Source organism: Ruegeria sp. CDSB086, assembly GCF_059611065.1.
The window spans coordinates 1-55913 of sequence record NZ_JBXWOV010000014.1 but is presented as its reverse complement, the minus strand read 5'-3'; the positions used below and the strand labels follow the sequence as shown (position 1 = coordinate 55913).

The 55913-nt window shown below is 55.3% G+C and carries 58 protein-coding genes and 1 tRNA gene; 34 read left to right on the top strand and 25 right to left on the bottom strand.

Going from position 1 to position 55913, the window contains the following annotated elements; all coding sequences use genetic code 11:
* Positions 1-704: 704 nt before the first annotated feature.
* Entirely contained in the window at positions 705-1592 is an 888-nt protein-coding gene (locus tag AC2FIO_RS21510) for a LysR family transcriptional regulator (RefSeq protein ID WP_282121335.1), read from the bottom strand.
* A 102-nt stretch (positions 1593-1694) separates the two neighbouring features.
* Between AC2FIO_RS21510 and AC2FIO_RS21505 the strand changes: the two genes are divergently transcribed.
* The 8 genes from AC2FIO_RS21505 to AC2FIO_RS21470 all read left to right on the top strand — a co-directional run bounded on the left by AC2FIO_RS21505 (position 1695) and on the right by AC2FIO_RS21470 (position 6037).
* Positions 1695-1985, top strand: a complete 291-nt coding sequence (locus tag AC2FIO_RS21505; protein WP_282121334.1) for a putative quinol monooxygenase — start codon at positions 1695-1697, stop codon at positions 1983-1985.
* A 26-nt stretch (positions 1986-2011) separates the two neighbouring features.
* Positions 2012-3025, top strand: coding sequence for a zinc-binding alcohol dehydrogenase family protein (locus AC2FIO_RS21500; RefSeq protein WP_109310826.1), 1014 nt, complete (start codon positions 2012-2014; stop codon positions 3023-3025).
* A gap of 24 nt (positions 3026-3049) precedes the next feature.
* A complete protein-coding gene (locus AC2FIO_RS21495; RefSeq protein ID WP_496699905.1) occupies positions 3050-3406 on the top strand; it encodes a VOC family protein in 357 nt (118 codons plus the stop codon).
* Positions 3407-3551: 145 nt separating this feature from the next.
* Positions 3552-3935 carry a nuclear transport factor 2 family protein gene (locus AC2FIO_RS21490; RefSeq protein ID WP_496699904.1) on the top strand — a complete coding sequence of 128 codons (384 nt, stop codon included), beginning with the start codon at positions 3552-3554 and terminating at the stop codon, positions 3933-3935.
* Positions 3936-4071: 136 nt separating this feature from the next.
* Positions 4072-4575, top strand: coding sequence for an aggregation factor core (locus tag AC2FIO_RS21485; protein WP_496699903.1), 504 nt, complete (start codon positions 4072-4074; stop codon positions 4573-4575).
* Between the two features lie 13 nt (positions 4576-4588).
* Positions 4589-5041 (top strand): TspO/MBR family protein, encoded by a 453-nt coding sequence (locus AC2FIO_RS21480; protein WP_496699902.1) that lies wholly within the window; start codon positions 4589-4591, stop codon positions 5039-5041.
* A gap of 11 nt (positions 5042-5052) precedes the next feature.
* On the top strand, positions 5053-5607 hold the full coding sequence (locus AC2FIO_RS21475) for a CIA30 family protein (RefSeq protein WP_496699901.1): 555 nt from the start codon (positions 5053-5055) through the stop codon (positions 5605-5607).
* Between the two features lie 259 nt (positions 5608-5866).
* A complete protein-coding gene (locus AC2FIO_RS21470; protein ID WP_282121329.1) occupies positions 5867-6037 on the top strand; it encodes a hypothetical protein in 171 nt (56 codons plus the stop codon).
* Between the two features lie 543 nt (positions 6038-6580).
* Here the strand turns inward: AC2FIO_RS21470 and AC2FIO_RS21465 are convergent.
* From AC2FIO_RS21465 to AC2FIO_RS21445, 5 genes are all read right to left on the bottom strand, one after another.
* Positions 6581-7030, bottom strand: coding sequence for a MarR family winged helix-turn-helix transcriptional regulator (locus AC2FIO_RS21465; RefSeq protein ID WP_496699900.1), 450 nt, complete (start codon positions 7028-7030; stop codon positions 6581-6583).
* Positions 7020-8120, bottom strand: coding sequence for an Acg family FMN-binding oxidoreductase (locus AC2FIO_RS21460; RefSeq protein ID WP_496699899.1), 1101 nt, complete (start codon positions 8118-8120; stop codon positions 7020-7022). The genes AC2FIO_RS21465 and AC2FIO_RS21460 overlap by 11 nt, the downstream gene beginning before the upstream one ends.
* Positions 8121-8335: 215 nt before the next feature.
* Entirely contained in the window at positions 8336-9013 is a 678-nt protein-coding gene (locus AC2FIO_RS21455) for a GntR family transcriptional regulator (RefSeq protein ID WP_282121326.1), read from the bottom strand.
* The gene (locus AC2FIO_RS21450) at positions 9010-10041 is read right to left on the bottom strand and encodes a Gfo/Idh/MocA family protein (RefSeq protein ID WP_496699898.1); all 1032 of its coding nucleotides are present in this window, start codon (positions 10039-10041) and stop codon (positions 9010-9012) included. Before AC2FIO_RS21450 ends, AC2FIO_RS21455 begins: the two co-directional genes overlap by 4 nt.
* Entirely contained in the window at positions 10038-11126 is a 1089-nt protein-coding gene (locus AC2FIO_RS21445) for an isocitrate/isopropylmalate dehydrogenase family protein (RefSeq protein WP_496699897.1), read from the bottom strand. Before AC2FIO_RS21445 ends, AC2FIO_RS21450 begins: the two co-directional genes overlap by 4 nt.
* Before the next feature lie 135 nt (positions 11127-11261).
* Here AC2FIO_RS21445 and AC2FIO_RS21440 point away from each other — a divergent pair, with 135 nt between their 5' ends.
* Genes AC2FIO_RS21440 through otnC form a run of 7 tightly spaced genes read left to right on the top strand, consistent with a single transcriptional unit; the run spans position 11262 to position 17585 of the window.
* Positions 11262-12269 (top strand): Bug family tripartite tricarboxylate transporter substrate binding protein, encoded by a 1008-nt coding sequence (locus AC2FIO_RS21440; protein ID WP_496699896.1) that lies wholly within the window; start codon positions 11262-11264, stop codon positions 12267-12269.
* Positions 12270-12326: 57 nt separating this feature from the next.
* Complete coding sequence (locus tag AC2FIO_RS21435) at positions 12327-13076, top strand: hypothetical protein (protein ID WP_496699895.1); 750 nt, start codon at positions 12327-12329, stop codon at positions 13074-13076.
* 4 nt (positions 13077-13080) lie between these two features.
* Positions 13081-14592, top strand: a complete 1512-nt coding sequence (locus AC2FIO_RS21430; RefSeq protein ID WP_282121321.1) for a tripartite tricarboxylate transporter permease — start codon at positions 13081-13083, stop codon at positions 14590-14592.
* The gene (locus AC2FIO_RS21425; protein ID WP_496699894.1) at positions 14592-14879 is read left to right on the top strand and encodes a putative quinol monooxygenase; all 288 of its coding nucleotides are present in this window, start codon (positions 14592-14594) and stop codon (positions 14877-14879) included. Before AC2FIO_RS21430 ends, AC2FIO_RS21425 begins: the two co-directional genes overlap by 1 nt.
* Complete coding sequence (locus AC2FIO_RS21420; RefSeq protein WP_496699893.1) at positions 14876-15673, top strand: N-acyl homoserine lactonase family protein; 798 nt, start codon at positions 14876-14878, stop codon at positions 15671-15673. The genes AC2FIO_RS21425 and AC2FIO_RS21420 overlap by 4 nt, the downstream gene beginning before the upstream one ends.
* Entirely contained in the window at positions 15670-16947 is a 1278-nt protein-coding gene (otnK, locus tag AC2FIO_RS21415; RefSeq protein WP_496699892.1) for a 3-oxo-tetronate kinase, read from the top strand. Before AC2FIO_RS21420 ends, otnK begins: the two co-directional genes overlap by 4 nt.
* On the top strand, positions 16944-17585 hold the full coding sequence (gene otnC, locus AC2FIO_RS21410) for a 3-oxo-tetronate 4-phosphate decarboxylase (protein ID WP_496699891.1): 642 nt from the start codon (positions 16944-16946) through the stop codon (positions 17583-17585). Before otnK ends, otnC begins: the two co-directional genes overlap by 4 nt.
* A 532-nt stretch (positions 17586-18117) precedes the next feature.
* Here otnC and AC2FIO_RS21405 read toward each other — a convergent pair.
* The 7 genes from AC2FIO_RS21405 to AC2FIO_RS21375 form a co-directional block, all read right to left on the bottom strand.
* Positions 18118-19674, bottom strand: coding sequence for an ATP-binding protein (locus AC2FIO_RS21405; protein WP_282121316.1), 1557 nt, complete (start codon positions 19672-19674; stop codon positions 18118-18120).
* On the bottom strand, positions 19668-20351 hold the full coding sequence (locus AC2FIO_RS21400) for a response regulator transcription factor (RefSeq protein WP_108861842.1): 684 nt from the start codon (positions 20349-20351) through the stop codon (positions 19668-19670). Before AC2FIO_RS21400 ends, AC2FIO_RS21405 begins: the two co-directional genes overlap by 7 nt.
* A 153-nt stretch (positions 20352-20504) precedes the next feature.
* On the bottom strand, positions 20505-22589 hold the full coding sequence (locus AC2FIO_RS21395; protein ID WP_496699890.1) for a VIT and vWA domain-containing protein: 2085 nt from the start codon (positions 22587-22589) through the stop codon (positions 20505-20507).
* Complete coding sequence (gene xrtT, locus AC2FIO_RS21390; RefSeq protein WP_496699889.1) at positions 22586-24040, bottom strand: exosortase T; 1455 nt, start codon at positions 24038-24040, stop codon at positions 22586-22588. The genes AC2FIO_RS21395 and xrtT overlap by 4 nt, the downstream gene beginning before the upstream one ends.
* A 222-nt stretch (positions 24041-24262) precedes the next feature.
* Positions 24263-25435 carry a saccharopine dehydrogenase family protein gene (locus AC2FIO_RS21385; protein WP_496699888.1) on the bottom strand — a complete coding sequence of 391 codons (1173 nt, stop codon included), beginning with the start codon at positions 25433-25435 and terminating at the stop codon, positions 24263-24265.
* Entirely contained in the window at positions 25432-26133 is a 702-nt protein-coding gene (locus tag AC2FIO_RS21380; protein WP_496699887.1) for a DUF4166 domain-containing protein, read from the bottom strand. Before AC2FIO_RS21380 ends, AC2FIO_RS21385 begins: the two co-directional genes overlap by 4 nt.
* A gap of 40 nt (positions 26134-26173) precedes the next feature.
* Entirely contained in the window at positions 26174-26737 is a 564-nt protein-coding gene (locus tag AC2FIO_RS21375) for a GbsR/MarR family transcriptional regulator (protein WP_113790432.1), read from the bottom strand.
* A 479-nt stretch (positions 26738-27216) separates the two neighbouring features.
* Between AC2FIO_RS21375 and AC2FIO_RS21370 the strand changes: the two genes are divergently transcribed.
* From AC2FIO_RS21370 to AC2FIO_RS21345, 6 genes are all read left to right on the top strand, one after another.
* Positions 27217-27345: a hypothetical protein gene (locus AC2FIO_RS21370; protein ID WP_496699886.1), complete on the top strand. Its 129-nt coding sequence runs from the start codon at positions 27217-27219 to the stop codon at positions 27343-27345.
* A 374-nt stretch (positions 27346-27719) separates the two neighbouring features.
* Entirely contained in the window at positions 27720-28643 is a 924-nt protein-coding gene (locus AC2FIO_RS21365; RefSeq protein WP_496699885.1) for a hypothetical protein, read from the top strand.
* On the top strand, positions 28640-29515 hold the full coding sequence (locus AC2FIO_RS21360) for a ThiF family adenylyltransferase (RefSeq protein WP_496699884.1): 876 nt from the start codon (positions 28640-28642) through the stop codon (positions 29513-29515). Before AC2FIO_RS21365 ends, AC2FIO_RS21360 begins: the two co-directional genes overlap by 4 nt.
* Positions 29515-30696 (top strand): hypothetical protein, encoded by a 1182-nt coding sequence (locus tag AC2FIO_RS21355; protein ID WP_496699883.1) that lies wholly within the window; start codon positions 29515-29517, stop codon positions 30694-30696. The genes AC2FIO_RS21360 and AC2FIO_RS21355 overlap by 1 nt, the downstream gene beginning before the upstream one ends.
* Positions 30693-31799, top strand: a complete 1107-nt coding sequence (locus AC2FIO_RS21350; protein WP_496699882.1) for a hypothetical protein — start codon at positions 30693-30695, stop codon at positions 31797-31799. The genes AC2FIO_RS21355 and AC2FIO_RS21350 overlap by 4 nt, the downstream gene beginning before the upstream one ends.
* Complete coding sequence (locus AC2FIO_RS21345; protein WP_496699881.1) at positions 31799-32773, top strand: hypothetical protein; 975 nt, start codon at positions 31799-31801, stop codon at positions 32771-32773. The genes AC2FIO_RS21350 and AC2FIO_RS21345 overlap by 1 nt, the downstream gene beginning before the upstream one ends.
* Here the strand turns inward: AC2FIO_RS21345 and AC2FIO_RS21340 are convergent.
* Together AC2FIO_RS21340 and AC2FIO_RS21335 are read right to left on the bottom strand one after the other, a co-directional pair.
* Complete coding sequence (locus AC2FIO_RS21340) at positions 32770-33060, bottom strand: YiaA/YiaB family inner membrane protein (protein ID WP_113790425.1); 291 nt, start codon at positions 33058-33060, stop codon at positions 32770-32772. The two genes, AC2FIO_RS21345 and AC2FIO_RS21340, sit on opposite strands and share 4 nt — an antisense overlap.
* A 47-nt stretch (positions 33061-33107) precedes the next feature.
* Positions 33108-33809 (bottom strand): PspA/IM30 family protein, encoded by a 702-nt coding sequence (locus tag AC2FIO_RS21335; protein ID WP_496699880.1) that lies wholly within the window; start codon positions 33807-33809, stop codon positions 33108-33110.
* Between the two features lie 113 nt (positions 33810-33922).
* On the opposite strand from AC2FIO_RS21335, the gene AC2FIO_RS21330 reads away from it, so the two are divergent.
* The 4 genes from AC2FIO_RS21330 to AC2FIO_RS21315 all read left to right on the top strand — a co-directional run bounded on the left by AC2FIO_RS21330 (position 33923) and on the right by AC2FIO_RS21315 (position 37487).
* Positions 33923-34516 (top strand): TetR/AcrR family transcriptional regulator, encoded by a 594-nt coding sequence (locus AC2FIO_RS21330; RefSeq protein ID WP_496699879.1) that lies wholly within the window; start codon positions 33923-33925, stop codon positions 34514-34516.
* Positions 34517-34630: 114 nt separating this feature from the next.
* Positions 34631-35620, top strand: coding sequence for a TRAP transporter substrate-binding protein (locus AC2FIO_RS21325; protein ID WP_496699878.1), 990 nt, complete (start codon positions 34631-34633; stop codon positions 35618-35620).
* 73 nt (positions 35621-35693) lie between these two features.
* The gene (locus AC2FIO_RS21320) at positions 35694-36212 is read left to right on the top strand and encodes a TRAP transporter small permease (protein ID WP_496699877.1); all 519 of its coding nucleotides are present in this window, start codon (positions 35694-35696) and stop codon (positions 36210-36212) included.
* A 3-nt stretch (positions 36213-36215) separates the two neighbouring features.
* Positions 36216-37487: a TRAP transporter large permease gene (locus AC2FIO_RS21315; protein WP_496699876.1), complete on the top strand. Its 1272-nt coding sequence runs from the start codon at positions 36216-36218 to the stop codon at positions 37485-37487.
* Positions 37488-37614: 127 nt separating this feature from the next.
* Here AC2FIO_RS21315 and AC2FIO_RS21310 read toward each other — a convergent pair whose 3' ends face one another.
* The 3 genes from AC2FIO_RS21310 to AC2FIO_RS21300 all read right to left on the bottom strand — a co-directional run bounded on the left by AC2FIO_RS21310 (position 37615) and on the right by AC2FIO_RS21300 (position 40095).
* Entirely contained in the window at positions 37615-37980 is a 366-nt protein-coding gene (locus AC2FIO_RS21310; protein WP_282171019.1) for a cupin domain-containing protein, read from the bottom strand.
* A 73-nt stretch (positions 37981-38053) separates the two neighbouring features.
* Positions 38054-39586 carry a phospholipase D family protein gene (locus AC2FIO_RS21305; RefSeq protein ID WP_496699875.1) on the bottom strand — a complete coding sequence of 511 codons (1533 nt, stop codon included), beginning with the start codon at positions 39584-39586 and terminating at the stop codon, positions 38054-38056.
* 293 nt (positions 39587-39879) lie between these two features.
* Complete coding sequence (locus AC2FIO_RS21300) at positions 39880-40095, bottom strand: hypothetical protein (protein WP_496699874.1); 216 nt, start codon at positions 40093-40095, stop codon at positions 39880-39882.
* A 241-nt stretch (positions 40096-40336) separates the two neighbouring features.
* On the opposite strand from AC2FIO_RS21300, the gene AC2FIO_RS21295 reads away from it, so the two are divergent.
* Positions 40337-41266 carry an autotransporter domain-containing protein gene (locus AC2FIO_RS21295; protein ID WP_496699873.1) on the top strand — a complete coding sequence of 310 codons (930 nt, stop codon included), beginning with the start codon at positions 40337-40339 and terminating at the stop codon, positions 41264-41266.
* 67 nt (positions 41267-41333) lie between these two features.
* Here the strand turns inward: AC2FIO_RS21295 and AC2FIO_RS21290 are convergent, their stop codons facing one another.
* On the bottom strand, positions 41334-42350 hold the full coding sequence (locus tag AC2FIO_RS21290) for a Fe(3+) ABC transporter substrate-binding protein (RefSeq protein WP_282152749.1): 1017 nt from the start codon (positions 42348-42350) through the stop codon (positions 41334-41336).
* Positions 42351-42616: 266 nt separating this feature from the next.
* Here AC2FIO_RS21290 and AC2FIO_RS21285 point away from each other — a divergent pair, with 266 nt between their 5' ends.
* The gene (locus AC2FIO_RS21285; protein ID WP_496699872.1) at positions 42617-43828 is read left to right on the top strand and encodes a GTP-binding protein; all 1212 of its coding nucleotides are present in this window, start codon (positions 42617-42619) and stop codon (positions 43826-43828) included.
* On the top strand, positions 43825-44478 hold the full coding sequence (locus AC2FIO_RS21280; RefSeq protein WP_496699871.1) for a DUF1826 domain-containing protein: 654 nt from the start codon (positions 43825-43827) through the stop codon (positions 44476-44478). The genes AC2FIO_RS21285 and AC2FIO_RS21280 overlap by 4 nt, the downstream gene beginning before the upstream one ends.
* A 107-nt stretch (positions 44479-44585) precedes the next feature.
* Here the strand turns inward: AC2FIO_RS21280 and ykgO are convergent, their stop codons facing one another.
* Complete coding sequence (gene ykgO / locus AC2FIO_RS21275) at positions 44586-44711, bottom strand: type B 50S ribosomal protein L36 (protein WP_005648635.1); 126 nt, start codon at positions 44709-44711, stop codon at positions 44586-44588.
* A 93-nt stretch (positions 44712-44804) separates the two neighbouring features.
* Positions 44805-44879 (bottom strand) — tRNA-Val (locus AC2FIO_RS21270).
* A gap of 149 nt (positions 44880-45028) precedes the next feature.
* On the opposite strand from AC2FIO_RS21270, the gene AC2FIO_RS21265 reads away from it, so the two are divergent.
* Entirely contained in the window at positions 45029-45889 is an 861-nt protein-coding gene (locus tag AC2FIO_RS21265) for an N-formylglutamate amidohydrolase (RefSeq protein WP_496699870.1), read from the top strand.
* Positions 45890-45891: 2 nt separating this feature from the next.
* On the opposite strand, the gene AC2FIO_RS21260 is transcribed toward AC2FIO_RS21265, so the two are convergent.
* Positions 45892-47145 (bottom strand): DNA polymerase IV, encoded by a 1254-nt coding sequence (locus AC2FIO_RS21260; protein ID WP_496699869.1) that lies wholly within the window; start codon positions 47143-47145, stop codon positions 45892-45894.
* A gap of 88 nt (positions 47146-47233) precedes the next feature.
* On the opposite strand from AC2FIO_RS21260, the gene AC2FIO_RS21255 reads away from it, so the two are divergent.
* The gene (locus AC2FIO_RS21255; protein WP_496699868.1) at positions 47234-47641 is read left to right on the top strand and encodes an NUDIX domain-containing protein; all 408 of its coding nucleotides are present in this window, start codon (positions 47234-47236) and stop codon (positions 47639-47641) included.
* Positions 47642-47948: 307 nt separating this feature from the next.
* Here the strand turns inward: AC2FIO_RS21255 and pyrF are convergent, their stop codons facing one another.
* Positions 47949-48668: an orotidine-5'-phosphate decarboxylase gene (gene pyrF, locus AC2FIO_RS21250; protein WP_496699867.1), complete on the bottom strand. Its 720-nt coding sequence runs from the start codon at positions 48666-48668 to the stop codon at positions 47949-47951.
* Between the two features lie 149 nt (positions 48669-48817).
* Here pyrF and AC2FIO_RS21245 point away from each other — a divergent pair, with 149 nt between their 5' ends.
* Both AC2FIO_RS21245 and clpB read left to right on the top strand, forming a co-directional pair.
* Positions 48818-49138: a hypothetical protein gene (locus AC2FIO_RS21245; protein WP_058278562.1), complete on the top strand. Its 321-nt coding sequence runs from the start codon at positions 48818-48820 to the stop codon at positions 49136-49138.
* Positions 49139-49265: 127 nt separating this feature from the next.
* Positions 49266-51884: an ATP-dependent chaperone ClpB gene (clpB, locus tag AC2FIO_RS21240; RefSeq protein WP_472722286.1), complete on the top strand. Its 2619-nt coding sequence runs from the start codon at positions 49266-49268 to the stop codon at positions 51882-51884.
* 69 nt (positions 51885-51953) lie between these two features.
* Here clpB and AC2FIO_RS21235 read toward each other — a convergent pair whose 3' ends face one another.
* Positions 51954-52880, bottom strand: a complete 927-nt coding sequence (locus AC2FIO_RS21235) for a class I SAM-dependent methyltransferase (RefSeq protein ID WP_282171009.1) — start codon at positions 52878-52880, stop codon at positions 51954-51956.
* Positions 52881-53010: 130 nt separating this feature from the next.
* The gene (locus AC2FIO_RS21230; RefSeq protein ID WP_058278565.1) at positions 53011-53826 is read right to left on the bottom strand and encodes a cyclase family protein; all 816 of its coding nucleotides are present in this window, start codon (positions 53824-53826) and stop codon (positions 53011-53013) included.
* A gap of 336 nt (positions 53827-54162) precedes the next feature.
* On the opposite strand from AC2FIO_RS21230, the gene msrP reads away from it, so the two are divergent.
* Positions 54163-55065: a protein-methionine-sulfoxide reductase catalytic subunit MsrP gene (gene msrP, locus AC2FIO_RS21225; protein WP_282171008.1), complete on the top strand. Its 903-nt coding sequence runs from the start codon at positions 54163-54165 to the stop codon at positions 55063-55065.
* A 4-nt stretch (positions 55066-55069) separates the two neighbouring features.
* A complete protein-coding gene (gene msrQ, locus AC2FIO_RS21220) occupies positions 55070-55684 on the top strand; it encodes a protein-methionine-sulfoxide reductase heme-binding subunit MsrQ (protein WP_496699866.1) in 615 nt (204 codons plus the stop codon).
* Positions 55685-55913 lie beyond the last annotated feature (229 nt).

Genomic DNA, 55913 nt, shown 5'->3' with positions numbered 1-55913 from the left:
CTTCTATCCCGATTGTCCTACTTCAATCAGCGCTTCGGGCGAGATGCGCCGTAGCTCTGCAAGTGAATCCGCGTCTCGACTGATCAGCTGGCATTGATCTCAAACCGAAGCTTCAGCTTCAATGGCAGGCAACCGATCTCGGCGCCGTCACTTTCGGATGCTCGATAATGAGTATGCGGTACTAGCTAGGAAAATAAGATCGGCTCAGACAAGGCGCTCGACGTTATCTTGGCCAACAAGTCTCTCACAATTGCCTTAGAACTGTTTCCCACTGACTAGGGTTGAATTTTTTCGACCAGAGTGCACTCTTGATTGTGGATGAGCGTCTAAAGTCGATTGAGCTGAGAGAGGACTACTATAAATTGAACGAATTCTACGCACCGCGCAAACTTATGGGCAAAAAATGCAAACTTATGCGCAAATCTCGCGCAAGGTTATGGGCGTAGAATCCGTAATTTTCTGAATGTAATCAGTGTTGGGCGCGCAGCGATATGCGCGCGCCTACAGATATTGTGGAAGTTCGATATCGGGTTCATCTGCCTTGGAATCGTTATGATCTAAGGTGGTAAAATCTGGTTTGTAGATCGAATGGTCTGGGTCTGGCGCGACTTCCAAAAAAGTGGCGGGTCGTTGAGTGATCTTGAAACTGAGCGCTGAGGAATTGCCCTCTTGGAACAGTTCGCGGCTGCCTGTTCCCGTTTGGGTCAGATCGCACCCATTTTCCGGCGTAGATACTGCGCGAACTCCGCCACTCGGCGAGGTTGGGCTCGGCCGGGTGGAAACATCATTTGTAGCGGCTTGGGTGGTGGGAGGAATTCGCCTAACAGGGCCACAAGCTTTCCGGCTCTGACATCATCGCCAACATCCAGTTCCGATTTCAACACAATGCCATGGCCTGCCAGAGCCCAACTGCGGATAAGCGAGCCATCATTTACAATTCGGTTTCCCTTGACTGGGACAAGCTGGCGCTCTCGGCCTGCGACAAACTCCCAAACGTTGTCGAGCGAACCACCGAAACGCATAACCAGGCAGTTATGATTTGCGAGGTCTTCGGGCAGTTCTGGTGCTCCATATGTCGCCAGATAGCTGGGTGCTGCGCAGACGAAACGCTGGTAGCTTCCAAGGTTGCGTATTCGGAGTGAGCTGTCGGTGATGTCCCCAAACCGAACAGCCAAGTCAAAACCCTGACCCACGAGATCGACATAGCCATCGGATAGCGACAGTTCTATTGACACAGCCGGGTTCTCTTCGGTGAATTCAGAGATCACGTCAGAGACAACACCACGACCTAAATCAATAGGCGCACTGACGCGGATCAGGCCAGAAAGGGTTTCGGCGCCGAGGCGAATGCGGGTGTCGAGGTCGGTGACTTCACTGAGAACGCTCTTGGCGCCATCGATCAGGACCCGACCCTCTTCGGTCAAACTGATTGAGCGTGTCGTTCGGTTGAACAATACCACACCGTAGTGTGATTCCAGCGCAGCGAGCCGTTCGGAGACAGTTGTGCTCGATAAACCTGTCTCTCGGGCCGCCGCGACAAGGCTGCCTTTCTCGGCGATGGTCAGGAAGAGGCGGAGGTTGTCGAGCAGCATTAGTCGATATTTCCGGATTATATTTCCGATGAATGACTGTTTATCCCGTTTTGACGGCGGCGTAAATCTACGACACCAACGTAACAGCAAAGGAACGACCTGATGGCCAAGCTGACCATTGTCGCCAACATCAAAGCCAACCCCGGCAAGATCGACCTTGTCAAAGCAGAGCTCACCAAGCTCATCGACATAACGCGTGCCGAAGAGGGTTGCATTAACTATGACCTGCACCAGGACAACGACAACCCGGCACATTTTGTGTTCTACGAAAATTGGGAAAGCCGAGAGCTTTGGCAAAGCCACATGGGTGCTCAGCACCTTGCGGCTTACCTGGAGGCGACAGAGGGCGCCGTTGCAGAGTTCACGTTGAATGAGATGACAGTCATCGGTTGATACAGAACCGGACAAAGGAGCACGTTATGAAAGCCGTGGGATACCGTGAGGCAGGGTCGATTGATCGGGCGGATGCCTTAATCGACTTCGATACCGACAGACCGACGCCGAAGGGGCACGACTTGTTGGTCAAGGTGCAGGCCGTGTCAGTGAACCCAGTCGATACGAAAATTCGTCAAAAACGAGCTCCTGCAGGTGCAGCACCGGATATTCTGGGGTGGGACGCAGTAGGGATCGTCGAAGCAGTTGGCGAAACGGTTGAGACTTTCAGTCCGGGAGATACAGTTTGGTATGCCGGGGCGATAAACAGATTGGGAACCAATGCTGAGTTTCATCTGGTTGATGAACGTATTGTCGGAGCCGCGCCAAAATCCATACCTGCAAAAGCAGCTGCGGCGATGCCGCTAACGACGCTTACTGCCTTTGAGATGCTGTTCGACCGCTTGCGAGTCCAAGATGCCGTTCCCGGCGGGACAAAAACGTTGCTGGTTATAGGTGGCGCAGGCGGTGTCGGATCAATCACCATTCAATTGGCACGGGCTCTCACTGAATTGACAGTGATAGCGACAGCGTCCCGACCCGAGACACAAGACTGGGTTCGAGAGCTGGGCGCACACCATGTCATCAACCATGCGGAACCTTTTGGCGCACAACTCGGGGCTCTCGGTATCGAAAGCGTGGATTTCATCTATTCAACGAACCATTCCCAGCTTTATGCGTCTCAAGCCGGAGAGGTGATGACACCTCAAGGTCGCTTTGGGTTGATCGATGATCCTGAGACCTTTGACATCGCGCCATTCAAACCCAAATCGATCTCATTGCATTGGGAGTTCATGTACACTCGGTCGCTTTTTGGGACTGGAGATATGAACCGTCAAAGCGAAATCCTGAATCAGGTCGCCGGGTTGATAGACGATGGAAAGATCAGATCCACAGCAACCGATACACTTGGTACAATCAATGCTGCAAACTTAATGAAAGCGCATGCTATCCTCGAAAGTGGCAAGGCCAAAGGAAAGCTCGTGCTTGAGGGTTTTTAGATGAGAATTGAGCGGCTAGATCATGTGAACATCGTAACAACTAAGTTGTCTGAAATGGCTACTTGGTATGAAGAGGTCTTGGGTTTGAAACCTGGGGCCCGCCCTGATTTTCCGTTTCCCGGGGCTTGGTTGTATGCGGGTGATCACGCCGTGGTTCACCTTGTGGGTCACGAAGGCACGCCAAACGTTGGCTCCGAAGTGAAGTTAAAGCTCGAGCATTTTGCGCTCTCAGCCACTGGTTTGAGCGCATTCGAAGAAAAACTGACCTCATGTCAGATCCAGTACCGAAAAACTGACGTCCCGGGGGCTCGAATGGTCCAAATTCACGTGGCGGATCCTGATGGGAATCATATTCATATTGACTTCGAAGAATCCGAGTAAGCGGCTAACCCGTGAAATAGATGGAACGCAAAATCAAGCTCGTAACTTCTTGTCGATTAGGGATTGAGATCCTTGTCGGGGTTGCTTCCTAGAACTACGCAGGTCAACATTTTCGGGAGGTGCAAACGTCGACTTGGAGATTAGCATGCCGGACCTCGAAACAAACAAGAAAAACGTCATCGCTTTCTACGAAATGATGTTCAACGAGTGTCGACCTGCCGAGGCCATAGCGACCTTTGTTGGTGAAACCTATACGCAGCACAACCCGCATGTTGGCGACGGCAAGCAAGCCTTTGTCGAGTATTTTGAGCGCATGGCTGCCGAATACCCGGGAAAGCGCGTGGACATCGAACGCGCGTTTGCTGAAGACGACCACGTTATTCTGCATTGCCACCAAATCTGGCCCGATGGTCTCGAGTACACAGGGATTGATATATTTCGCCTGGATGCTGAAGGTAAGGTTGTCGAGCACTGGGATGTTCTTCAGGAAATTCCAGCAAACAGCGAGAATGACAATGGCATGTTTTAACTTAACCGTTCTGACTATGGTGCATGGAACTTTGAAGACTCCTGTCGGCTGAACCACGATAGTCAAAGGGCGTAAGTCTGATCCAAGAATCCCGCCGAAGCGTATCTATCAAGAACCTTTTAGAAAGGAGATAAATATGCTCTCGAAGAGTATTCTTGCCGCGACCCTTGGATTGTTTGCAGCTACTTCGCCTCAAGCTGGTGTACAAATTCGGTTCATAGAGGGCGCACCCAAGGACCGTTTTGTTCTGACAAATGTCGGAGCGTGCGAAGTAAATGCCTCGACTCTCAAAATCGACTTGTCGCAATCTGCCGGACGATTGATCTTCGACGTTACCGAAAAAGGTGCGGGCGTAGAGGTCTTTCAACCTCTCGAATTCGTTGAGGGTGTGGATGCTCTGCGGCAATTTCCAGTGGTCGTGGATGGGCAAGATTCAATTGAACTTGAGATAGCCTCCCTCGCGGCTGGGGACAAACTCGCCTTTACCATCGATGTAGATGACACCATCGGGCAACGCGAAATCACCGTAACAGGGTCGGAGATCGAAGGCGCTACGGTGTCTTATACTGATGAGGGAGAGACCATTACTACGACCTTCTCTTCCGAAGCGTTTGTCAACGTCACGACCAAGGATTGCTGAAAGCAGTAGCGCAATGTCGAATTTGTTGATCCGCATAGCATTTCTTGCGCTCATGTTGGGAGGCGGCATCCTGATCGGGACACTGACTGCACCTGGCGAATGGTATGCTCAGCTTTCTAAACCTGCTTTCAATCCACCAAATTGGATATTTGGCCCGGTCTGGACGGTGCTTTATGTGTTGATCGCCATGGCGGGTTGGCGTCAGTTCGAAACAGACCGAAGCTCGGCTGCGATGAAGCTGTGGTGGGCACAGATGGGTCTGAACTTTTTGTGGTCCCCAACCTTTTTCGTACTGCAACAGCCTTGGTTTGCGTTTGTGGTCATTGTCGGGTTGCTAATTGTCGTCGTCGTGTTCATCGCTCGAGTCAGGGACTCGGATAGGGTCTCCGCACTAGCCTTCCTGCCGTACTTTGCATGGGTCGCATTTGCCGCGGCACTGAACCTTTCCATTGCAATACAGAACTGAGAAGGAACAATATGCGTGCCAAATTTGCTGGGTTTGTTTCAGGTCTTGTTATCATCGGATCTACAATGGCACAGGCTGATGGAAATCTTACTGAGGACTTCTCCGAGTCTCCGAAGACGCGTTGGGACTACGTTGCGGACACTGTCATGGGAGGGGTCTCATCAGGGCAGGTGCAGTTTCGTTCGGATGGTGATGTTGCATTCGCGAGGCTGACCGGATCCGTCAGTACAGAAAACAACGGTGGATTCATCCAATTCAGACGCAAGTTGCCTGATCGGCCAGATGCGAGTGTATCGGGCGTCAGGCTGTTGGTACGGGGGAATGGCGAGCAATACTTCGTCCACCTCAGGACACGCGGCACGGTGCTTCCGTGGCAATACTATCAGGCCGAGTTCGCAACTTCTGACAAATGGACCGAAGTCTCTTTACCTCTGTCAGGCTTTAAGGCTTCAGGTGCCATGTTGCGCGCTATTCCCGTTGCTAACGAAATCACCTCTGTTGGAGTTGTAGCCTACGGGCGCGATCACGAGGCCAGCGTAGATGTCAGCGAGATTGGATTCTACTGAAGGTCTCTCAAACGAGGGCTGTGTTCTTCAAATAGGTCCGCAACGACGGTATTTCTTCTTCTGTCAGTTCCTGAATGCGGATGTGCTGTTTCTTCTTTTTAGATGCTGAACCTGTCTTTTCTGAGCGAACATTCAGAGTGTGCTGCTTTCTGAAGAGACAACTCGACTGGCAGTCCCAAGTTAAAAATACTTAATCAAAGCAAAGTACTTTTAGCAAAAAACAACTCCCACATGACGCTTATCTAAAGGAGTGAGTATCATGAAGAGGATTGCAGCATTGGGCCTTGTTGCCCTGACCCTATCATTTGTTGGCACTGGTGCGTTTGCGGAGTGCTACTTTGGGAACGATGAGGTAACCGGGGCGGAAACGATCATCTGTGAGACAGAGAGTGGCTTTTCCAGCTGGGGCACAATGATCGCTGAAGCTTGAGCGCTTCGGGGCACAACACCAGGCTTTCTGTGAGTTAGGGTAAATCAGATCGAACTCTGCAATTGGTAGCACCAAAGCCGAGAAACACGCAGCGCCGAGAGTAGTGACTCAACAGACTCTTCGGTAGTTGTTGCACGACGCGGAACCTCGGGTTTCGCTGCGATTCAAAAAGCTGCTCCAGTTCTTCACCTTGGTTTGCGTCGCCGGAAATTTCAAACTCACGCAACATTGCGCAAATTCTTGGCGTTCTCCGGCTCTCTGGCCAGGCAATGTGATGGCCTCTTTTGTCAGGAGTTCTATTGTTCTTTGTATTGACCCGTCACGTCACTGCCCCACCTTTCTAACTCAGTTTTGGGAGCATCCTGAGTGTTTGTGAGGCCCACCGCCTTATTGATTTTTGCTGTGTCTACCCCGGGCATGGCACTGCAGCTTCGCGAAACAGGGCGTTATGAGCTCAATCAACCCGCAAGTCTTCCCCCGGGGTCGAGATTGCATAATGTTCTAAGAATTTGGCTTCACATTCTGGCTAACACCAGTTTTTGCCTAGTCCCGTTCGCTGTCCAAAGCTTCGCGTATGAGCGTCAGATTCGGCAGAGAATTGTGAAATGGACTTGCCCCGAGTTCGGACAAAATTGGCACCAGAGATTCCGACATCTGCTCCATACAAGTTTCCAGGAACTCTGCGCCTTGCGGCGTTGACCGGGCAATTTTCGAACGCTTGTCCTTTGGGTTTGTCTCAAGAGTGATCAAGTTATGATTTTCAAGGCTGGCGAGCATATGCGTCATCGAAGTCTTGGGCACCTGAAACGCGTTTGAGAGTTGCAGTGGGGTTTCACCTTCGGGCCGCCGTACCAGATGGCCCAAAATTCCAAATTGAGTCGCCGTCATTCGACCAGGTAAGAACGCTTCAAGCTTGGTCGAGATCAACTGATTGATGATCCCGACCTCGGTGAAGAACCGGTAGACTTCGTTGGTCTCATCTTCAGGCTTCATTCAGAATTCGTGTCTCCAGCGGCCAGCGCGGTGTGGCGATTGGCTCGGGTCCATGCCCCAAACGCAGCAACATTTGCACTGTGTGGCCCGGTGACGCAAGAAGCTCATGAGCCAGCGCGTATTCGTTAGCCATCTCAGGATATTCCTGAAGGGCCTGACTGACCGGATGAACGCCCAGGCCCATTTCGGTTGTCTTCAAGTAAAAACGCATCAATTGACGTCCGGCATCGAGTTGATCGCTTCGCGTATTTGTGGCTGTCGTAAGGACTGCGTATTGCGGCGTCGCGTCTAGCATGGCGAAGTAGTCTCGCATGTGTGACTGAGTGCCTGGGTGGTCAACGTTCATCAGGGTCTCATTGTCCAATAGGCCGGTAAGTCGCAGCGTTTCCAGCATGGGATCGCGCAATTCAATCCCGTCCGGGTTGGCGTTGATTTCTGCTTTCCCGATCCGCATCAGGTCGACGGATTCTTTCAGGGTCTGCGGCGTTCGCATTTCGATTTCAAAAGCGCGTTTCGTAAGATCTTGAATACGGGTCACCAAATCTTCGTCGGTAATCAAAGTTGCATATTCGCCAAGCCTAGCCACTTGATCGGCAGAGAGGCGCTGTTCAGTGTATGGTTCTTTGTTCGAATGCCGTTTGAGGATTTGATCTGATAGTGGATCGGATGCCCCGCCCGGCACAAACACTGCTTCTGCGACGGGTCCGTCATCCCCATCAGGCAGTAACTTGACCTCGGTATCAAACCCCTGTGCACCTGCCGCCAGGACCATAGTCTCAACAAATGCACCGAGGCCAATATAGAGCTGGCGGTGGTAAGGATCGGTTTCCGGAAGCTCGCGATCAGGATCACGGTGGATGCGCACCTTGTCTTGTCCAGCCAACTCAACCAGCCAAGGTTGCAAGTTGTGCGGATTGGGGGCGAGAATTGCGTAGGATAAAGCGGCTTTACGTGGGTCGTCATACGGTTTTGGCGTCCACGGAGCCAGCGCGTCATGCGGCGTGCGTGTAGCGAGGAACGCAACCGCGCCCGTTGCCGCCAGTATTGTGCCTCCGCCTAGAATCTTGAGAAAACGTCTTCGGTTTGGCATGCTGACTCTCCAGTAGTGCGATATCGGACTAATTTAATACGAATTCGTACTACATCAACCCCAATCGATGCAGTGATTGGCTGAGTGATTTATAAAAAGAAAATCAGAACAGCCGGGCTCAACTGCGGACTGCCTTGGCAGACAATTATTCGGAGCGCTTTTAGTGCCGAAAATAAGCAGTTATTTTAGCCGATTAAGGATTGGAAACGAGAAGATCAGAGGCTGTTGAGCCGATGCTTTTCAAGTATCCCGCAAAGCATGGCCTGAGCTTGCAGCCTGTGTTCTCGATGACGTTCGCGGGCGGCATCTGGACGACCTTCACTAATCGCTTGGAAAACGACTCGGTGATCTTCATTGGATTTGACGGGCAGGGGCCTGATGAACAACGTCGTTGCGCGCGCGCGACGTACCTGGTCGCTCATCATGGCGACAATCGCTTCGACTCGTTTGTTGCCGCCCAACCGAACGAGCTCCTGATGAAACAACTCGTCGGCCTCGGCCCAGGCTTCAAGGTCTTCGGCTTCGATGGCTTGGTCCATCTTTGCAATTGATCCGGCAAGTACTGCCAGTTCATCTTCTGAATAGCCCGCTTCGGCAGCGCGCTGTGCTGCGAGACTCTCGAGTTCCGTCAGTATGTCGTAAATTTCACGCATATCATCTGATGAAACAGGCAGTATCCGAACGCCCTTTCGGGGCCGCATTTCCAGCAAGCCCTTACTTTCCAACATCAGCGCAGCTTCCCGTATCGGGGTGCGGGACATGCCAAGGGTCTCGGCGAGTTCCGACTCCAGATGGTCAGTTCCGGCTGCAAGTTCGCCGGACAGGATCATCTTTCGCAAATCCCTGACAGCGCGTTGCGTATTGGAAAGAGTTTTTGCGTCCTGATCCTTCACGGCGTCTCCAGGTTGATCTTTCGTCCCTCCGCGGCCGAGAGATAGATGTTCTCTTCGATGCGGATCACGTCCAAATAGTCGCGAGCCGTGTTTTCCAACGGCGTGCCCCGTAGAAGGCCTGAAACGACGTGACTTTGCAAGGCGTGGACACAGTCTCCTCCAAATCCATCGTGATCGCTTGGAGGTAGAATCTGCTGTCGCTCCTGTTTTCCAAAAGCGCGGAGCTCGACTGAACCGTCGCCGTTAAGAACCAGTGATCCTTCCGTTCCTTCGATGAGCGCTTCGCCCATGGTCTGACGCAGGTTTTCGGCGCTGTGGTCAAGGCATCTGTTGCCATCGAACAGAGCTCTTAAACCGTTGGCGTGGTCAAACAGGATGTAACCTGCGTCCTCGCCTGCGATAACTGGGTTAACTTGGCGCAAGTCCGCATAAACTGCGCTGGGCGCATCGAATAGAAACCGGAACGTGTCTACCCAGTGAACCGCTGTTTCATGAACCAGGAAACGTTGCATGTCCTGAAAGTACGGCTGCCGGTCAAGGTAGGCTCGTGGTCCCTGTCCGTCGCCGGGCCGAAGCCGGAAAGTAGCTTGGAGAGGTGTACCAATTCGACCCTCGGTCATCGCCTCTTTGATTGCGCGATACCAAGGCTGGAAGCGGAAGTTCTCGTGTACAACAATAGTTGCACCAACGGCTTCAGCCTCTGAAACAATCTTCTCAGCTTCATCCAGAGACAAGCAAAATGGCTTTTGGCAGATCAGCCACTTGATACCAAACCGCAGTGCCAAGCGGATTGCCTCGGCCTGCGCCACAGGCGGAAGGATGATGTCCACGAGATCTGGTTTTTCCGTCTCCAGCATTTTTGACAGATCATCGTAAGCGGCCAGTCCTGTTTCTTTCGCCTTGTTGATATCACGGTTGCAGGATGCAATCGGAACCGCTCCGGGCATTCGAGACCAGCTTTCGTAGTGGAATTTGCTGAAGTATCCCGCTCCAACACACGCAACCCTGATGGCTTGTTGAGTATTCATGCCTGCAATGCTTCAGATACCGACGCGGCTGCATCCTGCGTTCCGGCGGTACCACCTAGGTCACGGGTCAAGTTCTGTCCGTTCGCCGTCACCTTTTCCACGGCTTCACGCAATCGTTCGCCGTCGCTGGACAGGTCTGGATGATCATGGGTGAACCCCAACCATTCAAGCATCATTGCTGCGGACAGGATCATCGCAAACGGGTTGGCAATACCCTGTCCAGCAATGTCCGGAGCGGAGCCGTGGCAGGGTTGGAATACAGCGTGGTTCAACCCGATATCCGCTGACGGAGCCAGTCCAAGACCACCCATGAGACCCGCACCAAGGTCTGAGAGGATGTCTCCGAACATGTTCTCAGTCACCAAGACATCAAATTCCCAAGGCTTCTGGACCATCCACAGAGCGGTAGCATCAACATAGGCATGGTCTGCTTGTAATTCGGGATGGTGGGCGGCTTCTGCATCAAACATCGATCTGAAGAACGCAAAGGCGCGGAATACATTGGCTTTGTCGACACATGTAACTCGACCCTGACCGCGCCCGGTTCTTTTGCGGTTCTGGGCGAGTTCAAACGCGAACCGGAACAGTTTTTCGGACACCTCACGAGTGATCAGCAGAGTTTCACGTGCTTCGTCATCGGTAACTTCGCCAGCGCCTTGGGTGAAGAACAGCCCTTCTGTGCTTTCGCGTATCAAGACAAAGTCGATCTCTTTTCCACTGGGGAGCGACAAAGGGGTCATTTGTCCGCTGCTTACCTTTACTGGCCGCACACCAGCAAAAAGTCCCAGTTGCTTTCGCAGATCAATCTGCGGTGAAATCTCGGTTCCGTCAGGATATCGAACATCCGGCAAGCCCATTGCAGACAGCAGAATTGCGTCAGCATTGCGTGCAGTTTCGAGTGATCCAGCCGGAAACGATTCTCCTGTTTTGGCGTAGTGGCCTGCGCCTGCCGGCGCGTCTGTAAACGCCAGCTCGTAGCTGGGACTATTGCCCGAGAGCTGGCGCAGGATTTCAAGCGTAGGGGCCATAATTTCCGGGCCGATCCCGTCCCCGTGGAACACCGCAACATCGTACATTTTTTTCATCTTGGCCCGTTTCCTTCCCGTTTCGCATTCATAGCGCGATAGCAGCTTCCACTACAGTACGTTGACAATGCATTCTTTAATGTATACGCAAATAAATGCAATAATAAACGCAAAGATGTTTGGGAGGACTTGGAAATGAAACTAAAGCTAGGGCGGTTGGCGGCCGCAGCCGTGATGGCGACCGGGATTACAGGGGCAGCTGCTGCGCAGGATTATCCCTATCGTGATATCACCACAGCTGTGGTCTGGGGGGCCGGAGGAGGTACGGATACGATCAACCGGATGATCATGGCCGAGATGGAAAAACACCTTCCGGTCTCGATCAATGTGATCAATCAAACAGGTGGTGTCGCAGGCTCCAATGGTATGGTTTACGTCATGAACCAACCAGACGATGGCTATACATTGGTTGGTTTGTCAGAGTCTAATGTCACCGCTGCTGTGCAGGGTGGTTGGGATAAGAAATTTGATTTTTGGTATCCGTTCATTGTTGGCGGATCACCTGATCTGATCTCGGTCCCGGCGGACAGCCCTTACAATACGCTGGAAGAACTGGTCGACGCTGCGAAAGCCGCTCCTGGCACTATTCCCGCGGCGGCTTCCGGCGCAGGTTCAATCCACCACTTGAACCTTCTGGCCATCGAAAAAGGGTCGGGTGCAGAATTCAAGTTTGTTCCCTACAAAGGCTCGGCGCCAGGTCAGGAAGCAGCGATAGCGGGTGAAGTTGCGTTGGTTGTGACCTCACTGGCTGAACAAGCTCCGCTGATCGAAGGCGGTCAGTTGAAGCCGCTCGCGATGCTGACGCCCGAAGATGCGCAGATTGCAGGGGCAACAGTGCCTTTTGCCTTTGGCATCTATGACGGTCTTGATCAGTATTTGCCGCTCAAACAGGCCATCGGGTTTGCAGTTCACAGTTCAGCCGGGGACGATGTAAAGGCCGCGCTTGGTGATGCCTTCGAGCAAGCTATTGCCTCCGACACCGTCGCCGAATGGGCCTCTGCAAACAACTATGATGTCGGTGGTCAACACGGTGAAGAAGCTCAAGAACTGTTTGCGAACCTCGAGGCTACTTTTGCCTACACCTTGCAGGACCTTGGCGCTGCCACAGTGGATCCGGCCTCGCTGGGTATCGAGCAGCCCTAATCCGATCAATTTTGAAGGGGCGCGCTTGATCGCGCCCTTTCCCTCAGGAGGCAGGCAATGGACAAACCTGACGAAACACTGGTCATGCGGTCGCGCGACTTTTGGGCAGCAATTGTTCTTATAACAGTGTCCGTCTTTTTTCTTTGGAAGACATCGGACATTCCACTTTGGGGCGAAAACCGCGCAGGTGTAAGTGGATCGGATTGGTACAACTCGGCTGCAATTGTACCGCTGTTCATCTTCGGTGGATTGCTTAGCTTGTCCTTCGTTTTGCTGGCTATTTCAATCCGCTCAGGTGGGGCCCTAAACGCGCTCAGTGCTTTGGGCATCGGATGGGATAAGTCGGAAGCCTATCGAGCTTCTACAATTGGCCTGATCCTTCTTGCATATGTCGTCGGACTGGTTCCCAGAGTGGACTTCATTCTGTGTTCTGGGTTGCTGATTACAGCTCTGACTTACGGCTACTACGGGGGTCATGCGCGGCGTGCTTTGGTGGCCTGTAGCGCGGTTGTCTCTGCCGGGCTATTTGCGTTTGCTGTGTTTCCCGCGCAGGCGGACTGGAACGCACACAGTGATGATTGGTTTACACTGGCCTTATGGGTCTCGCTCACACTTGTGGTGTTGAGCAAGGCGGTTTCCGAACGCGTTTTGCGATTCGTTCCGTTGGTGGCAATACTTGCCCCGTTCATTCTGGTTTGCGCGATGGCCTTTGTTTTCCGACAGAACGTGCCCGCGCGCGGCGGGCTGATCTTCGAGCAAATCGAATACCACTACTACGTGACGCTTCGTCCGCTATGGAAAGATTGACCGGATGGACTTTATCCTTTCGCAACTGGCTGGATTTGGGACCGCATTCGTGGGCCTGGCAGTAGACCCGCTGACCTATCTGTATTTGATCGCATCCGTGTTCCTGGGCATCACATTCGGCGCATTGCCCGGCCTGACCGCAACGTTGGCAGTGACGATCCTGACGGGTTTCTTCGGCAACAAGATCCCATTGGACTATTCGCTTATCGCTTTGCTCGGGGCCTATGTCGGCGCGATTTACGGTGGCTCTTATCCGTCAATCCTGCTGAACATTCCGGGCACGGCGGCCAGCGCGGCGACAGCCATGGATGGATACCCTCTGGCCAAAGCGGGTCGAGGGGGCGAAGCACTAGGGCTGACCACGACGGCCAGTTTCATTGGTACAGTTATCGGGACCATCACGCTTTTGATTTTCGTGTGGGCGCTGCTTTTGGTTTCAAAGAACATCGCAAGCCCGGAGAAAGCGTTGCTGGCCCTTTTCGGCATTCTGCTTTCTGGCACTTTGATGAGCGAAGACCTGGTGATTAAGGGATGGATCGCTGGTTTGATCGGGCTTGCGATGTCCATGGTGGGACTCGACCCTTTGTTGTCTGAGCCGCGCTATACCTTCGGCTGGTCTTACTTGATGAGCGGGTTTCAGGTCGTGCCAGTTTTGATGGGGGCCTTCGCCATTCCCCAAATCATCGACGGTTTAAGGCACGTTGAGGCCGGGAAAGCTCTGGCCCTGAAAGGTCGCATCCTTCCGAACCTACGCTCCATCCGACGTTACTTGCCGACCATTGGCCGTTCAGGAGTGATCGGGACCGGGGTAGGAGCGCTTCCCGGCGTGGGCGAAGATGTCGCCGGTTGGGTCAGTTACGGTGTCGGCAAGACCGTATCTGCCGAGGGCGATAAGTTTGGAAAAGGCTCTTTGGAAGGTCTGCTGTGCTCTGAAACGGCAAACAACGCCTGCATTGGGGGCGCGCTAATCCCGCTTTTGGTTTTGGGCATTCCCGGCTCACCACCCGCCGCGGCTTTGATGGGGGCTTTCAAGATTAACAACGTGATCCCAGGTCCGACGATAGACCCCGAGATCATTCTGCGCGTGGTTGCAATTTTAGTGCTGGCCTCCCTGACAATGTTCTTGATGGGCCTGTTCACTGCTCGGGTCTTTATCAAAATACTCGCCATCCCGCAGACCATCTTCTTGCCCGTCGTTATGGTTCTGACAACAATTGGGTCTTTCAGCGTTGGTGGTGGCATCAATGATCTTTACCTGATGCTTGGCGTCGGCGCCGTTGCCTATTTCATGAACCTGATGAAATACCCAATCGCGCCCTTGGTGATCGGGGTTATTCTAGGCAGCCTGTTTGACGAAACCTTCCGCCGGTCGCTGTTCTTGTCGGACGGGGATCTTTCGGTCTTCTTTTCACGACCCGGTGCGGCCATTCTGCTGGTGCTCAACATTGGTCTGATCCTCAGCCAGCTGCCCGTTGCAAAGCGCGCTTTCTCACGTCTGAAAGGACTTTCTGTCTGATGTTTGTAGTCACTGTCACTTTCACTCTCAAACCCGGTACGAGAGACACTTTTTTACCGCTGATGGTCGCAAACGCTTCAACCTCTTTGCGTGACGAAGCCGGATGCCAGCAGTTTGACGTTTGCCTCGGCGACGATCCCGAGACGGTGTTCCTCTATGAGGTATACGATGACGCTGCCGCGTTTGGCGCTCACCTCGAAAGCGCGCATTTCAAGAATTTCGATACGGCGGTGGCTGATATGATAAAAGGCAAAGTTGTTCACCAGTATACCGAGGTCATCCGATGAACAATTGGGAGATTCACGCCGTCAAGTATGCGGATCGCAATGCCCGCACTCGACGCGACAGCTTCATCTTGGATGACAATCACGACGCACCTCACGCGATGGACTATTTCGTTTGGGTGTTGACGCGCGGCAACGAAGTCATTCTGGTCGATACCGGCTACGACTCCGATGAGGCCGCCGCCCGTGGTCGTCCCATTGCGATGGACCCACGCGAGGCTCTGCGCCCCTTGGACATCACGCCGGAAGCGGTGACAGACATCATCGTGACCCATCTTCATTATGACCACGCGGGGGGGCTGCATATGTTCCCGAACGCGAAGTTGCATATGCAATCGGCGGAGATGGCCTTCGCCACAGGCCCCTGCATGTGCCACGACCATCTGCGCGCACCTTTCACGGCGGGCCATATTTGCGAGGTCGTAAAGCGTCTCTATTCAGGGAAGGTCGTGTTCTACGATGGAGAAGCCGAGATTATAGATGGGGTCACGGTGCACTGCATTGGTGGGCATTCGCGAGGGTTACAATGCGTTCGCGTAAGGACGGAAGCCGGGTGGATGGTGCTCGCCTCTGATGCCTCGCATTACTATGAGAATTTCATGGCGCGCAAAGCCTTTCCCATCGTCGTCGACCTGCAGGACATGATGGATGGGTTTAAGACGCTCGAGAGGTTGGCCTCGCACCCTCGACTCATCGTGCCCGGCCATGATCCACTTGTGCGTGAGGTTTTTCCCGTCGGTGCGGCACCGCATATCCATAGGTTGGATCTTGGGCCAAACAGAGACATCGAACTATGAAAATCGGTGTCATAGCCGATGACTTTACCGGTGCGAGCGATATTGCAAACACCCTGGCGAAGGGCATGGAGCCAGAAGGTGGGTTACGAACCGCGCAGTTTCCAGGTATTCCGAATACCCCAGCCGACGAGGAGATCGAAGCGGGCGTGATCTCTCTCAAGAGCCGCACCGCACCGGTCGAGGAAGCTGTTGCAGACAGTCTGCGTGCCTTGCGGTGGCTCGTGGACCAAGGATGCCAGCAGTTCATCTTCAAATATTGTTCGACCTTTGATTCCACGACGGCGGGAAACATCGGTCCCGTTGCGGAAGCGCTGGCCAACGAACTGGGCGCGGAAAAAGTGATTTTCTGTCCGGCCTTTCCGACAACGGGGCGTACTATCTATTACGGTCATCTCTTTGTGCTTGGTAAGCTGTTGCACGAGTCTGGGATGGAAAATCACCCTCTTACTCCGATGACGGATGCCAATATCAGGCGATGGTTGCAGTATCAGACTGAAGAAGCGGTTGGGTTGGTGCCAATTGACACTGTGAAGCAAGGTTCAAAGGCGATTGCTGATGCTTTGCAGAAGGCCGACGAACGATTTGTGATTGGCGATGCGATTTCGGATGAAGATTTGTTGGCCTGGGGCGAGGCTCTAAAGGATGACAAGCTCATTACAGGGGGATCCGGGATAGCGCTGGGGCTACCCAGAAACTTCTTAAGAGAGGCTTCATCCAAAAGTGCTGGCAGTTTGTTCACCGGAGCCGCAGGGCCTGCCGCGATCCTTGCTGGGTCGTGTTCCGGTGCGACCCGTGGGCAGATACATGTACATGCGGAATCCCATCCGACGTTCGCCATCGATGTTCCGAGTGTCATGTCCGGGGAGATGACCACGCAAACGCTTCTGGATTTCTTTGAAACGCATTCAGGTGAGGCCCCTCTCGCTTACTCATCAGGAAGCCCGGAAGAGGTGCGAGCGATCCAAAATCAATTTGGTCAGGAAGCTGTAGCGAACAGGCTGGAAAATCTCTTTGCAGAAACTGCACGGGAACTTGTCCAAACGGGTTATGAGCGCCTTGTCGTGGCCGGTGGAGAGACGTCGGGAGCTGTCGCCCAGGCCGTCTCTGAGGCACTGGGGTCACCGGCTATGTCAATCGGGCCAGAGATTGACCCGGGCGTGCCAGTCCTGAGCGTTGGGAAATCTGAACCCATTGCGCTGGCTTTGAAGTCTGGAAACTTTGGCGCTCCGGATTTTTTCGCGAAAGCGCTGAGAATGATGGAGTCGGGCAAATGAGCTCTGAAGAAATGGCGCTGCGGCAGCAGATGTCGGAGCTGTGTGCCTCGCTGTTTGTGCGTGGCTTTTCCGTTGGCACTGCGGGCAATGTCTCTGCGCGTTTACCGGACGGGATTCTCATGACGCCAACGAATTCGACTTTGGGCAATGTTGACCCCGAGCGAATTGCCAAGATTGATTTGGATGGCAACCACGTTTCCGGAGACAAGCCGACCAAGGAGGTCTTTCTGCACCAAGCCTTCTATGAGACGCGGCCGGAAGCTGGTGCAGTGGTGCATCTGCATTCGACCTGGGCCACCGCACTGTCGTGTCTGGAAGACACCGATCCCAATGACTGTATTCCGCCGCTTACACCATACGTGGTCATGCGCGTAGGCACGGTTAAACTGGTTCGATACGTTAAGCCGGGTGATCCAAAATCCGGTGATTTGATCCGCGAACTGGGCGGCAAGTATAGTGCTATTCTGCTGGCCAATCACGGTCCCGTCGTATCAGGAAAGGATCTCTTTTCAGCGGTCTGTGCAGCGGAAGAGTTGGAAGAAACAGCCAAGCTGTCCGTGGCACTGCGGGGTATGCCAACCCGGATGTTGGATGCAGAACAAGTCGCAGAACTCAAAGAGACTTTCGGAAGGATGTAGTTGGACACCGATAGGGGGAGTGTGCAAACTTTTGGCTAAATCGTGCAAAATTATGCGCAAATACCACGCAATGTTATGGGCAAGAACATCTGAATTTAATGATTGAAATCAATAGCAGAAGCGCAGCGTTATGCGCGTCCCTACAGATTTTGTAGGATCACCCATAATCGTTCGCGACGCCCTTAAACGTTCGCGAACGACCCCAACCGTTTGTTTAGGAGAATTTGACGGAATTCCAAGACTCGCGATATATGTCACCGCTAGATAAAATACCACTTTCCGAAGAAGCGGACATAAGAAGAGCCGTCAAGCATCTTTCTGTAGGGCTCACTTCCCACCGCTCTTAAGTTCACTATTGTGTTGAATGTGGCTGTTGGTCTTGATCTCAAAACCCTTCCAACTGGTTCGTAGTCGCTTAATGATGTGGAGATGCATGAAGTAGCACCGCTTTTGCCAAGTGTAGGTGAAACGAATAACGACGTATTTCTCTCAAGTGTCTCAAAGTTATTCGGCGAACTATTTCCAGCAAAGTTCAAAACTTGATCCGAAAACTGGCGCCTTGCTTTGGGGTCATTGTTTCAATCGCTACACCTGCCTGTTTCAAAACAGCGGTAACAATGGATAGGCCCAAACCAGTGCCGCCTTGGTCCCGTCTGGTTGTGAAGAATGGTTCTGTGATGCGTGCACTGTTTCGCGGGCAAATGCCCGAACCATTGTCGGAAACGATCAGGCTGTTTGAAGCCGCGTCAAAACTTATGTCGACACGTGTTGCGCCGTGTTGAAACGCGTTTTGAAGAAGGTGATGCAGAACGATATGGCCCTGATCTTTGGACAAAGGCAGGTACGTTTCTGGCGGCGCCTGCAACTCGACAACCTTTTCTGAAAACGCGGCTGACGCCGCCTGGACCATATCCGCCAGTGACGTTGGGGTAGGGTCAGTTCGAATACTGGCCCGTGCCAGTTCGCGAAGACGGCTCAGCAAGGCGTTCATACGCAGACCTTCTTGCTGAATGTTATGAACCAGTTTCTGGTTGCGATCACCGGATACCGCTGACGGCCCATCAGACAACAGCTCTGCCGCACCCAAAATTGCCGTGACCGGCGATTTCAACTCATGGGTTACGTGGCTCGTGTAAGTCTCGATCGCAGTCGACCGCTCTGACAAGGTTGCAGCCATCGAAACGACGTTGTTACCCAGTTCCGCCAGTTCCTTCACGCCATAGTGCTGCACGGGATCGGGGATCGGTTTCAATCCGCTGGCGACATCCTGGCTTTGACAGCTGAGATCGCGAATTGGCTTCGAGATCAGCCGCCACATCATCCAACCGACCACAGCTGCAGACACCAGCATGAACACCACGACAGAGCCAAGCGTGAACCGTTCCTGAAACAGGAATTTCCGAAGGTCCATTGGCGTGCGCGACAGGTAAACGGCCCCGATGACCCTGTCATTCAACACCACCGGGTGGGCGACAAACACGCGGTATGAGGTATCGCGACTGATCGAGTTCAGCAGGTGCCGATTGGACGTGTCATCGCGCTGTCGCAGCAATGAAACGGTTTCACCCTCCAACGCTTGCGACACTTCGGGTACATGCAGAAAAGACCCGCTGGCTGATCCACTGCTGGCGATGATCCGCCCAGAGTGATCCATGAAAACATACCCCGACAGAGTGGTTTTCTTAGCCGACCTCGCCAGCTGTGACAGTGATTGAGAGATCTCCGAATACGGCGCGTCCAGCGGTTCATCACTTGAAACCGGGTCGGGGCGCGGCGGCGAGACCTGACCGCGAAACAGATCCAAACTGGCTGGGATGGGATGAAAGTCCTGAGTAAGGCGTTCCATCTGCTCAGTGGACAAACTGTGGCCGACATCGGGTGCGGCCTGGATCTCAGAAAAGGCCGTGGCATAGATTTCGCCAAAGATAACGGCCTGAGACAAAAGACTGCGTTCGGTTTCGCGTGCGAACTGGTTGCTGGACAGGCGGGCACCCAAAACACCAATGATCGGAAGGGTCACAAGGGCGATGCAGACCAGCGAAATCACCAGCGCAAGCGGCGGTCGCCATTTTTGCGTTACGGTCAGCACTGGCAAACGCCCAGCTTCACCCCAACCCCGTGCACGGTTTGAATCAAATCTGGATATCCCAAAGTGCGCGCCTTCTGACGGATATTACGGATATGGCTATCCACCGTGCGACCAGACAGATAGGTGTTGTGGCCGTAAACCAGCTCGATCAAGTGCGCGCGCGCATAGACGCGGCTTGGTGTTTTGGCCAGGATCGACAGGACCGCGAATTCGATCCCGGTCAGCTGGACCTCGGCCTCGGCAAGGGTGCAGCGATGCGCGCTATGATCCAGTTGCAGATCCTGAAAGACCGTCACGTCGTCCGGCGATTTAATGTCGGCCGAGCGGGCAAGGATGGCCTTGATCCGCAGCACCAGTTCACGCGGACTGAAGGGTTTGGTGACATAGTCATCGCCACCAAGCTGAAACCCTAGAATGCGGTCAATCTCATCATCTCGTGCCGTCAGAAACAGGATCGGCACGGTTGAGCTTTTGCGCAATTCCCGGCAGGCCTCCAACCCATCCATTTCGGGCATTCCGATATCCAGCACGACCAGATCGGCCGGGGTATTGCTAAAAACCTCCAATGCGTCCTGACCAGTGGATGCTTCGGTTGTTCGAAAGCCGGATTCTTCCAGCGCAAAGCGTACGACATCGCGAATACGGGCATCATCATCTACGATCAGGATGTTGTTCACTGTATGCGTCCGCCGTCGAAATATTACCGAAGTCACGATCAGAGATCATACTGCCATTGTCCGGGTCAAGTGGAGCTTGCACCTGTTGTCTGCGCCAGGTGAAATCATCCCCCAGCCACCAGGCATCGGTGCGCAGTTTGTAGGGTAACGCTCTCATGCCGAAACCCTCCGGCCTCGGCTCAGGCGCAGCGCGCCCAAAGCCATCAGCATTATCAGTCCGAAAATCGTTTGCGGCTCGGGTGTCGAAGACCCGCTGAACGCTGTTTTGGGATATGCTGCTGGGCCAACGCCCGCCACCTGCGGCAAGGCCACCGGCTTGGCATCTGCTGGCGCGTCGTCGGGGTTTACGACCATTTTTGAAACCGCAACAAAAGAGGTGAACTGCGTCTGAAGGTTGAATTTCAGCCCAAGATCGGTGATTTGCGCTTCAATCTTTCTGGGATCGCCGGCCTGCACCGCCATGGCGCGGTCAAGATCTGCGATTTTGGAACGTGCCCAGGTCAGTGGGATCGCAGTGCCCTGATGCGTATCACTTTCTGGACCGGATTCTGTTGGCAGGACTGTCGAGAGTGACATCTGTGCTTTTCTACCTTGCACCAGGCCATTGATCGTGATGTCCGCAGGCCCGCCACCTTCGTACCGAGCCAAAACCCGAATTGAGCCGCCATCGAACAGGTCGGGAATATGTTGTGGCACCACTTCGGTGACATTCAACCCACCCCAATCAATGGATACATCCGTCAGCACCGGCGATTTCAGATCCCGGGCCAGTGTGTCGGCGACATCCGAGGCGTGCTGGGTCGGATCAACGTAGCGGGCATAACCGCGCCCTTCTTCGGCCATCGCGTCCAACAGATAGCGATTTACTGCAGTACCCACGCCAAAGGCATAGATACGCGCATCGCCGATCTGTTGCCGGATTGTGCGCAACACGCGGGATTCCTGCCCAATATACCCATCGCTAAGGAAGACGACGATGCGCAATGTGTCGGCAGGTTGCCGCGTTGCAAAGGCATGACGGATTGCGTTGTCGATTTCTGTACCACCCCCGGCGCGCAGACTGCGCACGTAGCGTAAACCGGACTGGATGTTACCGCGTGTGGCAGGAACGGCTTGGGACGCGAACTCGGACGCGCCCGAGGAAAACCGGATCACGCGGAAATAATCCTCGGGGCGCAGACCTTTCAACGCGGCCTCCATAAACCGCTTGCTGGCATCCAAAGGCGCGCCGCCCATTGATCCCGAGGTGTCCAGCACAAAGACCAGCTCTCGTGCAGTTATCTGATCCGACTGCGGGATTTTTGGCGGCTCAACCAGCACCGATACAAAGCCACCCCGGTCATCATGGTGGGCCAGCACTCCGGCTGTCGTCTCATCACCACCAAGCGCGTAGCGTAGAACCAGATCGCGGTTGTCGATCACCCGCCCGTGCTTAAAAGTGGCGCTGATCACCCCCTCCGACTCATGGACTTGCAGATCATGCGTGGCGCTTGTCAGATTGGAAACGGGAACTGCACCGCGCAGATTGAGGTTCAGCGAGACCCGAGCGGGTTCAATTGTATCGGGGTTCGTCAGGCGCGGAACCAGAGGGTATTGCGGTAGCTTGGAAACCGTCCAGCCATCGACTTCGGTTACGGTAGAAGTGACCGGTTCTTCAGTATGGAAATCAGCCAACTCAAAGCCCTGAGACGTTTGGTCAAAATTCACCGCCCCTTGATAGCGCGGCCCGACGATCAGAGGGAGTACCAGCTCATAAGCTTCGTCTATCTTAGGGACGGCCTGCACATAACTCAGCGTCACGGTAATCGGCTGCCCCGGCATCAGATTGGCGACGTTCTGCGTGAACATGTTGGGACGATGTTGGGTCAAAAGGGCAGCGGCTTTGCCTTCTTGCTTTGCTGTCTCAAAGGTTTGTTCGGCCTCGTGCTTTTGTTGGATCTGCGCCTCAATCACTTCGTCGCCCACCTGCATCTGCATCGCGTAGACGGCGGCTATTTGGTTGAGGGGGAACAGATACTCCGCCGACATCGGATCGTCCGAAGGGTTTATGAACACCTGCCGCACCTGAACGGTTGCCATATCGCCCTGAATATCAACGGAAAGGTCCGATTTCAGCAAGGGCAGATCCAATTGACCAGCCGCTCCGCTGCCGATCAATCGACCCGCGATGTCGTCTTTCGGCTGGGTGTACGCAGCCGCGGGGAATAGCAGAAAAATAAAAGCAAAATACCGTATCATATGTCCGTTCCTTTGATGGTGTGAATGTCGAGCGCTGCAATCGCGGCAGCGTCGAGTTGGGCGCGCAAGCTCGTGTGTAAGGCCCATGGGGTGATCCTTTGCACGCTGCTCCAGGTGCCGCCGGACCCGTTCAGCCAGCGCCAGATCGCTTCGCCCACGCTGGGTGTGACTTGCCCGTTTTGCGCGACGTAGCTGACCGCAACCAGCCATTGGTCCCCGTCCGGGCCGGTGGCACGGTAGTAGGCGCTGGGCACGCCGTCATAGCGTGTGCCCAGAAACCGAACCTTGTAGCCAAGACCCCGCAGGCAGATTTCAGGGGCATGCAAATGTCGCAGCGGCGCGCGCGTGCTGACCACATTCAGCCCCAGTGGACCGAATTGAGCCTTTTGCGCGTGTCCGCCATAGGCTTCGAAGTAATAAGCTTCCATCTGTGTCAGGGGCACTTTCTGCCCCAGATATCCTTGGATTTGTGCGGGCAGATTCGGGGTTACGACACTGCCTGAAACATCCACTGGGTTTGCCTTGAGAGACACGATCGCAATGCTGCCGATCAGGCATGCAAACCCCGCCAGTGCCCTGATGGGTTTGGGCAGAATGAACTGCTTGGGATGTGCGCGGCTTTTGTGCGTGTTTCTGCTGCGGGGCCGATAGAACAAGGCAAAAGGCGCAACTGTCAGGCCAAGGGTCACCAGCCCGATAAGGCTGTGCCAAGGCTCGGCCATAACATCCAGACCACGTGCAAGCCCAATCGCCAGCAGCGAAATGCGCAGGCTATTGCCCAAGGTGGCGCATCCGATCACGGCCAACAGGCTAAGGCCACCGACATGCCATCGCGGGCGCAAAACTGCGTTCTGCGTAACCACGAAGGCCAGCGACAGCAAAAGCCCCGAGGCTCCGGAACACGGCAAGTCCACCAGAATATCTCTCTGTTCCAAGGTGATGCGCACGCCGTCGCAGACAACATTCGAGAACAGTGCACTGAGCATGTGGCAGGACAGTTCCGCGGAAACCATCTGCAACGGGAACCCAAGTGTGCGTTGCAAGACCATTTCGGTCGGTAAGGAAAACAAGAACAGCGTAGCCATCCAAAACGGCGACAGCGCAAAAGGGCGCCGATTCAGCTGCAGCAACCCGACCAGCGCAAAAACATCCAAAGCAAGCGCAAGAGCGCTGAGAATGTTGATCGCCAAAATCCGCCCCAGAAACCGGATCAAAGCCGCCAAGAGCAACAAGGCAATCGCTGGAACGTCAGAGCCTGCCTCTTTCCGGCGGCCGCTCAGCAAGCTCATCCCGGCCAGGCCCAAAATCAGTAGGACATAGACATACCCAAAAGACCCATAAGCCGGGCTAAGCCAGCTTCGAACAAGCCATTGCAAAGGTTGCGCGGCCAGAATTGCTGAGGCAATCGCGAAGGCGCCCCATGCCAGTGTATCTGCGGTCAAGTGTTTCATGCCGCCAGAAGTGACGGGTGAATGCGCAGTTCCCCTGCCCAAGATGTGCAGATTTTGATGAGGTCCTCTTAGCTGAGGTCCTTGCCGCGATTGTTATCTAGGCTGAAATACAAGGTTGCGGACCAGCCTATTAGCCAATGCGTCAAATCTTGAATTAAGTGAACTGTATGGCGTATCGCAAAATGCCACTATTTGCCGTTTTTGATTCGAGTTCAGGTTCTTTCAAGGTGCTGCTGTGTTTAGGCGCTGCCTGTCCGAATTGACTGAGCGTTTGCTCTGTTGCACGTCGCCTCTTGGGTCAGTTGTGCTTTGATCCATCAGGTCGACGATCTCAGTACGAATTTCCAGATCTGCCATAGCGCCTTCAACCAGGGGCCTTGTCAGCTCTGCCAGACAGGGTCGCGCACCTGCATTCACGTTGTCATGTTCTCGCAGGATCGCGCGGCACATGACACCGGGAACAAAAGGACCGTGCCCCTTTTCCGCGATCAGCTTCCATTTTCGGGTCAGGCTCTGCCCGGCGCGCTTGCCGGAAACACTTACCTGCATACCGCCTCGGTCACTCCCGAAGGGATAAAGCGCTTTTGAAAGAACGTAGAGCGCAGAATAGGCAATGTCCGGTAATTCAAAGTGCCCGTACTGCCTGAGTTTAGCCAGCAGATGTAATGCCCAGTTCATCAACGGAAGTTCCAGACCTGCACGAAACATGACGCTCTTCGCGCCTGTCTTTTCCGGCAGCAGTGCGATGTCGGGAACGTCGACGCTGTATCCGGCGCGCCTCATACCCGGTTCCAACTCATACAACTTGCGATCCGCCCATCCGCTAGTTGTTTGCCAGGCACCATTGCGCCACACCTGATGCCGCCGTCCGACACCGCTGACAATACTCTTGATAACGGACATGCCTCGCGGTGCCCGGTTACCTGGCAGGATAGCGATGTCGATAACATCAACTTCATCCATACCTTCGATCAAGTTTTCGGCAATACAGGAGGACAGACCGGGCACACTGGATGCGCCGGAAAGGGCAAAAACACCTGCGGCTGTTGCGTCGGTGTTCAAAGCAGCAATTCCCTTCGTGAACGTGGCGCTGTCCGACAGATCAAGATAGTGGCAGCCATGAGCGATACAGAGTTTCGGGACTTTGTACGGATCATCACCATAGTGTTGGAACGGTCCTGCCGCATCAATCACAACGTCTGGCTTAACGTCGAAAACAGCCTCTGGTGCTTTGCCAATGTCCAATTTCAGGGTTTGCGCCCCGAGTTCCTGAGCCAGAGCGCGACCCTTTTCAGGGCGTCGCCCGGCCAGCCAAAGCTGATGCCCATCACGTGCCAGCAATCGGGCCGTCAGGGATCCGAAAACACCGTATCCGCCGATAATCACGACCTTCATGACGGGACACTCCCGATAATCTCAGCATCATGAAAGGTTGCGTCCTGCCAGATCAGCTGACCAAAAAGCGGATGCACCAGTTCCAGAGTGAACCGGAACTGCCCACCCCCGAGTTCTTCGTGGCCCACCACAAGTCCCCCAGGACAGAACCACCGTGGCAGAGGCAGTCGTTTTTGCCCCAGTTTCAGGAAGTACCGGTCGCTAACGAAATAGAGACCGTTCGCTGTGCTTTCGAGCTTTAGCGAGATGCCGATCCCAAAGCCGATATATTCTTCCAATCCGGTCGGCCCGGCAAAGCGTTTTGAGCTGCCGACCATCTGTGGAAACCCGGCCGCCCGACCATATTGCCGGATCCAAAATTGCCCGCCCGTTGCCGCATCTTCGGTGACGGTGACCACGGCGGATCGACCGACCGAGGTGCGATCAAACGGCAGCGGTGCCCCGATCACGCGCAAGGCAAAGGCCAGCGCGCGCCCTGCGGGGTTCATCCGCATTTGGGTCACGCGGCCCTGATAGGCAAGGCTGGCATCACCCAGCAGACGCTTGCTGAACCGGCGCTGAATTGCTTTGGGCAGGCGAGACCATGCCGAAACCCCCAGCAAGTTCTTGAACCGATCATCCAGACTGCTGACCGCATCGGATTGCGGTTGAGCCGGCTTCGGGCCCGGCGGCGCTATCTTTTTGCTAATTTCGATCATTCTGTTTTTTCCGTCAAAAGGGAAATTGCGGGACAAATTTTTAGCTGCTTTTTTTGCCACCGGTGAAGCTGAGCAGGGAAACGACTTTGGTTCCCATTTTCATCAACATTACCAGTTTCGGACGGGGCACCGTAAGCATATCGCTGAACCACGTATCGGCGGTGGCCAGAAATTCTTGCATGTCCTGCATGCGCCGCAACGCTGTTGGGTCAAGACTGCTTTCGGTTTCAGCCTGGGCCACGCACGCGCGCAGGGCTTGTGTCGCCGGATCAATCTCGCGTTCCTTGCGCCCTTGGGCGATGCGGATCCCCATTTCCCAGACATCCACTTCGGCCTCATAATGCTCGCGTCGGTCGCCTGGCACCGGAATGCGGCGAATGAGGCGCCAGCTCACCAATTCTTTGAGCGAGTTGGACACGTTGGATCGCGCAATACCCAACGACTCGGCGATCTGCTCGGCATTAAGGGGTTTGGAGCTAAGGTAAAGCAGCGCGTGAATCTGCGCCACAGAGCGATTGACGCCCCATTGATTGCCCATATCACCCCAATAAAGAATGAACTGGCTTGCAGCGTCTGATTTCGTTATGTCATAAATTTCTGTCATGACGGAAATATCAGATAAGATGGGGCGAAAATCAAGACCTTTGTTGATTCAATGACACCTAATTTCGTGCTGACGCGACGGCCCAATGTCCAAAGGCGATCGAACAACTGATTTAAGGAGATTTCTCCTCATAGCATTCATGCAGCCGTTCAGCGTTAAAATCTGCGCCGGTAAATCTCAGGAATATGTATGGCAGCCATCAACAAGAAATGACATGGAAAGCAACCGACATGGGCGTCGAAGAGCTTTATCAAGTGATCTTGAATGATAGGGTCAGGCGCGCAAAAGAATAACATGTGGATGCACCGGAACGCTCGCCTGATCAGATCGACTGGCTTGGAGCGCCCGCGGGTGACACGCAATCTGTGCAAGATTTGACGCGTTTCAAAACAGCCAGCCGACAGTAGTCTTGGGTGCAAGGCAAACAACTTGATCTGACATTTTCGCCCTTCTGGTGCGCAAGCAAGGCGAGGCGATCAATGACAAGCATTCCGGAAAAGACCATCGATCCGAAACTCGGGTTGCTGGAATTGGTCGGGCAGGTTAGCAGTGTTTCGCAGACCTATGAAGCAATGGGATACAGCCGGGAAATTTTTTATCCGGTTTAAGGAGCTCCCAATGCTCAAATTGTACTTTGTCAGGGTAGCGAGGTTTGAGCGCGACCCGACAATAAAAGTGACATTCGGGCGGTCGGCTTTGGCAGAAATATCCCCGCCGACTTCCTTTGCTATCCTGGGGTACAAGCGGCGGATATGTCGACCACCTTGCTGACGGCGGAAAGAGAAGTTGGTTGGACGCTGGCGGAATTCAGGACTTGCGCCGAAAAGAAAAAAACCGGTTGATGACGAAGCGATGCGACTGCAGGCAAGGTTGATTTCAAACGTTGGCTTTACCGAAACATAGTTCGGATCCGGATTTGAGCAGACATTAACGGGAACGGAATTTGATAAGTGCCATAATTAACGCGGCTTCGCAGCGTTACATGGATATTCGTCTGGGTATTCCGGGTGAATACCACGTACGCATTGTCGAACGCCCCGGCCTCTGGATGCCGAGCGATGAACTGGACAACCTAGTCGAGAATCTGCGGAGCGTGGCGTCGAAAACGTTGCCTACCGGGGAACTGGCGTATGGCGTTTTCGCCGGGGATCGCGACCGGCTTGAGCATTCGGTAATCACTCTGATTTCGCGCCGAGATGACAATACGCCGGTTGCCTTCAATGCCTTGGCACTGATGGATGTCGATCTAGGACACCGGTCCGAACCGGTGTTGCATCTGGGATTGGTCATGGTTGATCCAGCTCTTCGCAACCAGGGCTTCAGCTGGGTTCTCTATGGGTTGACCTGTGTGCTGCTCTTGTTTCGAAATGGTATGCGCCCGCTTTGGGTTTCGAATGTGACACAAGTCCCTGCAGTTGTGGGGCTGGTTGGTCAGGGCTTTGCCCGTGTGTTTCCCACGGCGCAGACAGGGCCGCAGAACCGACGCAGTCTTCTGCATCTGCATTTGGCGCGAAGTATCATCAAGGATCACCGCCATGTTTTCGGCGTCGGACCTGATGCAGGGTTTGACGAAGACCGCTTTGTGATCACCAACGCCTATACTGGCGGGTCGGATTATCTGAAGAAAACCTTCGAGGATGCGCCGAAACATCGGGATCAGGTCGTCAATGCGTTCTGCGAGAACCAGCTCGACTATGATCGGGGTGATGACATCCTGCAATTGGGGCAAATGGATATGCCAACCGCCCTGTCTTATGTCGGGCGCGAAGTTCCGCGCGGATCCGTTGCTGCACTTGCCCTTGCTGTCATAGCCGCGGTTTTGCAGCGGCTGGCGATGCCGCTTTGGCAATGGGCAGACACGCGGCACGAATTTGGCATCCTTAGGCCACGAGAGCAGAATAAATGACGGAATTTACCTATCAGGACTTCACCACCCGCAACCTCGGTTTTGTGTCCGGGGACGAACAATCACACCTGCGCAACGCCTGTGTGTTCGTCTGCGGCACCGGAGGAATGGGGGGCAGCGCGATCATGACCCTGATCCGCGCCGGGGTGGGCCGGTTGATCCTAGCCGATTTGGATGCGTTCGAAGTGTCCAACCTGAACCGACAACTGTTTGCAACGCTGAAGACAGTCGATCAGGACAAAGCGCAGGCAACCCGGGATCAGTGTCTACAAATCAATCCCGAAGCTGAGATTGAGGTGCTTGGTGCGGAATGGTCCGACCATGTGGATCGTCTGGTTCAAAGCGCGGATGTCGTGATCAATGGCACCGACGATCTTGGTGCCAGCTTGCTGTTATATCGCACGGCGCGGGCCAAAGGGCGCGCGGTGATCGATGCCTATGCGTCGCCGTTGCCGTCAGTCTATGTCACAACCCCCGACGACCCCATGCCCGAGGAGCGTCTGGGCTACACCACAAGCGGCACCAGCTGGAACGCGCTGACCCCCGAGTTGCGGGATGCGGCGGCCAAAGCCGAGGCCGAATATGTGCTGACCCATTCCTCATCCCGGCACCACGTTGATCTGGCTCTGGCAGGTGAGGTGATTGCTGGAACCCGCAGCCGCATGTCCTTTGCACCGATGGTGATTATGGCAGGAACATTGATGGGAGGAGAGGCGCTTCAATCTGTTCTGGGCCGCCCTCACGGCGCGGACTATCGCGGTTGGTTTCTGAACCCACACACTGGCAAGGTTGAGCGGCCTTTACCGCGCTTTCTTGCCGCGCTGATGCGTCCGCTGGTTCGACGGCAGATGAACAAGTTGCTGGCGTCATGATGGATACTGCGGCTTTTCTGGCGGATGCCTGGGTTTCGCTCTGTGCGGCGCTGGGTGCGGCAACTGTGTTGCTGCATCTTCAGGACCTGGTGCAGAGGCCGGAAATCGCTAAACGGTTTCGATTCTGCTTGTGGGTTCTGGTTGTTCTGATGCTGGCGCGGATTGGTCACTGGGGCGGCTGGGGCTGGCTGTTTTCGGCGGTCACAAATTTCTGCGCGGCACTGATACCTTTGGCTGCACTTGTTCTGTCCGAAGGGCTTACGCGCCGCCACGCGCCGCCGGTTCTGAAACAATTCTGTGCTTGGGGGGGCGTGGTATTCGGGCTGTTGGGCCTTTTCCAGTTCAGCAGTGTTGAGATCACCCGGCTGGCCGGTCTGCTGCTGTTTCAACTGTTCGGTTTGGGCGGCGTCGCTCTGTTTGTGTTGCGGCGTGACAAAGACAGCCTGTCATCGGCGGAAAATAGAACCATCAATTGGATAAGCCTGTCCTTTCTGCTGATCCTGCCGTTTCTGGCGACAGATTTCATGCGTGGGACAACGCTTGACCTGCCGGTCAGACTGGGTGGCGTGGCCGTGCTGGGACTGTGCTGGTTGTCGATCGGGATGAACCGTTCCGGATTGCGGCCGTGGGATACGCTGAGAGGTTTCGGCATCGTTATAGTCATGGCCGTTCTGCTACCGCTGATCTTTTCGGCGATCGTGCCGGTGGATATGAGGTCTGGCGTGCAGGTAATGGCGATCACTTTGTCCACGCTCATGCTATTGGCAATTTGGCAGGCAGCGATTGCCTTGCGGATTAAGGATCGCCAGCTGATCGCTCTGCGCGAGATTGCGGATGTCAAAGGGCAGGGACCACAAGCCAGCCTGACTTTGCTGCGCCGTGCTGCCGGATCTCCGGACTTGATACTGGTTGAAGAAGCAGATTTGATGGACATGAATCTTGATGATTTGCGCGCCAGCTTCACCACAACACCCGTGCAACAATTGGGGGCAACGGATGACGAACAGGTCAATTGGCTGTTCGCCCGTTTTGATGCGACCCATGCGGTGTTCCTGTCCGGCACCCCAATGCGGGTGGTCATGCTCAACAGCCCTGAAATCGCGACCCTGGACAGTACCGGTGCAGCCTTGCGCGCCGTACAGCGCATGGCGCGCGTCTTGGTACATGAGGGGGCAGTATGATTGAGCTGCTCGAAAGGGATTTTGCAAGTTTCTTCGCGGCCCCGTTTCACGCCTATGGTGCCGGCACTCCGTATGTGTCGCCGATGAAGGCAGATCTGAAACGTTTCCTGTCGATCAAGAATCCGTTGTTTTTCGATGCATCGGATTTCACCTATTTCTCGGTGAAACGCCAAGGCAAGCCTGTGGGTCGCATCACGGCCCATCTACATCGGGGGTCGAACGACCTGCATCATGAGGCGCGAGGATGCTTTGGCTTTTTCGATTGCGCAAATGATCCCGAGGCCGCTGCGCAATTGCTGCAGGCGGCGGAAAGCTGGTCCCGCGCGAAAGGCATGACCCGGTTGACCGGCAATTTCAACCTGACCGCGATGCAGCAGGCCGGGATCATGACGGATGGTTTTGACCGGGCCCCTTTTACCGATCAGATCTGCGGGCCTGCGCACCTGCCAGGGCTGCTTGAGGCGAATGGATATCAGCCACACTTTGCGATGACGACGTTCGAGCGGCGTCTAGACTCAAACCCGGCCCCGCAGGTTTTGCCCGACGAGCAGCGCGCGCAATTGTTAGAGCAAGGGTTCTCTTTCGCGCCTGTCACCCGTGCGACCATCGCCGAGCGGCTTGAAGACGCCCGTGCCATTCTGAACCGCAGCTTCAAAGACAACCCAATGTTTGTTCCGGTGACGGCTGAAGAGTTCCACTTTCAGGCCAAAGACATGAAATGGATCATGGACCCGCGGATTTCAAAGGTTGTGCATTATCGTGGTCAACCTGCGGGCGCGGTGATTGCCATTCCCGATCTCAACCCGTTGCTCCGGCGGATCGGATCGCGATTGCGCCTGTCGTTGCCGTATCACTACCTCAAATACAAGGCCCGCCGTGACCGCGCAGTGGTCATTTTTCAGGGCGTAATGCCCGAGTTTCAGGGCCGTTCGGTCAATCCATTGATGCTGAGCGAGATGACACGGGACATGATGGCCGCGGGATACAAAACGGTTGGTGGCACGTGGATTGCTGACGAAAATGCGGCCAGTTTACGCCAAACTGAAAAGGCGGGGGCCGTGCCGTTGCACAGATTGCACCTGTTTTCCAAGGAGCTGACGTAGTGGATCGCGCAGAATTTGAAGCAATTGTTGCGCAGGCGATGCTTGCCCCTTCGGCGCATAACACGCAGCCAGCGCGATGGCGGTTGGATGGCGCGTGTATCGAGGTCCATGCTGATCTGTCACGGCGCCTGCCTGTTGGTGATCCGGACGATCGTGATCTGGACGTCTCCTGTGGTGCGGCGGTCGAGGGCACGGTGTTGGCCCTGGCGGCGCGCGGATTTGGTGCCGACGTAACCTTGTCGGAAGCGCCGGTCGAGGCGGGAATGCGCATGATTGCTCGCATTGTCCCCAAGACAACCGCCGATACCGGTGATGTTGTGCTGGCCAAGGAGGTTTCAAAGCGTCTGACGCATCGAGCAGGTTTTATACCTGCACCGCAAGAAGCCTTCCGAAATTGGCGCGCCGACCACATGACATTGGTCCAGGATGCGTCCCAGATCGAATGGCTTGCCGGGCAAATCGACATCGCCTCGGCCCGTGTTATGCGGTCCAGTGACTTTCGTTCCGAGTTGCTGCACTGGATGCGCTTGCGCGAGGGCGATCCCAACTACCACACCGACGGTCTGAACCGAGAGGTACTTGCTATGGATGCGGCTACTGCAAGGATTGCACCAACCATTCTGGGTGGCAGGCTTTATGATTTTTTATCGTTTCTGGGCCTTGGCCCGCACCTGTCGGGCGAGGCTGCGCGCGGCCGTGGTGCAGGTGCAATCGCACTGTTTCACTGGCCTGAAAGTGGGTCGATGGTCACCGCTGGCCGGGCGTTCTATCGGTCCTGGTTACAAGCTGCAGCCCGTGGGTTGGTGGGTTGGCCTGCCGCGGCTTTGGCGGATGACCCACTTACACGCGCCGCTGTTTCGGATCGTTTTTCCATACCAGCCGACAGGGTTCTTTTTAACGCGTTAAGACTGGGGGTCGCCAACGGTGCCACCCCCAGTCGAACGCGCCTGACGGTGCGCGAGGTTATCGTTTAGGCGGCGATGTTCTCGCCCACCTCTTTCAGCAGCTTTTCGGTCTTTGCGTCTTCAATCCGATTGTGCAGACGTTGCGATTCCTCACGGTCGCGCAGGGTTTTTGTGATCGAAACGGTGGTATGTACCAACATCAACGCGGACATGGAGTAGAACCCTTTTGCCGCAAAGCTGGCTTCCAGGAAGTAGATGCCGCCGGCCATCATCGCTGCCGCGACAATGAACGAAATAATGGTGAACATGTTCCAGGCGTTGGATTGCGGCAGGTTCAGGTTTTCTTCGGTATTCATGGATCAATTCCTTTCAATTTCTCTGTTGGTTCAATTCAGTTCGGTCGTCAGCTCGATTTCGATTTATTAGATTTCTGCGCCTTCTTTTTCAGGCGATCGAGAACGTCGTCAGCGTTTGACCGCAAAGGCTTGCCGCACCCGGCTTCGGCCAACTTGTCGCGAATGTGCTCGGCCGAACCCGTTGCTTCCAGCTCGGTCATGGCGCGCGCGGTGGCGTCCATCTCGCTTTGACGCTCTTGCAAACGCTGCAAGGTGTCTTCCGCCTCGCGGAGTGTGGACAACCCACCGTCGGGCGCGACTTGCTGAAGGCGCTGCGTCTTGTCCGTGGCTGTGGCAAGGCGCTGACCACGCTGTAACTGCCTTAGCCGGGTTTCGGCCTCGCGCAGGACAGTGCGTAGGCGGCTGATCTCGGTTTCAAACCGGGCCTGCGCTTGCGTTGACACGTCACGCTCTGCCTCAAGATGGGCGATTGTCTCGGCAGCATCCCGGGCCAGATCCTCGCGGTCTTGTTGCAAGGCATCCAGCGTGCGCGTTTCGAGGTCCGCGATCTGTTGGGTCAACCTCTTGTGCTGTTTGATCTCTTGTTCGTTCTGCGCCATTGCGACGGCGACCGCCTTGCGCGACACCTGAATGGCATGGGCGCAATCCCGGATTTGCTGACGCAAAATGGGCAGAGCGTGACGATCCGTAACAACGGTTGCCGCCTCAAAGGCCCGGCCTCTTAACAAAGTGGCAAACTGTTTGAACATCTTTGGCTCCTCGTTTATGAACATTGTTCATGAAATGACTATGCGATGATTCTGAACATTGTTCAACAGAAAAAATGAACGATGTTCATAAATTTTGAGCCTGCGAGGTTTAAATGGCAGAAAGTAAAAGAGAAATTCTGAAAAAAAAGATCTTGGATGCTGCGGAAAAGCGTATTGAATCGCAAGGTTTGGCCGCTCTGCGCGCACGTGACATCACAAAAGATGCCGGGTGTGCGCTGGGCAGTCTTTATAATGCGTTTGAAGATCTGGACCTTCTGATACTGGCGGTGAACTCGCGCACACTGGCGCGTTTGCACGTCTCACTACAAAACGCCCCCGCATCGCAGGAGACGCCCAAGGAAAAGCTGCTTGCACTTGCGTTGGCTTACCTGGATTTCGGTACCGAGAACCCAAACCTATGGGCCGCTTTATTCGATCACCGGATGCAGCCGGGCGTACCGGTCCCGCAATGGCACCTTGAGGAACACGCGGTGCTCATCGCCGAGATCATCGCTCCGTTATCGCAATTGAACCCTCAGTTGGACGACGACACCTTGGCTTCGCGTGCACGAACTGTGTTTTCTGCCGTGCACGGCATAGTAAAGCTATCGCTGGAAGGTCGGTTCGTCGCGTTGGACCCGGATGCGGTACAAGCTGAATTGTCCGAGTTCATGTCCCAATATCTGCAAGGGTATCAGCTAGGGTAGATTTTTTGATTTCCCGAATTTGGATGCATATGGAATTGACATTAATGCCATCGCATTGCGACGCTGCCAAACAAGTTAAGAAAGCGGAAAATCCGAATATTCTACGGAGGAATCATGCGTAACATGTTTAAGGCGGCGTTGGCTGTAACGCTCATCGCGTCGGCTCCGATCATGGTGCAGGCCGAAACAATCATCCGAGTCACGTTACAGTTGCCAGAGACTCATTCGCTTGGACAGAACTGGATCGCGTTCAAGGATATCGTTGAAGAGAAGTCCGGCGGTGAGCTAACGGTTCAGTTGTTCCCGTCAGCGCAGCTTTACAAAGATAAGGAGGTTCCAGAAGCAGTGGGTACAGGCGCTGTCGAAGCCGGTTCGGCGTTTCTTGGCCGATTTACTGGGGCGGTCCCAGCGGTAGACGTTGTGAACCTGCCCTTCTTTTTCCGTGATGAAGACCATCTGCGGGCGGCCGTTGCCACTGGATCACCAATGCGCAACATACTGGATGCCGCTGTACTTGAGGAAACCGGGGCCAAGGTTCTGTGGTGGCAGGCGTTTGGGCGTAACGTCTATTTGTCGAACGGGTCTGCCATCCGAACACCCGCCGATCTCAAGGACCAAAAAGTCCGGACCTACGGTAAGGTGATTGGTTGGACGGTCGAGGCGCTTGGTGGCGCACCCACGCTGATGTCGGGGTCCAAACAGTTTCTGGCCTATCAGCAGGGTGCTGTCGATGTGGGAATGACAGGTGCGTCTGCCGTGAAGTCACGAAAACTGCACGAAGTGATGGATCACATGACCTTGTCATATGACAGTGCCATCGAATTTGTCGCCGTCATGAACAACGACTTTTTCGAAAGCCTTTCGCCTGAGCATCAGCAGATCATTCTGGACGCCGCCGCTGAGGTCGAACAGCAATTGCGTGACGCGATCTACGCAGAAGAAGATGCAACGATCGACGAAATGCGCGGCCTGATGACCGTGGTCGACCTGACCGATGAAGAGCGTCAGCAATGGATTGAGGCGACCTCGAGCGTTTCTCAGCGTTTCGTCGATGACGCAGGCGATACAGCCGCCGAAGTGATTTCAGTCGTGTCCGGAATGTAATCCCTTCTTCATATTGTCAAAGCAAGCGGACATCTCTGGTTCGGTTGCTTCTTCTCTTGGCGAGGCGCTCCGAATGCTGCAAGCCCTGACCAGAACCGTCGATTGGCTGTCTGAACTCTTCGGTATTTTCGCCGGATGGATGTTCTTTGCCATAGGAATTTTCGTGGCTTACGAGGTCTTCATGCGCTACGCGCTCACCAGCCCGACGGTCTGGGTGGATGAGGTCGCAAGGATCTTTCAGGTGTGGGCTACTTTTGGCGCGACAGCCTATGTTCTAAAGCACCGCCAGAACATCGTCATTGATTTGGCGTTCCGGGATGCGAACACGCTTAGGCGCCGGATTGTCGAGACGTTTTCGTTGCTTGTTATCGTGTTCTTCGGATGCGTCGCCGCACGGTATGGCTGGGACATCTGGCTGAAATCCACCCTCGCCGGGCACACGACGGACAGCTACCTTGCTGTACCCAAGGCCTATACTCAATCGGCGATCTGGGTTGGGTTTGGTTTGCTGTCACTTCAGGCTTTGGTGGAAATCTACCGGGTGTGGGCGGGTCAGGCGAACCTGCAAAGCCATGAACTTGGGGGTCACTGACCCTTGCAAACCATTCTGATCATCGGGGCCCTGCTGGGTTTGCTACTTTTGCGCGTGCCCGTCGCCTTTGCCATGGGCGCACTTGGCGTTGTGCTGTTATGGCTGAAAGGGCTCCCACTGATTGCCGTACCGCAGCGCCTATTCGGGACGATGGACAGTTTTGAACTTTTGGCCGTGCCTTTGTTCCTGCTCATGTCAAACGTGCTGTTGAAAGGCGGCGTCGGACGGGATCTCTTTGCCAGTGTGCAGGCTTGGGTCGGGCATTGGCCCGGGGGATTGGGCGTAGCTACGATCAAAAGCTGCACGCTTTTTTCCGCGATTTCGGGATCCTCGGTGGCGACGGCGGCCACAATTGGCACCGTCGCCATCCCCGAGATGGAAAAGCGCGGCTATGACCGTCCATTCATCTTGGGACAACTCGCCGCCGGAGGAACCCTGGGCATTCTGATCCCCCCATCGATCCCGCTGATCATCTATGGCGTCATTACCGAGACTTCGATTCCAACGCTTTTCCTTGCCGGAATTGGACCTGGCTTGTTCCTTGCAACGCTCTTTATCATCTACGCCATGCTTTATGCGCGCGGCAAAGAGAGCTTAAAAGTCGAGCGCATGCCAATGAAACAACGGCTGCTGGTGACATTAAGTGCGCTTCCGACTGTCATCTTGGCTATAGCAATCATTGGATCAATCTATGCAGGAATAGCCACGCCATCAGAAAGCGCGGGCATAGGGTTCGTGATCGCGATGGTCATAACATTCGCGATGGGAAGAATGAACTTCGCAAAACTGCGAGAAGCCGTGCATGATTCACTGATAACCACCGTGATGATCTTCATCATCGTCGCGGGTGCCAAAGTTTTTTCTTACGCCATTACTTTGTATCTGATTCCGCAATCGATCAGCAGCTTTCTCACTGAAAACATCTCAAACCCGACGATATTTATCTTCGCGGTCGGGCTTGTGTTGCTGATTATCGGCTTTTTCCTCGAAGCACTTTCCATGATGCTGATTATGGTTCCGGTGCTCTTCCCTGCGCTTGAAGCCATGGGAATTGATCCGATCTGGTTCGGCATCTTTTTCGTCGTCCTGATCGAGACAGCGCTAATCACTCCGCCGGTCGGATTGAACCTGTTTGTTCTTCAGGCTGTCGGAAAGGCGCGCCTTGAAGAGGTTATTCAAGGGGCCATCCCATTTGCATTCATAATGCTGACAACGGCCGTGTTGTTGTGGTTCTGGCAGGATTTAGCGCTTTGGATTCCTTACAAGCTGTTCTGACGGCAAAAGCGGCGCACTCTATGGATTCATCCAAGCAGCCATACCCGGAAACCGCCAGGTCGAAACGGTGCCGTCCGACGGTGAATATTTCGCCTGGGGTTTCGTATACGGCCTCGGATCGCCCAAGTTACTCGAGCTGAATTATGACGGCTTCAAAATCCTGATCGCTTGTGACCCTGGTGTGGTGACCCTTTCCCACCTTGTCTTCCATGTGCCACACGTCGCCGGGGCCGATGTCACGATAGTTTCCATCGCTTGCAGTGACGCGGATTGTGCCTGCAAGGCATATCAGCCTTTGCGCCACCGGGGTCGGATGGATAGGCTCGTTCCAACCGGATCGAAGCCGCAGGAACATTGTCTGTTTGACGCGCTCTGGCTCGGATACCTCGATGGCCTGCGCGGGCGGGGCGAAACTCCGTTCCTCGAGGTTGACGTCAATGTCATCCCAATGGCTTTCGCCAGCAGCATCGGCATAAAGCTTGCAATACTTCACGGTGAACGTCCTTTCAGCTTTTCGCAGCGGTAAACCTAAGAATGATCGGTCGCGTTAGTCGTTACTTACGGGCCTAAAGCTGTGACCCGATCGGTAAAATACTCAGAAAACCAGAGACGATGTGATCCCAGACCGACCCCGTGGGCTCGGAATCGTATTCCAGTATTTCCCCGTCCGCTCCTCGTGTTCTCCATTTAAGCTGGCCTGCGCGTTCCAACGTCACCTGGTAGGTGTAGGCGGGCAGGGCCGCGTCCAATGCACCCATCGTTTGAACGGCCATCGCAGGAGAGTCGATCAGAATGCCCATTTCGGTATTGATGTTCACAGACCGCGGGTCCCAATTGAATGAGCCAACAAAGAGGTAACGGTCGTCGATGGCAAAAGCCTTGGAATGCAGACCGGATCGGGATTGTGCCCAGTTGATACCGCGACGTTGAACCTGATAGGCATCTGGCCGCAATTCATAAAGCTCAACACCACCGCGCAGCAACGCTCTGCGTTTCTTGGCGTAATGCGCATAGACCGGCACGACGTCATTTGACCCTAAGGAATTGGTCACGACCTTGACGTCCACACCGCGATTTTCCAACTCGGTCATCCATCGGACGCCATTGTTGCGCGGCACGAAATAGGCCGAGATGATATTTACCTCGCTGCTGGCAATTTCAAAATACGGCAGCAATTGCGATGCAAGAATGGGGTCGGACGTTTCAACGCCCGCAGCTTTTGAAGGCGGGTCCGCATACAAACGCGCAGGAACCCAATTCAGCCGCAGCGCGCCGTCGGCAAAATTCTCTTGCGCGGATTTCCTGAGCGCAGCGCCGTACTGGGTCTGTTTTGCTTCCTCCACCAACTCATTCAGCCTTGTGCGCGCATCGTTCAGGTCAAACGGTTCCGGTTGTCCAACAACCACGCGTGCGGGAACGGCAAATTCACTGTTCCAATAGGCGTCAAAGCTCTGGGAAACTTCAGTCACGACTGGGCCTGCCGCCAGCACGTCCAGATCGGCATAGTTCATTTCTTCCCGGGCCAGGAAATATTCGGCCCCAATGTTGCGCCCACCAACAATCGTGAACATGTTGTCTGCGGTCATGGATTTGTTGTGCATCCGGCGATTGATGCGTTTGAAATCCGTCAGTCCCGCAATCAGCAGGCTTTGATCCCGCCAAAAGGGGTTGAACAGCCGAATCTCGATATTCTCGTGATAGTCCAGCGCTGCGGTCATAGCGTCGTAGCTAGACGTGTCCATGTCATCCAAAAGCAGCCGGACACGAACGCCCCTGTCTGCCGCCTGCAAAAGGCTGGCCGCAAACAGGTGGCCCGTGGGGTCATTGTGCAAAAGGTAGTACTGCGCGTCGATGGTACGCTCAGCTGCAGCGGCCAGCAAAAGCCTTGAAACCAGCGCTTGTTCCCCATCACTGATCAGTTTTACCCCGGACCGCCCGTCCTTGGGATCGCCAAGCCGGTTGGCCGCGCGCACTAGGGCGCTGTTTGCGGGGGCCGCAAAGGACGACGAAACGGTCTTTTCGTAACTTCGCGTTTTGGGGGCGCAAGCGGCAATGGCCAGCGTACCGCACAGACAAACCACGACGGCCCATGGCTTCATCGACATTCTCCCCCCGTTCCATCTCAGGTGACTACGCTTGTGGGGGTGATTGCAAGTTTGTTTCCGGATTCGCCGGGTCGTTTCCTAAGCCTGTGTCGTTTGGGCGAAACCCCAGAAGGCCTGCGCAGGGGTGTTCCCTGATCTCGTCGTTTTCAATTGAAGACGGAGTCTCGGATACCGAAGTTGAAGGTTTTTTGCCGGGTTTTGCAGGTCCGATCGGCGCCCCAATTCTGACCATAAAGCACCTAACTGTATCATGGCACCGGCACCGTCCCACAGATGGGCGACGAGCATCAGGTTCGGGGTTTGCGGCTCAGCAACCCGTATTTCATAGCCCAGGATCGGAATGAACGACGTTTGCGTTTTTCTGATTTCACTGCGCGCGTGGACTGTGCGCCGCCTTGTCGATTGAATTCGTACACATCAATCACCCTCTCGGCACAGCCGCAGGCTTCACCCATGCCAACTTTGGCAAAGTAGAACTTCTCGAAACTTTCCGGGTTTTTCATGACAAATCTCCTGACACGATTGAACCCGTTTCGGGGGAAAATACCAAATCACATTCGGGATGGTCGCTGAAAACGTCATCGCGACCGAGTGTTTCCAAAATACAAGTCCTCAGAATTCATGGCCGCGAATTCGTTGTTTTAGTTTTTCGTAAACAAAGACTGGGTTACGATCTTTCAAACGCATTGCGCGTCAATAACGATGCGCTTGGCAGTCGACAAAAACCGACAGGCGAACCCGCGATTGAAAAGACTTGTTGCGTACACATCGTTTTTGATCTGGAGTTTCGCCCAGCCTGCCACCGCGCAAAACCTTGATCCAGACGCCTCTGAAGCCGCCGCCCGCGCCGCGCTTGCGGTGCTGAGCGTCGCGGCCACACCGAACGAAACACTATCGTCCTTGTCCTTTCTGAGCGCATCTGGTGACGCGAGAAATCTGCGGTCCACGCAGCTGCGCGGCGGATTCAAACCGTTGGACAATGGCCTGTATCTAGAAGGCCAGTTTGCGTATCAGAATTATAACCCGCTGGTGATTTTTCCCGAGATTGGCTCTGATACCGAGCTGGATGTGACGTGGTCAAGCATCGCCGCGACCCTTGGCGTCGGGTGGGAGCTTCCGCTTACCAATAACTGGTACATCCGGCCAGTTGCGCATCTGTCGCTTGGCCATGTCACCACCGATGCGGTGTTTTCCAATTTTCCGCTGTTTCCGTCCCGTTCGAACGGGGCAGGCGCAGTGGACGGTAACCTTAACGCCTTTGGTGTCGGGGCGTCCCTGAGCGTCTTTCGCGAGGCACAATTCGGCCGTTGGGAGGCCGAGTACAGGTTGCGTCAGACGTTTTTGGAGTTCTATCCGATAAACGAACCGCAAGCGGGGGATGCCCGCGCAAATTCGAACCAGACGACGTTGTTTTCGCGCTACCGTTATCCACTTGATAAGGTCAAGCTGCTGGGCCGTCCGTCCAAGTTGGTTTTGGATGGGGGCGTTGTGCTTTACCACGGCGACAGCGCGATGGTGTTGGATACGGATTGGCTGGCGACGGTCGGTGTCGGAATTGAGGTCGATACCACAAAGATTGGGCTGCCCGCCGTCGAGGGCGCGCGCGTCATGCTGAACGGCGTTATCGCCGATTCATTTTCCGGGTTTTCAGTTGGGTTTGGGGTGCGGTTCTGAACCAGCCACCAAAGGAAAAGGGCGCAGAAAACCTGCGCCCTTCATACTGCTCTGGTTTTTGCCTGGATTATTTCCAGCCGGCTTCGTTAAAGATCTTTTGTGCTGTCGGCAGGTTTTCGGCGACGTCGGACAGGACGACCTCATCCGCTTTGAACTCACCCAGCGATTTCACCGAGTCCGCAAGTGCGACGCCTTCAACTGCGGGGAATTCGTCATTGCCGGCCGAGAAATATTGCTGGGCGCTGTCGCTTGCCAAATATTCGAGGAAGAGAACGGCATTCTCTTTGTTCGGTGCATTTGCAGCCACACCTGCACCGGACAGGTTCATATGCGCGCCATAGCTGTCCTGGTTCGGGAAGACCCAACCGATTGCGTCGATATCGGCCGAAACACCTTTGACATCTTTGCGGATTGCACGGGCAAAGTAATAGGTGTTTGAAACCGCGATGTCGCATTCGCCGGATACGATACCCCGCAGTTGGTCGGTGTCACCGCCCTGTGGTTCACGGGCCATGTTGGCCACGATGCCTTCGGCCCATGCCTTGGCGGCCTCGGGACCTTCATGGGTGACGATCGAAGCCAACAAGGTCTGGTTATACGTATTGCTGGACGACCGGATGCAGACCTGACCCTTGTATTCGGGCTTGGCAAGATCGGCATATGTCGCCGGCGGGTTGGCGACGTTTTCCTTGTCGAAGAATATAATGCGGCCACGCTGCGAGAAGCCGAACCATTCATTGTCGCTATCCTGAAGGTTGTTCGGGATGCGCTCTTCCAGAACGGCGCTTTCGATCGGTTGCAAAATGCCTGCATTCTTGGCCCGTGAAAGGCGCGAGGTGTCGACGGTCAGCAAAATATCCGCGGGCGAGTTCGCGCCTTCGGCTTCCATCCGCGCGATCAGCTCATCGGCTTTGCCTTCGATGCGGTTGATGGTGATGCCGGTGGCCTTTTCGAAATCACTGTACAGGTTTTCGTCGGTGTCATAGTGGCGCGAGGAATAGAGGTTCAACTCACCCTCAGCAGCGGCAGAAGTGGCGATCAAGGCCGACAATGCGGCGGCGAAGCAGGTAGAGGATTTGAGCATCATAACTCCCAACATTGAAATGTGCGGCGTAGTAATCCGACTGAAATTGTCAATTAAACGATTCCCGAGAGGATGCAAGGAAATCTGACAAAATTAGTTGGTCAAATGGTCGCTGTTTTATTCCGCGTATTTTCAGGTTGCCCTGATGTGGCACGATATCTATTGACAAAATGTAATAACATAACGATAGATTGTACGCCGTATCAGAGGTTTTCGCCCAAATGATGCGCCTTTTCACCTGAGTCCTTCAAATAGGTAGACACCCAATGACCGACACCCGCCTTCCCGTAACTGTTCTGTCCGGATTTCTTGGCGCAGGCAAAACGACATTGTTGAACCGCGTTCTGAACAACCGGGACGGCCGTCGCGTTGCCGTGATCGTCAACGATATGTCCGAAGTGAACATCGACGCTGACTTGGTGCGCGCCGACACTGAACTATCCCGCACGGATGAGACGCTGGTTGAGATGTCAAATGGCTGCATCTGCTGTACCCTTCGCGACGATCTGCTGGACGAAGTTCGGCGATTGGCCGGCGAAGGTCGCTTTGACTATCTGCTAATCGAATCCACCGGGATTTCTGAGCCATTGCCTGTCGCCGCGACGTTTGATTTCCAGGATGAGGCCGGCGTAAGCCTGTCGGATGTTTCGCGCTTGGACACAATGGTCACGGTGGTCGATGCGGTTAACCTGTTGGAAGACTTCTCTAGCCACGATTTTCTGGCCGATCGCGGCGAAACGCTCGGTGAAGAGGATGAACGCACGCTGGTCCATCTGCTGACCGATCAGATCGAATTTGCTGACGTGGTTATTCTCAACAAGATCGCCGATGCCGGAGCAGAAAGAGTAGACGCCGCGCGGAAAATCATTCGAAGCTTGAACGCTGACGCAAGGATTATCGAAACGAACCACTCGGACGTGTCAGCCGATGAAATCCTGGATACCGGCCTGTTCGATTTCGAAAAGGCGCATGAACATCCGATGTGGGCCAAAGAACTGTATGGGTTCGCGGATCATGTACCCGAAACTGAAGAGTACGGCGTCACCAGCTATGTATACCGCGCGCGACAACCCTTTGTGCCAGAGAAGATTCTGACGATCTTGAATGGCGATCTGCCGGGCGTCATCCGTGCAAAGGGGCATTTCTGGATCGCGACGCGCCCGGATTGGGTTGCCGAATTCTCATTGGCCGGTGCGCTGTCCTCGGTACAGCCACTGGGCACCTGGTGGGCGACAGTACCCGAAGAACGCAGACCAGATCACGAAAGCGCGCGGACCTATATGCAAGCGCATTGGCAAGAGCCCTGGGGCGACCGGCGACAAGAGATCGTCTTCATCGGCAGCGGAATAGATTGGCCCCTGCTCAAAGCCCGGCTTGATTCTGCATTAGTTCCTGCCGCAGCCGCGGGACGCCTAGAAGATCTTCCCGATCTGCCCGACCCATTCCCAGTTTGGCGTCGGTCAGAGGCTGCAGCATGAATTTGGTGCGTGAAGTCGTCAAAGATGCCGCAATAGGTGTCGGCATAGCAGAAACGCCCGAGGACTTGTCGGTCATTCACAACCCCGGTTGCGCCGCAGCTATTTGGCGGCGCGACCCCTTGCCAGGCTTTCAGAGCTGGATCAACAAGTTGGATCCCGCACGCCTGCCCAAAGCGCGCGTGATCCTGCGCCCCGAGACAGTGCGCAGCGCGATGGTTGAGCTGGGCGAGGCGCATGGTACGCCCGAAGGTCTGGAACGTGACTTGTTGTTGGATGACGTTGCCGCGATGGCAACCTTGTTTGCTGGTCTTATGGAAGCAAAATGGCTTCGCCTGCGTTTGGATGTGGTAAACACAAATGCCTGCCGCAGGTTTCACATCGACGCAGTCACGTCGCGTTTGGTCTGCACCTATCGAGGGATTGGAACGCAATACGGAATTTCAAACGATGGCAACGAGCCGAAACGTGTTTTCACCGTGCCAACAGGTGCGCCGATACTGTTGCGCGGAACGCTTTGGCCGGAAAGTCCGAAGTCCGGGCTTTTGCATCGTTCGCCACCAATTGAGGGAACAGGTGAAACACGGCTGGTGCTTGTTCTTGATCCTGTGGCGGACCCGGATAATGAACCCGACCATCTGTTCGCCCACTGATTTACGGGTTTGCCTTTGACCGTTCCGGTCTTTTTTGCGCATCAATCGTTCGAACAAAAAAAACCGCGCTGAGAAGCGCGGTTTTTCTTTAACGGTATGTGCAGTTCTTAGCCCTGGCGAGCTTTGAACTTGCGCTGCGTCTTGTTGATCACGTAGACGCGGCCTTTGCGACGCACAACACGGCAATCACGGTGCCGGTTCTTGAGCGAGCGGAGCGAGTTCTTGACCTTCATGGGTCTGTCTCCAATCTGCGGCGCCTTCATCAAGGACGTGGCCAGCGCCTGGGTTTGCGGGTGTCCCGGGTCAGACCCGAAACAGTGAATAGATGGTGGGCGGTACAAGGATCGAACTTGTGACCCCTTCGATGTCAACGAAGTGCTCTACCGCTGAGCTAACCGCCCACTTAACCTTTGCGGTGCCCTGCCCCATAACGAAATGGGGCGCGGAACCCCGCGCCGGTAGCGGGGTCTATAAAAGGAGTCGCAAAGGGGTTCAAGGGGTTTGGTAGAACTATTTTCCGGTCTATGTTCAATGCGAACAAGGAGTCACCATGAAGAACGCTGCTTACGTATTGGATATGCCCGTCAAGCGCACGTCTTGCGTTGTTTTTTCTTCTCCTCACAGTGGCCGGAACTACCCTGAAGCGATGCTGAACCGGACGGTTCTGAGCCAGAATGTGATTCGATCTTCGGAAGATGCATTCGTGGATCAGTTGTTTTCCGCAGCGACTGACCATGGTGCGCCTCTAATATCCGCAACAAAATCAAGGGCCTATCTGGATCTTAACCGCAGTGCTGAGGAGCTGGACCCGGCTTTGATCCAGGGCGCGCGCCGCCACGGCCATAACCCGCGTGTCGCTTCGGGGCTGGGCGTGATTCCCAGGGTCGTCGCCAATGGGCGCGCAATCTATCGCGGGAAGCTGACGATGGATGAGGCGCGTCTGCGCATCGACACCTGCTGGCGTCCTTATCATGCGCGTCTCAAGTCGCTGCTGGCCGAATCGCACGCGGCTTTTGGTCAGGCCATTTTGATTGATTGCCATTCGATGCCGCATGAAGCGGTTTCGATGGCCAGTACGACCACGTCCCAGCGCCCGCAGATCGTGTTGGGTGACAGATTTGGCGCTTCGGCTTCGACCGAGATTGTGGACCGGATCGAATCCGCGTTTGCCTCGGCGGGTCTGATCGTGGCGCGCAACGCGCCCTTCGCCGGCGCATACGTTACGCAGACCTACGGGCGGCCAGGGCGCAATCAGCACGCTATCCAGATTGAGATCGACCGATCTCTGTATATGGATGAGGTCAAAATCGCGCCGAACGGCAATTTCGCAGCGTTTCAGGACATGTTGCGGCAGGTCATACGGGAAATCTCGGGTATTGGCCGCGATCCGTTGCGTCTGGCCGCCGAGTAACCTCAGCGCAAAGCCCGGCCTTTGACAATCGCATCCGTTCCGAATCTGCGCCGGATTTCATCCGTTGCGCGTTCCGCCTGAGACCGCCTTGATGCGTCGGGATCCAAAAGGTCCCCCGAGATGTCCGCCTGATCTTCGGGGCACAGATCGGATATTCCGCAACCCAACAGACGATATGGCCCTTTGTCGCCGACCTGATCGAATAGCCCACGTGCGGTGCGGTAGATGCGGTCTGCGATCTGCGTGGCGTCCCGCAACGAGACACGTCGGGTGATGACCTTGTGGTTTGCTTGTTTAAGTTTCAGGGTTACGACCCGTCCGGCCAGCCCTTTGGCTTTGGCGCGATCCGCAACTTTTTCGGACATGCGCCACAGATGCCCATCAAGGATGTCCAGGCTGGCTGTATCCTCGAAAAACGTGGTTTCGTTGCTGATCGACTTCATTGGCTCGTGCGAAGACACGCGCCGTTTGTCCTGACCGCGCGCCAGATGCCATAGCCGATACCCCATAGATCCGAAGCGGGTTGTCAGTGCCTCCTGATCCCAGCGTAATAAATCCGAGAAGGCGCGGATGCCGGCACGATCCAGCGATTCCTGTGCCGCCGGGCCGATACCCCAGATCAGGCGCACCGGTTTGTCATACAGAAACTCGGCGGTCTCAGCTTCTCCAATAACTGAAAACCCACGCGGCTTGTCCAGATCTGAGGCGACTTTGGCTAGAAACTTGTTGTGCGACAGACCGATCGAGCCTGTTACACCTAGTTCGTCTTTCATCCGCTTAACCAGCCTTGCCAGCATGGCCGCAGGTGGCGCGCCATGCAGTCGCTGCGTACCGGACAGATCCATGAATGCTTCGTCCAGTGACAGCGGTTCGATCACAGGGGTCAATTCGTCCATCATGGCTCTGATCTGGCGTGACACCTCGGCGTAGACCGACATGCGAGGCTTGATGACAACGGCGTCCGGGCACAGTTGCAAGGCTTTGAACATTGGCATCGCAGAGCGGACGCCGCGAATACGCGCCACATAACAAGCGGTCGAGACGACACCGCGTTTGCCGCCTCCGATGATCACCGGTTTGTCGGCCAGATCGGGATTGTCCCGCTTTTCAACCGAGGCATAGAATGCGTCGCAATCCATATGCGCGATGGACAGATCGAACAGCTCGGGGTGCGTCTTGATCCGCGGGCTGCCGCAGGAAGGGCAGCGCGCTTCCTGTTCCAGAATCGAAAAGCAGTCGCGGCATAAAGCGGGCATTACATTTACATCTCAGTTTTATGCGCTTTGTCATATCAGGCGTTACTGGCTAAAATTTATCTGGTCGGGCAGCAAAGAGAAAGCGCTCATGCAATTCACGGGGGCGAAGGTCGCACTGTTTCTTGGATCGGACCTGTTGGTGATTCAACGGGACGACAAGAAGGACATTCCATTCCCGGGCTATTTCGACTTTCCCGGCGGTGGGCGCGAAGGGGCAGAAACGCCGCTGCAATGTGTCAGGCGCGAAACACTGGAAGCAGTCGGTCTGCACCTCGCCAAGGCTGATTTTGTCTGGTCGCGCATGTATGGGCAAAACTGGTTCTTCGCAGCACACCGGCCACCTAGCGACGTCAACCTGATTAGGTTTGGCGATGAGGGGCAGGGATGGTGTTTGATGTCGCCGGACATTTACCTTGAGAATGCATTGGCGGTGCCGAATTTCGCGATCCGCCTACGTGACTACTTGGTCCAAGGTAGGCCGTCTTTTGACATGTGAGGTTTTCAGAAGAAGACCCCCCGCGATTGGCGGGGGGAGGTGACGGACCTCAGGAAGAGATGGTCCGCGGGGAGTATCACGTCTCCAGAATCGCGCAAATTCCGGGATTTAGATAGGATCCAGATCACACAGCGAAAACTCGCATATCTCATGTGTGTTTTGGGGCACAGGGACGATTTGGCGCGGAAATGGCAAAAAGTGACGTAAGGTCAACTGCTTGAGTCGCAGAAATCGACAGTAATTGCCTGCGCGGACGCGGCCATCCGGCATCAAACCCTAAAAATTTTAACCTGCAAGGCGTCGAGAATTAAGCCCTGTTCGGTGCTTTTGCCTGCGATGAGGCCAATTCGGCAAGGATTGCCTCGGCAGCAGCTTTAGGGTCGTCAGCCTGATAGACAGGTCGGCCCACGACGATGTGGTCCACGCCATCTGCGACGGCATTTGCGGGTGTAGCAACGCGTTTCTGATCGCCAAGCGCGGCACCTGCGGGGCGGACGCCAGGGGTCACGATCAGACGACCTTCGGCCTGGGGCAGGGCACGGATTAGCGCGGCTTCTTGCGGGCTGGCGATGACGCCGTCGGCACCAGCCTCAAGCGCGCGTGCAGCGCGTTCGACAACCAGATCCTGAACGTCGCCCTCTTTCAGAAGGCTGGCATCCAGGTCGTCGCGGTTCAGCGAGGTCAGGATGGTAACGGCCAAAATCTTGAGGTCTTTGCCAGCGGCCCCTTCTTTCGCGGCCTGAACCACATGCGGATCACCATGCACCGTCAGGAAATCCAGATCGAATTGCGCCAGCCCGCGAACGGCGTTTTCGACGGTGTTACCGATATCGAACAGCTTCATGTCCAGAAAGATGCGCTTGCCGTGTTCCTGTTTCAGTTCATTGGCCAATGCCAGCCCGCCACCGGTCAGCATGCCCAACCCGATCTTGTAGAAGGAAACGCTGTCGCCCAGCTGTTCGGCCATGGCCAGCCCCTGCAGAGCGTTGGGAACATCTAGGGCTACGATCAGGCGATCATCGGACATGGGGCAGGCTCCTTTTTGGCAAACGTCTGCGTCCTAGCGGTTTCGGACGGCTGTGTCCATGCAGGGCGCGCGGGTGATCGAGATCACGCAGCTTTGGGCCAACTGTGATATGGTGCCGACCATCCACAAGAATTATCGATGGGGGAACTATGAAACAGGTTTTTGGTGTTGGGATTATTCTGATCTTGGTGGGATGTCAGGATATGCCACTAGAAAATGAGGCGGCAGATACGGTCATCAAATCTCCGACCAATGAAAATTTGCGGTTGGTGGGGGGGTACCGTTCGACCGACGATGACTGCCAATTGACGGGTGAGACGTCGTTTACGGTCAATTTTCTGGATGATGCAGCAGACCTTGTTTCCTGCCCGACGGGCAGCGACGCCGCGGAATCGCTGGTGGACATGTACGCCGCGCGCGAGGTTGCGCAGACCGGAGGCTACACCGTCTATTCCATACCTCGACGATAAGTCTGAAATTGCGCGCCAGCCTCTTGAATGAACAAAGATATTTCCCAGATTGAATGTGAGGCCCAGACCGACGCGTGCCGCCAAGCGGGCGCATCACATTCAGGGCGCTTAGGAAAAGGAGAATACTATGGACTTGAACAAGTTCACCGAGCGGGCACGGGGATTCGTGCAGGCGGCGCAGACGATTGCGCTGCGCGAGGGGCACCAGCGACTGATGCCCGAACATCTTTTGAAAGCATTGATGGATGACGATCAGGGGCTGGCCAGCAACCTGATCACACGCGCCGGCGGCGCGCCGACCCGCGTGGTCGAAGCGCTGGACGCCGCGCTGTCTAAGATTCCGAAGGTTAGCGGTGATGCGAGCCAGATTTACATGGATGGCCAGACTGCCAAGGTTTTTGCAGAAGCCGAGAAAATCGCGACCAAAGCAGGCGACAGCTTTGTGCCGGTCGAACGCGTTCTGATGGCCCTGTGCATGGTGAAATCCAAGGCCAAAGAGGCGTTGGAAGCCGGTGCCGTATCTGCTCAAAAGCTGAATGAAGCGATCAATGACATCCGCAAGGGTCGCACGGCTGACACCGCATCGGCGGAAGAAGGCTATGACGCGCTCAAGAAATACGCGCGTGACCTGACCGAAGCCGCAGCTGAGGGCAAGATCGATCCGATCATCGGGCGCGATGAAGAAATCCGCCGCTCGATGCAGGTTCTGTCGCGTCGCACCAAGAACAACCCGGTTCTGATCGGGGAACCCGGCGTCGGTAAAACCGCGATTGCCGAGGGCATGGCCCTGCGCATCATCAACGGTGATGTGCCGGAGTCGTTGAAAGACAAGAAGCTGCTTGCGCTCGACATGGGTGCGCTGATCGCCGGTGCAAAATACCGCGGTGAGTTCGAAGAACGCCTCAAGGCCGTTCTGACCGAGGTCACCGAGGCCGCCGGTGAAATCATCCTGTTCATCGACGAGATGCACACGCTGGTCGGTGCCGGGAAATCCGATGGCGCGATGGACGCCGCCAACCTGATCAAGCCCGCGCTTGCGCGAGGTGAGCTGCATTGTATCGGCGCGACCACGCTGGATGAGTATCGCAAATACGTGGAAAAAGACGCGGCCCTTGCGCGCCGGTTCCAGCCGGTTGTGGTACAGGAGCCGACTGTCGAGGACACGATCAGCATCCTGCGCGGCATCAAGGAAAAGTACGAGCTACACCACGGTGTGCGTATCTCAGACTCGGCTTTGGTGTCGGCAGCGACCCTGTCGCATCGCTACATCACTGATCGCTTCCTGCCCGACAAGGCCATCGACTTAGTCGATGAAGCGTCGGCTCGCTTGCGGATGGAAGTGGACAGCAAGCCAGAGGAACTCGATCAACTGGATCGCCAGATTCTGCAGATGCAGATCGAGGAACAGGCGCTGAAGCTCGAAGATGATGCGGCCTCCAAGGACCGTCTGGAAACCTTGCAAAAGGATCTGGCCGATCTGCAGGAGAAATCTGCCGAGATGACCGCCCAGTGGCAGGCTGAACGCGACAAGCTTGCTGGCGCGCGCGATCTGAAAGAGCAACTCGACAAGGCGCGCGCTGATCTCGAGATTGCCAAGCGTGAAGGCAACCTCGCCAAAGCGGGTGAGCTGTCCTATGGCGTCATCCCAGAGCTTGAGAAAAAGCTGACCGAGGCCGAAAATGCCGAAAGCAGCCAGATGATGGCTGAAGAAACGGTGCGTCCGGAACAGATCGCTTCGGTGGTTGAACGCTGGACTGGTATCCCGACCTCGAAGATGCTGGAAGGCGAGCGCGAGAAGTTGCTGCGGATGGAAGACGATTTGCATTCCCGCGTGATCGGTCAGGATGCGGCGGTCACTGCTGTGGCCAATGCTGTACGTCGTGCGCGTGCGGGCCTGAACGACGAAGGCCGCCCGCTGGGCTCGTTCCTGTTCCTCGGGCCCACTGGTGTAGGTAAGACCGAGCTGACCAAAGCTGTGGCAAACTTCCTGTTCGACGACGACAACGCGATGGTGCGTATCGATATGTCCGAGTTCATGGAGAAACACGCGGTTGCCCGTCTGATCGGCGCCCCTCCGGGCTATGTCGGCTATGACGAAGGCGGCGTGCTGACCGAAGCCGTGCGGCGCAGGCCCTATCAGGTCGTGCTGTTCGATGAGGTCGAAAAGGCGCACCCGGATGTGTTCAACGTGCTGTTGCAGGTTCTGGATGATGGCGTTCTGACCGATGGTCAGGGCCGTACCGTGGACTTCAAGCAGACGTTGATCATCCTGACGTCGAACCTCGGCTCTCAGGCGCTGAGCCAGTTGCCCGAAGGTGCGGACAGCGCGCAAGCCAAGCGTGATGTGATGGACGCGGTCCGGGCGCATTTCCGGCCCGAGTTCCTGAACCGTCTGGACGAGACGATCATCTTTGACCGGCTTAAGCGGGAAGACATGGATGGCATTGTCGATATTCAGATGGCGCGTTTGCAGAAACGCTTGGCCGCCCGCAAGATCGAGCTGGTCTTGGATGGCGCCGCCAAGGAATGGCTTGCCGACGAGGGCTATGACCCGGTCTTCGGTGCCCGTCCGCTCAAGCGGGTGATCCAGCGTGCCTTGCAAAACCCGCTGGCCGAGGCGTTGCTTGCTGGTGAGATCAAGGACGGAGAAACCGTCCCTGTAACCGCCGGGCCCGATGGCCTGATCATTGGCGATCGGCTGGGCACGTCCGAGCGTCCGCGTCCAGATGATGCCGTGGTGCACTAAACCGAACAAAGGCCCGCTTAATTGGCGGGCCTTTTTTTATTTGCGATTGTAGCCCTAAAACTATGCTGTTCAGGCAGGTCGCAACCGAACCAGAGAAAATGAGGAGGCGTCCAGAGCGTTCATCGGAAAATCCATTGTCTCTGGACCCAACCCCAGCTCGGCCAGATAGCTTTCGGTCCCTTTGCGCCCAAATATGTGCTCAAGCACAGAAAACCCTTGTTGGGTCGCGTAGGTGCCAACCTCATCAGGCGAGATGTTGAAACGAAATGGTTCACCGACCCCGGCCACGGCCTTCCCAATACTATCGACTTCTTGTTGTGCCTGCGACGCTGCAGCGGTCGAAGCGTAGGTCGTCAGAAATCGCGTTTCCTTCGCGCCATTTGACCGGATCATTGCGTAAACGTCCGCAACTTCGGGCGGCGCCACATATTCCAGCGAAACCTCGGCAATAAAGACTGTGCCCATTTCGTGGTCGTAGCCGAGGGACTGCAACTTTTCGAGAGTTGCCTCACGGGAGAAATCAACTGCGGTGTATTGAACGTTCGGCGGTACGCCAAAATTGGCACTGACCAACGACCGCTTGGCTTCGATGGTTTCGGGGCGGTCGACCTCGAAAACCGGAATGTGGCTGTGACCGTTGGACAGCCTCAGGCCAAGCGTATCGAGGCCCGCGCCAAGCACAACGATCTGACGTGCACCATTCTTGATCGCAGTAAGCGCGCGGCTTTGCATGAACGTCTTGCGCCACAGGACCGACGCGACAAGGCGACGAGCCACCGAGCGATCATCGGCGAATTTAAGCACGGCGTCCCAATCGGTTGCCTGGTCCAGGACCTCGGGCCCTTCCACTGACCCGTTTCGAAATAGCTGTTCGGCAAATGGGTCGTAGAATACGCGTCGGTATGTCGGGTTACGGTTTACCAATGCGCAAAAGGCGCAAACCCCAAGGGCGGTGCGGCTTAGTCCGGGAATTGAGCTTTGCGGAACATAAAACATATGAAACTCACCGTGGTTGCATTCACAGGAACAGAGTTTGAATACCCTGACAACCAGCAGAGTTCAGATCACCCCGTCAATGTAGCCGGCTTTCGGGAAATTGAGCCCGCCAGGCAGGCGGGCCACTTCATTAAATCATCGCGAAAATACGCGCAGGTCCTCCGGTGCCACCGGCGTGTTTCGGGGCACCAATCACAATCGTCGCGCCAGCGGCCGGCACACGATCCAAGCCTGCGATATTCTCAATTCCGAAACGGCCCGTGGGCAGCCATGCATAGTGAGTTGCGAAGTCGGTTGAGATGCCGTGGTCGAGGGACAGCGTGTCTGATGCAATAGAGCGCGCGCCGGTCTCTTCGATCAACATCATTGCGGCTTCGGGGTGGAAGCCGGGGTAATGTTGTGCCTGACCGTCGAAACCGCGATAGGCGTCGCTGTCGGCTTTGGCGGCCCAACCGGAATACAAGGCCACGCAAGCGCCATCAGGAATATCGCCGTTGGCAGACATCCACGCCTTCAGATCATCCGGGGTTAGCAGCGTATCAGCATCCTCGGCGGCCCGGGCCGCGATGTCGACGACGCATAGCGGCGCGACAAGATCAGAGACCGGGATTTCATCCACCGAGGCACCGTCCGCCGAAAAGTGCAGTGGCGCGTCGATATGGGTGCCCGTGTGTTCATTGACCGTCAGGCGCTGCAGGTTAAAGCCGTGTTCGCCGAAATTGAAAACCTGTTCGGAGGCATATCCCGGCTCACCAAAAAAAGTTGGGAAATCGGCGCTGAGCGTGTGGGTCATGTCCTCAACCTTGCCCACACCAGCGGCCAGGGCAATTGGTGCACTGGCTCCAGTGGCGGCAACGGCCACACCAGTGGCGGCGGCGGCTTTGAAGAACCCTCTTCTAGACAGCATACGGTCTTTGACCGCGTTCATCACGCAGATGTCACACATTCGTCTTCTCCCTTTAGTCTTGCCCGACAATCGGGTGGACAGCGGATCTAAGGGCCTGTTGGCCAATCCTGGCAACAAGACTGCAAGTTGCGTGAAGCAGTTGTAAAGATTGAAGGTCCGGGTATTCCGCCTGAATTGGGCGTTGCGAGTTCAACTTGGCGTGACAGGTGCTAACGGTTTTGGCGCAATTCGCCCTCGGGGATGTCTGATGTGATTTGGTATGGACTTAGCGTGAATCGTTACAGTCTCGTCTCCCAATCGTGACGCATGTTGCCTTGGTGGTGTGGTATCAGCGGATTATCTGGAATCTCAGGCTAGCTTACCAAGGAGACTTAAATGGCGCATCGCTGGACCAATACACTGACACATGCCGACGTCACGCCACAGGCGGCGTTTTTGAATCGGCGGCAGGTGATGGCCGGCCTGGCGGGTGTAGGACTGGCGGGGCTGGCCAGACCGGCAGCGGCGCAGGAAGCACTTGAACCCAACACCTGGGAAGAGATCACCTCGTACAATAACTACTACGAATTCGGGACCCGCAAGGAAGATCCCGCAAGATATGCGCATACCCTGGTGACCGAACCCTGGAGCGTCACGATCGACGGTCTGGTCGACAAGCCGGGTGAATATGACTTCAAGGACATCATGTCCGAAATGACGGTCGAAGAGCGTATCTACAGATTCCGCTGTGTCGAGGCCTGGTCGATGGTCGTCCCGTGGAATGGCTTTGAACTGGCTGACCTTCTGAATATGGCAGGCGTACAAGAAGGTGCCAAGTATGTGGCCTTTGAAACGGCATACCGACCCGATGAGATGCCGGGCGTTCAGTTCCCGATCCTCGAATGGCCATACCGGGAAGGCTTGCGCCTGGATGAGGCGATGCACCCGCTGACTATTATGGCGACTGGTATCTACGACAAACCTATCCCGAACCAAAATGGCGCGCCGCTGCGTCTGGTGGTGCCGTGGAAATACGGTTTCAAGTCTATCAAGTCTATTGTTCGCATCACCGTTTCGGATGTCGAGCCGCCCACCAGTTGGAACATGTCTGCCCCGCGCGAGTATGGCTTCTATAGTAACGTGAACCCCAACGTGGATCATCCGCGCTGGTCGCAGGCCTCGGAACGTCAGATTGGCGGCGGTCTCTTTGCCAAGCGTATCCCGACGCTGATGTTCAACGGTTACGAAGAAGAGGTCAGCGGACTTTATGACGGTATGGATCTGAAGGAATTCTACTAAGACCATGCAGACGCTGAATCAGATATTGCGCCGCATTCCAGTATGGCTGGTCTACTTGCTGGGGGCGCTTCCGGCGCCCTGGCTGTTTTACCAGGGGCTGACCGGCAGTCTGGGCGTGGATCCGATTGAGGCGTTGGAACACCGGTACGGCGAACTCGCACTTCAGCTGTTGATCGTCGTGTTGGCAATATCGCCGCTGCGGCGGTTTTTTGGGCTGAACCTGCTCAAGTTCCGCCGGGCGCTGGGCGTGCTGACCTTTGCCTATGTCAGCCTGCATCTTTTGGTGTGGCTGGTGTTGGACGTGCAGCTTCCCAGCCAGATCTGGGCGGATATCTTGAAGCGTCCCTATATTACCGTCGGCATGGCAGCGTTTATCCTGATGATCCCGCTGGCGGTAACATCAAACAACCTGTCCCTGCGCAAATTGGGGGCCCGTTGGCGCATCCTGCAGCGGCTTGTCTTTCCCGCCGCGATTCTGGGCGGGCTGCACTATGTCATGCTTGCCAAGGGATTTCAGATCGAACCGCTGGTCTACCTGTCTCTGATCGTTAGCCTGATCATGCTGCGTATTTCGGTTTCCGGTCTGCTGACTCGGTTCCGCGCGGCCGATTCCGCCTGACTCGGTACCGAGTCTGTGGGTAACTCTGTCTAATACTCCAGATTCGCTGCCAGCCACTCTGTCGATCGCTTTGTTTGGAATGGTCGTCGCTTGGTAATATATTGTTTTTATGCAATAAATTAAGAAAATTCGGTTTTTTGTAAGTTTGTCTAATTTTCTGCTTGCGGACTTATGCGGTTATACTTAGAACCCCCTTCACCGGCGCTGCTGAGGCGGCGCTGACGGGTCG

Bases quoted from the DNA above. Each gene is read 5' to 3' on its own strand.
- otnC (WP_496699891.1), top strand. From the start codon at position 16,944: ATGAGCTCTGAAGAAATGGCGCTGCGGCAGCAGATGTCGGAGCTGTGT.
- AC2FIO_RS21350 (WP_496699882.1), top strand. From the start codon at position 30,693: ATGATTGAGCTGCTCGAAAGGGATTTTGCAAGTTTCTTCGCGGCCCCG.
- AC2FIO_RS21450 (WP_496699898.1), bottom strand. From the start codon at position 10,041: ATGAATACTCAACAAGCCATCAGGGTTGCGTGTGTTGGAGCGGGATAC.
- AC2FIO_RS21385 (WP_496699888.1), bottom strand. From the start codon at position 25,435: ATGAAGGTCGTGATTATCGGCGGATACGGTGTTTTCGGATCCCTGACG.
- AC2FIO_RS21420 (WP_496699893.1), top strand. From the start codon at position 14,876: ATGAACAATTGGGAGATTCACGCCGTCAAGTATGCGGATCGCAATGCC.
- AC2FIO_RS21475 (WP_496699901.1), top strand. From the start codon at position 5,053: ATGCGTGCCAAATTTGCTGGGTTTGTTTCAGGTCTTGTTATCATCGGA.
- AC2FIO_RS21330 (WP_496699879.1), top strand. From the start codon at position 33,923: ATGGCAGAAAGTAAAAGAGAAATTCTGAAAAAAAAGATCTTGGATGCT.
- AC2FIO_RS21340 (WP_113790425.1), bottom strand. From the start codon at position 33,060: ATGAATACCGAAGAAAACCTGAACCTGCCGCAATCCAACGCCTGGAAC.
- AC2FIO_RS21480 (WP_496699902.1), top strand. From the start codon at position 4,589: ATGTCGAATTTGTTGATCCGCATAGCATTTCTTGCGCTCATGTTGGGA.
- AC2FIO_RS21375 (WP_113790432.1), bottom strand. From the start codon at position 26,737: ATGACAGAAATTTATGACATAACGAAATCAGACGCTGCAAGCCAGTTC.
- AC2FIO_RS21440 (WP_496699896.1), top strand. From the start codon at position 11,262: ATGAAACTAAAGCTAGGGCGGTTGGCGGCCGCAGCCGTGATGGCGACC.
- AC2FIO_RS21325 (WP_496699878.1), top strand. From the start codon at position 34,631: ATGCGTAACATGTTTAAGGCGGCGTTGGCTGTAACGCTCATCGCGTCG.
- AC2FIO_RS21320 (WP_496699877.1), top strand. From the start codon at position 35,694: ATGCTGCAAGCCCTGACCAGAACCGTCGATTGGCTGTCTGAACTCTTC.
- AC2FIO_RS21505 (WP_282121334.1), top strand. From the start codon at position 1,695: ATGGCCAAGCTGACCATTGTCGCCAACATCAAAGCCAACCCCGGCAAG.
- AC2FIO_RS21265 (WP_496699870.1), top strand. From the start codon at position 45,029: ATGAAGAACGCTGCTTACGTATTGGATATGCCCGTCAAGCGCACGTCT.
- AC2FIO_RS21235 (WP_282171009.1), bottom strand. From the start codon at position 52,880: ATGTTTTATGTTCCGCAAAGCTCAATTCCCGGACTAAGCCGCACCGCC.
- AC2FIO_RS21245 (WP_058278562.1), top strand. From the start codon at position 48,818: ATGAAACAGGTTTTTGGTGTTGGGATTATTCTGATCTTGGTGGGATGT.
- otnK (WP_496699892.1), top strand. From the start codon at position 15,670: ATGAAAATCGGTGTCATAGCCGATGACTTTACCGGTGCGAGCGATATT.
- AC2FIO_RS21395 (WP_496699890.1), bottom strand. From the start codon at position 22,589: ATGATACGGTATTTTGCTTTTATTTTTCTGCTATTCCCCGCGGCTGCG.
- pyrF (WP_496699867.1), bottom strand. From the start codon at position 48,668: ATGTCCGATGATCGCCTGATCGTAGCCCTAGATGTTCCCAACGCTCTG.
- AC2FIO_RS21445 (WP_496699897.1), bottom strand. From the start codon at position 11,126: ATGAAAAAAATGTACGATGTTGCGGTGTTCCACGGGGACGGGATCGGC.
- AC2FIO_RS21360 (WP_496699884.1), top strand. From the start codon at position 28,640: ATGACGGAATTTACCTATCAGGACTTCACCACCCGCAACCTCGGTTTT.
- AC2FIO_RS21365 (WP_496699885.1), top strand. From the start codon at position 27,720: ATGGATATTCGTCTGGGTATTCCGGGTGAATACCACGTACGCATTGTC.
- AC2FIO_RS21290 (WP_282152749.1), bottom strand. From the start codon at position 42,350: ATGCTCAAATCCTCTACCTGCTTCGCCGCCGCATTGTCGGCCTTGATC.
- AC2FIO_RS21300 (WP_496699874.1), bottom strand. From the start codon at position 40,095: ATGAAAAACCCGGAAAGTTTCGAGAAGTTCTACTTTGCCAAAGTTGGC.
- AC2FIO_RS21500 (WP_109310826.1), top strand. From the start codon at position 2,012: ATGAAAGCCGTGGGATACCGTGAGGCAGGGTCGATTGATCGGGCGGAT.
- msrQ (WP_496699866.1), top strand. From the start codon at position 55,070: ATGCAGACGCTGAATCAGATATTGCGCCGCATTCCAGTATGGCTGGTC.
- AC2FIO_RS21430 (WP_282121321.1), top strand. From the start codon at position 13,081: ATGGACTTTATCCTTTCGCAACTGGCTGGATTTGGGACCGCATTCGTG.
- AC2FIO_RS21425 (WP_496699894.1), top strand. From the start codon at position 14,592: ATGTTTGTAGTCACTGTCACTTTCACTCTCAAACCCGGTACGAGAGAC.
- AC2FIO_RS21380 (WP_496699887.1), bottom strand. From the start codon at position 26,133: ATGATCGAAATTAGCAAAAAGATAGCGCCGCCGGGCCCGAAGCCGGCT.
- AC2FIO_RS21230 (WP_058278565.1), bottom strand. From the start codon at position 53,826: ATGTGTGACATCTGCGTGATGAACGCGGTCAAAGACCGTATGCTGTCT.
- AC2FIO_RS21280 (WP_496699871.1), top strand. From the start codon at position 43,825: ATGAATTTGGTGCGTGAAGTCGTCAAAGATGCCGCAATAGGTGTCGGC.
- AC2FIO_RS21305 (WP_496699875.1), bottom strand. From the start codon at position 39,586: ATGAAGCCATGGGCCGTCGTGGTTTGTCTGTGCGGTACGCTGGCCATT.
- AC2FIO_RS21510 (WP_282121335.1), bottom strand. From the start codon at position 1,592: ATGCTGCTCGACAACCTCCGCCTCTTCCTGACCATCGCCGAGAAAGGC.
- AC2FIO_RS21465 (WP_496699900.1), bottom strand. From the start codon at position 7,030: ATGAAGCCTGAAGATGAGACCAACGAAGTCTACCGGTTCTTCACCGAG.
- AC2FIO_RS21460 (WP_496699899.1), bottom strand. From the start codon at position 8,120: ATGCCAAACCGAAGACGTTTTCTCAAGATTCTAGGCGGAGGCACAATA.
- ykgO (WP_005648635.1), bottom strand. From the start codon at position 44,711: ATGAAGGTCAAGAACTCGCTCCGCTCGCTCAAGAACCGGCACCGTGAT.
- AC2FIO_RS21470 (WP_282121329.1), top strand. From the start codon at position 5,867: ATGAAGAGGATTGCAGCATTGGGCCTTGTTGCCCTGACCCTATCATTT.
- AC2FIO_RS21490 (WP_496699904.1), top strand. From the start codon at position 3,552: ATGCCGGACCTCGAAACAAACAAGAAAAACGTCATCGCTTTCTACGAA.
- AC2FIO_RS21335 (WP_496699880.1), bottom strand. From the start codon at position 33,809: ATGTTCAAACAGTTTGCCACTTTGTTAAGAGGCCGGGCCTTTGAGGCG.
- AC2FIO_RS21370 (WP_496699886.1), top strand. From the start codon at position 27,217: ATGACAAGCATTCCGGAAAAGACCATCGATCCGAAACTCGGGTTGCTG.
- AC2FIO_RS21355 (WP_496699883.1), top strand. From the start codon at position 29,515: ATGGATACTGCGGCTTTTCTGGCGGATGCCTGGGTTTCGCTCTGTGCG.
- clpB (WP_472722286.1), top strand. From the start codon at position 49,266: ATGGACTTGAACAAGTTCACCGAGCGGGCACGGGGATTCGTGCAGGCG.
- AC2FIO_RS21260 (WP_496699869.1), bottom strand. From the start codon at position 47,145: ATGCCCGCTTTATGCCGCGACTGCTTTTCGATTCTGGAACAGGAAGCG.
- AC2FIO_RS21285 (WP_496699872.1), top strand. From the start codon at position 42,617: ATGACCGACACCCGCCTTCCCGTAACTGTTCTGTCCGGATTTCTTGGC.
- xrtT (WP_496699889.1), bottom strand. From the start codon at position 24,040: ATGAAACACTTGACCGCAGATACACTGGCATGGGGCGCCTTCGCGATT.
- AC2FIO_RS21435 (WP_496699895.1), top strand. From the start codon at position 12,327: ATGGACAAACCTGACGAAACACTGGTCATGCGGTCGCGCGACTTTTGG.
- AC2FIO_RS21485 (WP_496699903.1), top strand. From the start codon at position 4,072: ATGCTCTCGAAGAGTATTCTTGCCGCGACCCTTGGATTGTTTGCAGCT.
- AC2FIO_RS21255 (WP_496699868.1), top strand. From the start codon at position 47,234: ATGCAATTCACGGGGGCGAAGGTCGCACTGTTTCTTGGATCGGACCTG.
- msrP (WP_282171008.1), top strand. From the start codon at position 54,163: ATGGCGCATCGCTGGACCAATACACTGACACATGCCGACGTCACGCCA.